This is a genomic window from Mycobacterium sp. NGS39 (assembly GCF_059812765.1).
The window spans coordinates 112,632-170,158 of record NZ_JCALDH010000006.1; the positions used below are offsets into that span (position 1 = coordinate 112,632).

Annotated in this window: 49 protein-coding genes and 6 pseudogenes (2 of these 55 cut by a window edge); 43 read left to right on the top strand and 12 right to left on the bottom strand. The window is 67.8% G+C overall.

The window, feature by feature from the left end:
- The 4 genes and pseudogenes from aroC to aroQ form a co-directional block, all read left to right on the top strand.
- Positions 1 to 1,163, top strand: the 3' portion of a protein-coding gene (gene aroC / locus AC5Y39_RS10525; protein WP_500017287.1) for a chorismate synthase. The gene continues 40 nt to the left of window position 1, outside the view; only the last 1,163 of its 1,203 coding nucleotides appear in the window; its start codon lies off the left edge, out of view; it ends in the stop codon at positions 1,161 to 1,163.
- Positions 1,164 to 1,168: 5 nt separating this feature from the next.
- Positions 1,169 to 1,687 (top strand): annotated as a pseudogene (locus AC5Y39_RS10530) (shikimate kinase); the annotation flags it as partial.
- Between the two features lie 97 nt (positions 1,688 to 1,784).
- The gene (gene aroB, locus AC5Y39_RS10535) at positions 1,785 to 2,879 is read left to right on the top strand and encodes a 3-dehydroquinate synthase (RefSeq protein WP_500017285.1); all 1,095 of its coding nucleotides are present in this window, start codon (positions 1,785 to 1,787) and stop codon (positions 2,877 to 2,879) included.
- Positions 2,876 to 3,313 carry a type II 3-dehydroquinate dehydratase gene (gene aroQ, locus AC5Y39_RS10540; protein WP_500017283.1) on the top strand — a complete coding sequence of 146 codons (438 nt, stop codon included), beginning with the start codon at positions 2,876 to 2,878 and terminating at the stop codon, positions 3,311 to 3,313. The genes aroB and aroQ overlap by 4 nt, the downstream gene beginning before the upstream one ends.
- Positions 3,314 to 3,337: 24 nt before the next feature.
- Here the strand turns inward: aroQ and AC5Y39_RS10545 are convergent, their stop codons facing one another.
- Positions 3,338 to 3,967 carry a B-4DMT family transporter gene (locus tag AC5Y39_RS10545; RefSeq protein ID WP_500017281.1) on the bottom strand — a complete coding sequence of 210 codons (630 nt, stop codon included), beginning with the start codon at positions 3,965 to 3,967 and terminating at the stop codon, positions 3,338 to 3,340.
- A 33-nt stretch (positions 3,968 to 4,000) separates the two neighbouring features.
- On the opposite strand from AC5Y39_RS10545, the gene AC5Y39_RS10550 reads away from it, so the two are divergent.
- The 3 genes from AC5Y39_RS10550 (at position 4,001) to nusB (ending at position 6,280) form a co-directional block, all read left to right on the top strand.
- On the top strand, positions 4,001 to 5,086 hold the full coding sequence (locus tag AC5Y39_RS10550) for a M24 family metallopeptidase (RefSeq protein WP_500017279.1): 1,086 nt from the start codon (positions 4,001 to 4,003) through the stop codon (positions 5,084 to 5,086).
- 164 nt (positions 5,087 to 5,250) lie between these two features.
- Complete coding sequence (efp, locus tag AC5Y39_RS10555) at positions 5,251 to 5,814, top strand: elongation factor P (RefSeq protein WP_499911787.1); 564 nt, start codon at positions 5,251 to 5,253, stop codon at positions 5,812 to 5,814.
- The gene (nusB, locus tag AC5Y39_RS10560) at positions 5,807 to 6,280 is read left to right on the top strand and encodes a transcription antitermination factor NusB (protein WP_500017277.1); all 474 of its coding nucleotides are present in this window, start codon (positions 5,807 to 5,809) and stop codon (positions 6,278 to 6,280) included. The genes efp and nusB overlap by 8 nt, the downstream gene beginning before the upstream one ends.
- A 23-nt stretch (positions 6,281 to 6,303) precedes the next feature.
- Here the strand turns inward: nusB and AC5Y39_RS10565 are convergent.
- Positions 6,304 to 7,101: pseudogene (locus AC5Y39_RS10565) on the bottom strand (ERCC4 domain-containing protein); the annotation flags it as partial.
- 165 nt (positions 7,102 to 7,266) lie between these two features.
- Between AC5Y39_RS10565 and AC5Y39_RS10570 the strand changes: the two are divergent.
- Complete coding sequence (locus AC5Y39_RS10570; protein ID WP_500017275.1) at positions 7,267 to 7,974, top strand: acetoacetate decarboxylase family protein; 708 nt, start codon at positions 7,267 to 7,269, stop codon at positions 7,972 to 7,974.
- On the opposite strand, the gene AC5Y39_RS10575 is transcribed toward AC5Y39_RS10570, so the two are convergent.
- Together AC5Y39_RS10575 and AC5Y39_RS10580 are read right to left on the bottom strand one after the other, a co-directional pair.
- Positions 7,971 to 9,149: an FAD-dependent oxidoreductase gene (locus tag AC5Y39_RS10575; protein WP_500017273.1), complete on the bottom strand. Its 1,179-nt coding sequence runs from the start codon at positions 9,147 to 9,149 to the stop codon at positions 7,971 to 7,973. The two genes, AC5Y39_RS10570 and AC5Y39_RS10575, sit on opposite strands and share 4 nt — an antisense overlap.
- Positions 9,142 to 9,807, bottom strand: a complete 666-nt coding sequence (locus AC5Y39_RS10580) for a TetR/AcrR family transcriptional regulator (RefSeq protein ID WP_500017271.1) — start codon at positions 9,805 to 9,807, stop codon at positions 9,142 to 9,144. Before AC5Y39_RS10580 ends, AC5Y39_RS10575 begins: the two co-directional genes overlap by 8 nt.
- A gap of 289 nt (positions 9,808 to 10,096) precedes the next feature.
- Between AC5Y39_RS10580 and AC5Y39_RS10585 the strand changes: the two genes are divergently transcribed.
- From AC5Y39_RS10585 to AC5Y39_RS10625, 9 genes and pseudogenes are all read left to right on the top strand, one after another.
- Positions 10,097 to 10,855, top strand: coding sequence for a GntR family transcriptional regulator (locus AC5Y39_RS10585; protein WP_500017269.1), 759 nt, complete (start codon positions 10,097 to 10,099; stop codon positions 10,853 to 10,855).
- The gene (locus AC5Y39_RS10590; RefSeq protein WP_500017267.1) at positions 10,852 to 11,079 is read left to right on the top strand and encodes a 4Fe-4S dicluster domain-containing protein; all 228 of its coding nucleotides are present in this window, start codon (positions 10,852 to 10,854) and stop codon (positions 11,077 to 11,079) included. Before AC5Y39_RS10585 ends, AC5Y39_RS10590 begins: the two co-directional genes overlap by 4 nt.
- Positions 11,080 to 11,106: 27 nt before the next feature.
- The gene (locus AC5Y39_RS10595; protein ID WP_500017265.1) at positions 11,107 to 12,537 is read left to right on the top strand and encodes an ABC transporter substrate-binding protein; all 1,431 of its coding nucleotides are present in this window, start codon (positions 11,107 to 11,109) and stop codon (positions 12,535 to 12,537) included.
- Positions 12,534 to 13,394, top strand: coding sequence for an ABC transporter permease (locus tag AC5Y39_RS10600; RefSeq protein WP_500017263.1), 861 nt, complete (start codon positions 12,534 to 12,536; stop codon positions 13,392 to 13,394). The genes AC5Y39_RS10595 and AC5Y39_RS10600 overlap by 4 nt, the downstream gene beginning before the upstream one ends.
- Positions 13,391 to 14,137: an ABC transporter ATP-binding protein gene (locus AC5Y39_RS10605; protein ID WP_500017261.1), complete on the top strand. Its 747-nt coding sequence runs from the start codon at positions 13,391 to 13,393 to the stop codon at positions 14,135 to 14,137. Before AC5Y39_RS10600 ends, AC5Y39_RS10605 begins: the two co-directional genes overlap by 4 nt.
- Positions 14,137 to 16,811, top strand: a pseudogene (locus AC5Y39_RS10610) (fumarate reductase/succinate dehydrogenase flavoprotein subunit). Before AC5Y39_RS10605 ends, AC5Y39_RS10610 begins: the two are co-directional and overlap by 1 nt.
- A gap of 104 nt (positions 16,812 to 16,915) precedes the next feature.
- Positions 16,916 to 17,692 (top strand): annotated as a pseudogene (locus AC5Y39_RS10615) (DUF222 domain-containing protein); the annotation flags it as partial.
- A 113-nt stretch (positions 17,693 to 17,805) separates the two neighbouring features.
- Positions 17,806 to 17,934, top strand: a pseudogene (locus tag AC5Y39_RS10620) (DUF222 domain-containing protein); the annotation flags it as partial.
- 111 nt (positions 17,935 to 18,045) lie between these two features.
- On the top strand, positions 18,046 to 18,267 hold the full coding sequence (locus tag AC5Y39_RS10625; RefSeq protein ID WP_500017541.1) for a hypothetical protein: 222 nt from the start codon (positions 18,046 to 18,048) through the stop codon (positions 18,265 to 18,267).
- A gap of 26 nt (positions 18,268 to 18,293) precedes the next feature.
- Here AC5Y39_RS10625 and AC5Y39_RS10630 read toward each other — a convergent pair whose 3' ends face one another.
- On the bottom strand, positions 18,294 to 19,502 hold the full coding sequence (locus AC5Y39_RS10630) for a serine hydrolase domain-containing protein (protein ID WP_500017259.1): 1,209 nt from the start codon (positions 19,500 to 19,502) through the stop codon (positions 18,294 to 18,296).
- A gap of 153 nt (positions 19,503 to 19,655) precedes the next feature.
- Here AC5Y39_RS10630 and pyrR point away from each other — a divergent pair, with 153 nt between their 5' ends.
- The 12 genes from pyrR (at position 19,656) to metK (ending at position 32,594) form a co-directional block, all read left to right on the top strand.
- Complete coding sequence (gene pyrR / locus AC5Y39_RS10635; RefSeq protein WP_499911812.1) at positions 19,656 to 20,219, top strand: bifunctional pyr operon transcriptional regulator/uracil phosphoribosyltransferase PyrR; 564 nt, start codon at positions 19,656 to 19,658, stop codon at positions 20,217 to 20,219.
- Positions 20,216 to 21,169: an aspartate carbamoyltransferase catalytic subunit gene (locus AC5Y39_RS10640; RefSeq protein WP_499911814.1), complete on the top strand. Its 954-nt coding sequence runs from the start codon at positions 20,216 to 20,218 to the stop codon at positions 21,167 to 21,169. Before pyrR ends, AC5Y39_RS10640 begins: the two co-directional genes overlap by 4 nt.
- Positions 21,166 to 22,458, top strand: coding sequence for a dihydroorotase (locus tag AC5Y39_RS10645; RefSeq protein ID WP_500017258.1), 1,293 nt, complete (start codon positions 21,166 to 21,168; stop codon positions 22,456 to 22,458). Before AC5Y39_RS10640 ends, AC5Y39_RS10645 begins: the two co-directional genes overlap by 4 nt.
- Positions 22,455 to 22,949, top strand: coding sequence for a PH-like domain-containing protein (locus tag AC5Y39_RS10650; protein ID WP_500017256.1), 495 nt, complete (start codon positions 22,455 to 22,457; stop codon positions 22,947 to 22,949). The genes AC5Y39_RS10645 and AC5Y39_RS10650 overlap by 4 nt, the downstream gene beginning before the upstream one ends.
- Positions 22,946 to 24,067 (top strand): glutamine-hydrolyzing carbamoyl-phosphate synthase small subunit, encoded by a 1,122-nt coding sequence (carA, locus tag AC5Y39_RS10655; protein WP_500017254.1) that lies wholly within the window; start codon positions 22,946 to 22,948, stop codon positions 24,065 to 24,067. The genes AC5Y39_RS10650 and carA overlap by 4 nt, the downstream gene beginning before the upstream one ends.
- A gap of 96 nt (positions 24,068 to 24,163) precedes the next feature.
- Complete coding sequence (carB, locus tag AC5Y39_RS10660; RefSeq protein ID WP_500017252.1) at positions 24,164 to 27,508, top strand: carbamoyl-phosphate synthase large subunit; 3,345 nt, start codon at positions 24,164 to 24,166, stop codon at positions 27,506 to 27,508.
- A 1-nt stretch (position 27,509) separates the two neighbouring features.
- Complete coding sequence (gene pyrF, locus AC5Y39_RS10665) at positions 27,510 to 28,328, top strand: orotidine-5'-phosphate decarboxylase (protein ID WP_500017250.1); 819 nt, start codon at positions 27,510 to 27,512, stop codon at positions 28,326 to 28,328.
- Positions 28,329 to 28,692: 364 nt separating this feature from the next.
- Positions 28,693 to 29,010, top strand: coding sequence for an integration host factor, actinobacterial type (gene mihF / locus AC5Y39_RS10670; RefSeq protein ID WP_324936028.1), 318 nt, complete (start codon positions 28,693 to 28,695; stop codon positions 29,008 to 29,010).
- Positions 29,011 to 29,075: 65 nt separating this feature from the next.
- Entirely contained in the window at positions 29,076 to 29,636 is a 561-nt protein-coding gene (gene gmk, locus AC5Y39_RS10675; protein WP_500017513.1) for a guanylate kinase, read from the top strand.
- 46 nt (positions 29,637 to 29,682) lie between these two features.
- Complete coding sequence (gene rpoZ / locus AC5Y39_RS10680; protein ID WP_499911831.1) at positions 29,683 to 29,994, top strand: DNA-directed RNA polymerase subunit omega; 312 nt, start codon at positions 29,683 to 29,685, stop codon at positions 29,992 to 29,994.
- A gap of 23 nt (positions 29,995 to 30,017) precedes the next feature.
- Positions 30,018 to 31,268, top strand: coding sequence for a bifunctional phosphopantothenoylcysteine decarboxylase/phosphopantothenate--cysteine ligase CoaBC (coaBC, locus tag AC5Y39_RS10685; protein WP_499911833.1), 1,251 nt, complete (start codon positions 30,018 to 30,020; stop codon positions 31,266 to 31,268).
- A gap of 114 nt (positions 31,269 to 31,382) precedes the next feature.
- On the top strand, positions 31,383 to 32,594 hold the full coding sequence (metK, locus tag AC5Y39_RS10690) for a methionine adenosyltransferase (RefSeq protein ID WP_500017248.1): 1,212 nt from the start codon (positions 31,383 to 31,385) through the stop codon (positions 32,592 to 32,594).
- Positions 32,595 to 32,696: 102 nt separating this feature from the next.
- On the opposite strand, the gene AC5Y39_RS10695 is transcribed toward metK, so the two are convergent.
- A complete protein-coding gene (locus AC5Y39_RS10695; protein ID WP_500017246.1) occupies positions 32,697 to 34,184 on the bottom strand; it encodes a flavin-containing monooxygenase in 1,488 nt (495 codons plus the stop codon).
- Between the two features lie 48 nt (positions 34,185 to 34,232).
- On the opposite strand from AC5Y39_RS10695, the gene AC5Y39_RS10700 reads away from it, so the two are divergent.
- From AC5Y39_RS10700 to ribD, 8 genes are all read left to right on the top strand, one after another.
- On the top strand, positions 34,233 to 34,997 hold the full coding sequence (locus AC5Y39_RS10700) for a lysoplasmalogenase (RefSeq protein ID WP_500017244.1): 765 nt from the start codon (positions 34,233 to 34,235) through the stop codon (positions 34,995 to 34,997).
- A gap of 136 nt (positions 34,998 to 35,133) precedes the next feature.
- Complete coding sequence (locus AC5Y39_RS10705) at positions 35,134 to 37,080, top strand: primosomal protein N' (RefSeq protein ID WP_500017511.1); 1,947 nt, start codon at positions 35,134 to 35,136, stop codon at positions 37,078 to 37,080.
- 38 nt (positions 37,081 to 37,118) lie between these two features.
- A complete protein-coding gene (locus AC5Y39_RS10710; protein WP_500017242.1) occupies positions 37,119 to 38,942 on the top strand; it encodes a DUF2207 domain-containing protein in 1,824 nt (607 codons plus the stop codon).
- Positions 38,936 to 39,472: a LemA family protein gene (locus AC5Y39_RS10715; protein ID WP_500017509.1), complete on the top strand. Its 537-nt coding sequence runs from the start codon at positions 38,936 to 38,938 to the stop codon at positions 39,470 to 39,472. The genes AC5Y39_RS10710 and AC5Y39_RS10715 overlap by 7 nt, the downstream gene beginning before the upstream one ends.
- A 95-nt stretch (positions 39,473 to 39,567) precedes the next feature.
- Positions 39,568 to 40,497: a methionyl-tRNA formyltransferase gene (fmt, locus tag AC5Y39_RS10720; protein ID WP_500017240.1), complete on the top strand. Its 930-nt coding sequence runs from the start codon at positions 39,568 to 39,570 to the stop codon at positions 40,495 to 40,497.
- Entirely contained in the window at positions 40,494 to 41,894 is a 1,401-nt protein-coding gene (locus AC5Y39_RS10725) for an RsmB/NOP family class I SAM-dependent RNA methyltransferase (protein WP_500017238.1), read from the top strand. Before fmt ends, AC5Y39_RS10725 begins: the two co-directional genes overlap by 4 nt.
- A 4-nt stretch (positions 41,895 to 41,898) precedes the next feature.
- The gene (gene rpe / locus AC5Y39_RS10730; RefSeq protein WP_500017236.1) at positions 41,899 to 42,576 is read left to right on the top strand and encodes a ribulose-phosphate 3-epimerase; all 678 of its coding nucleotides are present in this window, start codon (positions 41,899 to 41,901) and stop codon (positions 42,574 to 42,576) included.
- Between the two features lie 17 nt (positions 42,577 to 42,593).
- The gene (gene ribD / locus AC5Y39_RS10735) at positions 42,594 to 43,577 is read left to right on the top strand and encodes a bifunctional diaminohydroxyphosphoribosylaminopyrimidine deaminase/5-amino-6-(5-phosphoribosylamino)uracil reductase RibD (protein WP_500017507.1); all 984 of its coding nucleotides are present in this window, start codon (positions 42,594 to 42,596) and stop codon (positions 43,575 to 43,577) included.
- A 6-nt stretch (positions 43,578 to 43,583) separates the two neighbouring features.
- Here ribD and AC5Y39_RS10740 read toward each other — a convergent pair whose 3' ends face one another.
- The 6 genes and pseudogenes from AC5Y39_RS10740 to AC5Y39_RS10765 form a co-directional block, all read right to left on the bottom strand.
- Positions 43,584 to 44,573 carry an ABC transporter ATP-binding protein gene (locus tag AC5Y39_RS10740; RefSeq protein ID WP_500017234.1) on the bottom strand — a complete coding sequence of 330 codons (990 nt, stop codon included), beginning with the start codon at positions 44,571 to 44,573 and terminating at the stop codon, positions 43,584 to 43,586.
- 3 nt (positions 44,574 to 44,576) lie between these two features.
- Positions 44,577 to 45,636: pseudogene (locus AC5Y39_RS10745) on the bottom strand (ABC transporter permease).
- A 52-nt stretch (positions 45,637 to 45,688) separates the two neighbouring features.
- On the bottom strand, positions 45,689 to 46,237 hold the full coding sequence (locus AC5Y39_RS10750; RefSeq protein WP_500017232.1) for a type 1 glutamine amidotransferase domain-containing protein: 549 nt from the start codon (positions 46,235 to 46,237) through the stop codon (positions 45,689 to 45,691).
- 91 nt (positions 46,238 to 46,328) lie between these two features.
- A complete protein-coding gene (mddA, locus tag AC5Y39_RS10755) occupies positions 46,329 to 47,105 on the bottom strand; it encodes a methanethiol S-methyltransferase (RefSeq protein ID WP_500017230.1) in 777 nt (258 codons plus the stop codon).
- An 88-nt stretch (positions 47,106 to 47,193) separates the two neighbouring features.
- The gene (locus tag AC5Y39_RS10760; RefSeq protein ID WP_500017505.1) at positions 47,194 to 48,801 is read right to left on the bottom strand and encodes an MFS transporter; all 1,608 of its coding nucleotides are present in this window, start codon (positions 48,799 to 48,801) and stop codon (positions 47,194 to 47,196) included.
- Positions 48,801 to 49,514, bottom strand: coding sequence for an LppX_LprAFG lipoprotein (locus AC5Y39_RS10765; protein WP_500017229.1), 714 nt, complete (start codon positions 49,512 to 49,514; stop codon positions 48,801 to 48,803). The genes AC5Y39_RS10760 and AC5Y39_RS10765 overlap by 1 nt, the downstream gene beginning before the upstream one ends.
- 48 nt (positions 49,515 to 49,562) lie before the next feature.
- Here AC5Y39_RS10765 and AC5Y39_RS10770 point away from each other — a divergent pair, with 48 nt between their 5' ends.
- The 6 genes from AC5Y39_RS10770 to uvrC all read left to right on the top strand — a co-directional run.
- Entirely contained in the window at positions 49,563 to 50,168 is a 606-nt protein-coding gene (locus tag AC5Y39_RS10770; RefSeq protein ID WP_500017227.1) for a riboflavin synthase, read from the top strand.
- 1,922 nt (positions 50,169 to 52,090) lie between these two features.
- The gene (locus AC5Y39_RS10775; protein WP_500048217.1) at positions 52,091 to 52,597 is read left to right on the top strand and encodes a DUF3761 domain-containing protein; all 507 of its coding nucleotides are present in this window, start codon (positions 52,091 to 52,093) and stop codon (positions 52,595 to 52,597) included.
- A gap of 775 nt (positions 52,598 to 53,372) precedes the next feature.
- Positions 53,373 to 54,629: a bifunctional 3,4-dihydroxy-2-butanone-4-phosphate synthase/GTP cyclohydrolase II gene (locus AC5Y39_RS10780; RefSeq protein ID WP_499911868.1), complete on the top strand. Its 1,257-nt coding sequence runs from the start codon at positions 53,373 to 53,375 to the stop codon at positions 54,627 to 54,629.
- 34 nt (positions 54,630 to 54,663) lie between these two features.
- The gene (gene ribH / locus AC5Y39_RS10785) at positions 54,664 to 55,113 is read left to right on the top strand and encodes a 6,7-dimethyl-8-ribityllumazine synthase (protein ID WP_500017503.1); all 450 of its coding nucleotides are present in this window, start codon (positions 54,664 to 54,666) and stop codon (positions 55,111 to 55,113) included.
- Between the two features lie 21 nt (positions 55,114 to 55,134).
- Positions 55,135 to 55,581, top strand: a complete 447-nt coding sequence (locus AC5Y39_RS10790) for a PH domain-containing protein (RefSeq protein ID WP_500017224.1) — start codon at positions 55,135 to 55,137, stop codon at positions 55,579 to 55,581.
- A gap of 82 nt (positions 55,582 to 55,663) precedes the next feature.
- Positions 55,664 to 57,527 carry the 5' portion of an excinuclease ABC subunit UvrC gene (uvrC, locus tag AC5Y39_RS10795; protein ID WP_500017222.1) on the top strand. Its footprint extends 134 nt past the window's final position, so only the first 1,864 of its 1,998 coding nucleotides appear in the window; it begins with the start codon at positions 55,664 to 55,666; the stop codon falls past the right edge of the window.

The window sequence follows — 57,527 nt, forward strand, 5'->3', positions numbered from 1 at the left end:
CGCTGGTGAGCATGCTCGAGGGCATGGTCGCCGGCGTGCACGTCACGTCCGCCGACATCCGCACCCAGTTGGCCAGGCGGCGCCTCGGCTACGGCCGCGGCGCTCGGATGAAGTTCGAAGCCGACGAAGTCACCGTGCTGGCAGGTGTGCGCCACGGGGTGACCCTCGGCGGCCCGATCGCGATCGAGATCGGCAACAGCGAGTGGCCGAAGTGGGAGACCGTGATGGCCACCGACCCGGTCGACCCCGCGCAGCTCGCCGACATCGCGCGCAACGCGCCGCTCACCAGACCCCGGCCGGGGCACGCCGACTACGCGGGAATGCTCAAGTACGGCTTCGACGACGCCCGTCCTGTGCTCGAGCGGGCCAGCGCCCGGGAGACCGCGGCCCGCGTCGCCGCGGGAACCGTCGCGAAGCAGTTCCTGAAGCAGGCCATGGGCGTCGACGTGCTCAGCCACGTCATCTCGATCGGCGCGTCCGAGCCCTACGGCGGCCCGCCCCCGCAGCCGGCCGACCTCGACGCGATCGACGCCAGCCCGGTGCGCGCGTTCGACAAGACCGCCGAGCAGTCGATGATCGACGAGATCGAGGCGGCCAAGAAAGACGGCGACACGCTCGGCGGTGTCGTCGAGGTCGTGGCGCTGAACCTGCCCGTCGGCCTGGGCTCGTTCACCAGCGGCGACAACCGCCTCGACAGCCAGCTGGCCGCCGCCATCATGGGCATCCAGGCCATCAAGGGTGTGGAGATCGGCGACGGCTTCGAGACGGCCCGCCGCCGCGGCAGTGTGGCCCACGACGAAATGTATCCCGCACCGGCAGGAGTGTTGCGGTCGACCAACCGCGCCGGTGGCCTGGAGGGCGGCATGACGAACGGTCAGCCGCTGCGGGTGCGCGCGGCCATGAAGCCGATCTCGACGGTGCCGCGCGCGCTGGCCACGGTCGACATGGCCACCGGCGCGGAGGCCGTGGCAATCCATCAGCGTTCCGACGTGTGCGCGGTGCCGGCGGCCGGGGTGGTGGCCGAGGCGATGGTCGCGCTGGTGTTGGCCCGCGCCGCGCTGGAGAAGTTCGGCGGCGACTCGATCAACGAAACCAAGAACAACATCGCCTCGTATCTCGAGGGCATCGCCGCTCGCGGCCGCGACCTTCGGGCGTCGGGGTGATCGTGATGGCGCCGAAGGCCGTTCTAATCGGTCTGCCCGGGTCCGGCAAGTCGACGATCGGGCGGCGCCTGGCCCGGGCGCTCGACGTGGAGTTCCTGGACACCGACGCGGCGATCGAAGCCAAGACCGGCCGCACCATCGCCGACATCTTCGCCGCCGACGGGGAGCAGGAGTTCCGGCGCATCGAGGAAGAGGTGATCTGTGATGCGCTTGCCGAACACGACGGCGTCCTGGCGCTGGGCGGCGGCGCGATCACCACGCCCGGGGTGCGCGACGCGTTGGCCGCCCACACCGTCGTCTACCTGGAAATCAATGCGGCCGAAGGCGTGCGCCGCACCAGCGGCAGCACGGTGCGGCCGCTGCTGGCCGGCCCCGACGCCGCCGCGAAGTACCGCGCGCTGATGGCTGACCGGGTGCCGCTGTACCGCCGCGCGGCGACCATGCGTGTCAACACCAATCGCCGCAACCCCGGGGCCGTCGTCCGCCATATCGTGACCCGCTTGGAGAACCCGCAGCCGTCCAAGCGCAAGCGCCGCCACGTATGGCGTCGCTCGCCGATCTCGTTGACCCCCAGCGAAACCTCGCACGCGCCGCCCAGTCCCGCCGCGCTGGCCGCCCGCAATGCCGAACGGACGGACCGTGACTGAGCCTGTGACCGTCGACGTCCATGTCGACCCGCCGTATCCGGTGATCATCGGCAGCGGTGTCCGCGCCGAGCTGCCGCGGCTGCTGGAGGGCACGCACAAAGTGGCGATCCTGCACCAGCCGGTCATGGCCGAGACCGCTGAGCTGACCCGGACTTCGTTGTGCGACAACGGAATCGACGCGCACCGCATCGAGATCCCGGACGCAGAGGCCGGCAAGGAGCTGCGGGTCCTCGGCTTCATCTGGGAAGTGTTGGGGCGTATAGGTGTTGGCCGCAAAGATGTGATCGTCAGCCTCGGCGGCGGTGCCGCCACCGACGTCGCGGGATTCGCCGCTGCCACCTGGCTGCGCGGCGTGTCGGTCATCCATGTGCCCACCACATTGCTCGGGATGGTGGACGCGGCGGTCGGTGGCAAGACCGGCATCAACACCGACGCCGGCAAGAACCTGGTCGGCGCGTTCCACCAGCCGCGCGCGGTGCTGGCCGACCTGGACACGCTCAAGACACTGCCGCACGACGAGCTCGCGGCGGGAATGGCGGAGGTGGTGAAGGCCGGGTTCATCGCGGACCCCGCGATCCTGGACCTGATCGAAAAAGATGACCGGGCCGCGCTGGACCCGGGCGCAGACGTGCTGCCCGAACTGATCCGCCGCGCAGTGGCGGTCAAGGCCCAGGTGGTTGCCGCCGACGAGAAGGAATCGCAGCTGCGCGAGATCCTCAACTACGGGCACACGTTGGGACACGCGATCGAGCGCCGGGAGAACTACCGGTGGCGGCACGGTGCCGCGGTGTCGGTGGGCCTGGTGTTCGTCGCGGAGCTCTCCCGGCTGGCGGGCCGGCTCGACGACGCGACGGCCCGGCGGCATCGGGACATCCTGACGTCACTGGGTCTGCCGGTCACCTACGACGCCGACGCGCTGCCGCAGCTGCTCGAGATCATGGCCGGTGACAAGAAAACGCGAGCCGGGGTACTGCGGTTCGTGGTGCTGGATGGCCTGGCCAAGCCCGGCCGGTTGGAAGGGCCCGATCCAGCGCTGCTGGCGGCGGCATACGCGGAGGTGGCAGCGTGACAACGGTCAACGTGCTCAACGGCCCGAATCTCGATCGGCTGGGGCTGCGCGAGCCACAGGTCTACGGCACCACCACATATCAGGAAGTGGTCGCACTGATCGAGAAGACCGCTGCCGAGCTAGGCCTTAAAGTCCTTGTGCGCCAAAGCAACAGCGAGGCCGAGCTGATCGATCTGATTCACCGGGCGGCCGACGGGGACGAGCCGGTGATCCTCAACGCCGGCGGGCTGACTCACACGTCGGTCGCATTGCGCGACGCCTGCGCGGAACTGCGGGCACCGCTCGTGGAAGTGCACATCTCAAATGTGTACGCGCGCGAGGAGTTCCGGCACCACTCATTCATCAGCCCGGTCGCCACCGGCGTGATTGCGGGCCTCGGTGTGCAGGGATATCTACTGGCGCTGCGTTATCTGGCGGAAACCCTGGCGCGCTGAGCCTCGACTGAACGCGCAGCCGGACTAGCTGCGCTCGGTGCGCTCGCTGCGCTCCGGGTGCGTCGGCCCCTCCTGGGTGCGCTGCTCGTGCAAGCGCGCTTCTTGCGTCGGCGCCTCGTCACGCGCTTCGTCGCGCTGGCGGCCGCCGCCGACCGCGGCGAACACATCGGTGTCGGGACCTTGGTCACCGTCCGCACCCTCGCCGCGGCGGGACGACGGATAGCCCTCTTTGGCATAGCGGCGGTCCACCAGGAAGCGGCCCACCGCGACACCGAGCATCGCCATCACGAACGTCAACAATGCGGTGTAGGCCGCGAACACGGTGAGTTCGTTCACCAGGCCCATCACATACATTTCCTTGTAGAACAGCGACACGACCCACGACACCAGGCCGGAGAGCACACCGGCGACAAGACCCGCCAGCAGCCATGTCATCGCGAGGTCGGCGCGGCGGTCGGGGTCCGGTTGCGCATTCGCGTCACGGCGGCCGTCGACGAAGCCCCAGGCCAGCGCGATCACGGCCAAGATCACCTGCAGCAGCACGCTGATGATCGGGGCCTGCGTCTCCCACGTGTTGATCATCGCGGTCTGAATGATGCGAAGCACCGTCTGCAGGAACGCGAAGACCAATCCGCGCAGCAACCATGACCTCATGGGCGCTGAGCCTAGCGGGTAGCGTCAAGACCTGTGACATATTCCCAGCGCCGCCGCAACCTGTGTCGCCGGCTAGCCGCCGCCGGACTGGACGCGATGTTGGTATCGGACCTGGTGAATGTCCGTTATCTGGCCGGGTTCACCGGCTCGAACGCGGCCCTGCTGGTGTTTGCCGACGACGACGTTCCCGCGGTGCTGGCGACCGACGGTCGCTACCGCACGCAGGCCGCGCGCCAGTCGCCCGACGTGCGGCTGGAGATCGAGCGCTCCTGCGGGCCACACCTGGCCCGGCTGGCCGCCGAACAGGGCGTGGGGCGGCTCGGCTTCGAGAGCCACGTCGTCACGGTGGACGGCTACGACCAGTTGGCGCGGGCGGCCGGCGACATCGAGCTGGTCCGGGCGTCCGGCAACGTCGAGGCGTTGCGGGAAGTCAAAGACGACGGCGAGAAAGCACTGCTGCGGCTGGCGTGCGAGGCAGCCGACGCCGCGTTGACCGACCTGATCCAGCGCGGAGGCCTGCGGCCTGGCCGCACCGAACGGCAGGTCGCCCGCGACCTCGAGGCTCTGATGCTCGACCACGGTGCCGACGGGGTGTCGTTCGAGACGATCGTCGCGACCGGTGCGAACTCTGCGATCCCGCATCACCGGCCGACCGACGCCGAGCTGGCCTTCGGCGACTTCGTCAAGATCGACTTCGGCGCGCTCGTCGCCGGCTACCACTCCGACATGACCCGGACGTTCGTGTTGGGCCAAGCGGCCCAGTGGCAGCACGAGATCTACGAAGTGGTGGCCGCCGCGCAGAAAGCCGGTCGGGAGGCGCTGGCTCCCGGGAAGCCGTGCAGTGAGGTCGACGCGGCAGCGCGCCAGGTGATCGCCGACGCCGGTTACGCCGAGAACTTCAGCCACGGACTCGGCCACGGCGTCGGACTGCAGATCCACGAGGCCCCCGGAATCAGCGGCGCCTCGGCCGCGACACTGCATGCGGACGCGGCGGTGACCGTGGAACCCGGCGTCTACCTTCCCGACCGAGGCGGGGTTCGCATCGAGGACACGCTGATCGTCGGCGACGAAGCACCGGAACTGCTCACCCGATTCCCCAAAGAGCTCGCAATCCTTTGACGACGCCGCGCGAGGGCGTCGGCTCGATGCGGTGATCGTGCCACCGGGCGGGCGGCGGATGAGAGAATGGGCCTGAGATTTCGGCCCGGCCGCCGATCAGGCCGATCCGGCGAGCGCCGAATGGCCCCATCGACTGTGACTGACAACGAGGAGAACAACCGACCGTGGCAACGACTGCCGACTTCAAGAACGGGCTCGTCCTTCAGATCGACGGCCAGCTGTGGCAAATCATCGAGTTCCAGCACGTCAAGCCCGGCAAAGGTCCCGCTTTCGTGCGGACCAAGCTCAAGAACGTGTTGTCGGGCAAGGTCGTCGACAAGACCTACAACGCCGGTGTGAAGGTGGAGACCGCCACCGTCGACCGCCGCGACACCACCTACCTGTACCGCGACGGGACCGAGTACGTGTTCATGGACAGCGAGGACTACGAGCAGCACCATCTGCCCGAGTCGCTGGTTGGCGACGCCGCCCGGTTTCTGCTCGAAGGCATGCCGGTGCAGGTGGCGTTCCACAACGGCAACCCGCTCTACATCGAATTACCGGTGACCGTCGAGCTGGAGGTCACCCATACCGAGCCCGGTCTGCAGGGTGACCGCTCCAATGCCGGCACCAAGCCTGCGACACTGGAGACCGGCGCGCAGATCAACGTGCCGCTGTTCATCAACACCGGCGACAAGCTGAAAGTCGACAGCCGCGACGGCAGCTACCTAGGAAGGGTGAATGCCTGAGCGCAAAGCCGACCGGGGCCGCCATCAAGCGCGAAAACGCGCGGTGGACGTGCTATTCGAGGCCGAGGCGCGTGGGCTGACCCCCGCCGAGGTGGCCGAGGCGCGTACGGCGCTGGCCCACCAGCAGCCCGACGTGTCTGCGCTGAACCCGTACACGGTCACGATCGCCCGCGGAGTCACTGCGCACCGCGAGCACATCGACGACCTGATCTCGGCTCACCTACAAGGCTGGACGCTGGAGCGGCTGCCGGCCGTCGACCGCGCGGTGCTGCGAGTAGCGGTGTGGGAGTTGTTGCACGCCAACGACGTTCCCGAGCCGGTTGCGGTCGACGAGGCGGTGGAGCTGGCGAAGAAGTTGTCGACGGACGATTCGCCGGGCTTCGTCAACGGCGTGCTGGGGCAGATCATGCTCGTCACGCCGCAGATCCGGGCAGCGGCCGCGGCCGTGCGGGGAACGCCGGACTGACGCCCTCGCGGCCCGGCTGGTCATTCGCCTTGTTCGGTGAACCACCGCTGCGCCGCCGCCAGGTAGCGGTAGGTGTACTCCTGCGCGAGCTTGCGGTTCTGGCAGAACACGATCGGCACCGTCGGAAAGCCGACTTGTAGTTCTGCGAGTGCGTCGGCGACAGTGGCCGGCCTGACGAACGTCGACGCGTAGATCTCCGAGTACCGGTCTTCCACCACCACTGCCGCCCGCGGCAGCGCCGCCAACTCGATGAGCTGGTATTTGAGCTTGCCGTTGAGCAGGCCGGAGCTCAAGTCGGACAACGACTTCCGTTCGACGGCAGCGACGAGCCGGCCATCGATGTGCAGTCCGTAGTCCCCACAGGCGAGGGGCTGGCGGGTGGTGACGATGGGCTTGTCGCTGAAGCTGTACGCGTAGCGCTCATGGGAGTCGACGGCAATGACCAACTCGGGTATGCCGGCGGCCCGCGCGGTCGGGGTGCGCACCCGAGGTCGTGATTGCTTGCGGGTAAGCGGGCTCTGCCAGAACACGACGTCGCGGCCGCGTGCGATGGTCTGGACGAGCTGAGAGCGGCTTTCTCTGGACCGGGCGGCGACGACGTCGATGGCAGCGCCTCGACGGGTGCAAGAGCGCAGTTCGACGGTCTCGACGAGCTCGGGCTCGGCGGGCCAGCTGTCGGCGGGCAACGGATGACAGTACACCGCCTGGGCGCGCGGCCAGGTTCCCGACGTAGCGAATACCAGACCGTCGCCCACCGGAACCCGGATGAGGAAAGGCAGCCGCGACTGTGGGTCCGGGTTCGCAGCGACCAGCAGCTCCACGACTCCTCAGAGTACGGTGTGACATCCTTGCCGGGTGGTGGGCATGGCGGGCTATTTCTTCGACGTGACGGACGCGGCGAACTTCGAGTCGTTCCTCAATTAGACGTTTTGTCGAACGCGGGTCGCGGGCCGGCTATCGGGCGCGAATGGAAGGATGTGAGCGACATGGGCGAGGCCAACGTGCACACCGAATTGTCCGGTCTGCCAGGGGTTCCCGAAACGGTGCTGAGTGAAGCGCTGATTGCCAGCTTGCCGGCCGACGCGGCGCCCGCACCGTGGGAATGCCGATGCTCGGCGCTGCTGTGGCTGGGCCGAGGTGGTCGCGCTGCGGCTGCTGCGCTCCCGCCGCGTCTGGCCGGCAGCCCGGCGCTGGCGACGGTCGGCGGCTTCGTCCACTACACCGACACGCCGGTCGGCCCGTACGACGAGGTGCTGGGCATGATCGCGTCCCGCACCGGCCTGCGCCCATGGGCCAATGTGGCGTTCATGTCGGTGGATTCACCGTCCAGTCTCGTTGGCGGACGGAAGAATTGGGCCATGCCGAAGACCCTCGCCGAGTTCGACGGCGAGCCGGGCGCCGGCCGGACCGTGACCGGCACCGGCCGCGACGGAACCGCATGGTCGGTGAGCGCGACGCCGCGGGTCGTCGGCCCGGCGATTCCGCTGAAATACCGGGGCACGGCGCGTCAGCAATTCAGCGACGGCCGGGTCGGCGACTCGCTGCTGACGTTCACCGGTCGGGTGCGGCCGGCGATCGTGACCGTCGACGTCCGCTCCGCCGGCACGCTCGCCACCTGGTTGCGACCGGGCCGTCACGTCGGTGCGGTCATCGACGAAGCCACCTTCACACTCGGCGAGCCCCGCTTCCGTTAGCGGCTCGACGCGGCGGTCCGGGTGCCGGTCACTGACGCGGTTGCGGCCGCGGCCGCTGCCAGCGCGCTGTTGATGGAGATTTCGCCGCGCATGCCAGGGGCGGCCACCATGTCGCCGACGAGATAGACGTCACCGCCACGCTCGATCGCCGGCCGGTCGCGCCAGGTCTGCCCGGGCAGGTCGAGCGCACCGGTGCGGCCTTTGGCGGCTGCGGTTCGATGAAAGGTGTTGCGATCGCGCCAGTTCGGCACTGCAAGGTCGGCGAGGCCGGCCAGCCGCTGATGTGCGTCGGCGTAAGACTCGCCGTCGCGCACCGGCATCTGCAGCTGGTAGAGCGATTCACCGCTGGGCGCCACCGAGTCGTCTTGCATGCTGTAGCTCTCGTGGAACCCGCCTTCGTCGAGATCGAAGACCAAGTTGGTGTCCTTGCGGTCATGCGTCACCGCGATGTCGAGCAGGACGGCGTGACCGCTAGTCCAAGTGAGGCTCTCGTCGCCCAGTAACTTCCGGGCAGCAGCGAGCTCGGTGGCCACGATGACAGGACCGCCGGACGGGATGGCATCGACGCGCGCTCCGGTGTTGATGACCACGCCCAGTTCGGTTGCGCGAGCGGCCATCCGGTCGATCACCGTCTGCCATCCGCCCCGCACCCAACGCACGGCGGGCGGATTGGGACCGAGCACTCGCGAGAACAGCTGCCACACGAAGGCGGCGGAGAGCCTGCCGGTATTGGCGTCGTAGGTGACCACGCTGATGGCATTGGCCATCTGCTGCGCGGCTGCTTCACCCCAGCGCTGCGCCGCCCAGCAGTGAAAGTCGACGTCGACCGGTGCCTTGAGCCATTTGCGCGACTGCGCGCGCAGCATGCGTAGCGGCGGGACAGCCCGGATCCGGCCGCCGACGCGGAAATGCAACAGCGTGGCCATGTCGAGCGGGCCCGGGAAGCCCAAGGGCTTGACGAATCCGCGCTTCTTCAGCCACTTGTAGTGCGGACCATCGGCGTAGAACACGTGCGCGCCCTCATGGACCACATGGGGTGGCGGCGTGGCTCTGCCGCGGCCGCCGAGGCGATCGTGCGCCTCGTAAAGTCGCACGGGCACGCCGGCCTCTGCGCAGGCGATCGCGGCCGTCAGACCGCCGAGCCCACCGCCGATCACGTTGACGTGGCTAGCCATGGTGTTCCCCTTCTGTTGGGTTACGTTGTGCACCGGTCCATTCGAGGCGTGCCGCGATCATTTCGGCTGTCGAGCGCAGATACCGTTGCTCGTCGATAGCCGCGGGGTGTTCGCCGCCGAAGGTGTCGCGGATCAGCCAGTAGTGCGCCACCGCGCTGAGCACCACCACGGCGGCGGCATCCCAGTCCTCGTCGCGGTGGTCTGGCCCGGCGAGCTCGGCCAGCCCGCGCGAGATCACCCGCAGCACGAGCAGGTACTCGTCTCGGCGGAACACTTCCAGCACCTCGGGGGCAGGTGAGTTGTCGCGCAAAAGGATTCGCGTCACGTCGCGGTTGTGGTCGAGACGGCCTAAGCCAACTTGGCACAACATCACCAGCCGGTCGACCAGCCCGGCGTCGGGCGCCGCTTCGTTCAGCAGTGCCAGCACCGAGAAATCCTCTTCGTAGAACGGCGCCCACTGAGCACGGTCGGCCAGCGTTTCGCCGATCGCGTCGACGAGGAGTTGGTCCTTCGAGCGGAAGTGCCGATAAAGGGCTCCCGAACCGGGAGACAACCCGGCGGCTTCCTCGATTTGCGCGATCGTTGTCGCCGCAAAGCCGCGTTCACCGAACAGGCGCAGCGCCTCGGCAATGATTCGCTCCCTCGATCTCGGCGCCACCGCCACCTCTCGTAAGTAAGTAGTTACTTATAGTGAAGCAGTGAGCCGGTCAACACGCAACCCTCCGCCCGACTCGCCACGAGCGGAGAGTGCTGCGCGGGTTCGGGGACCAGGCATTTCGATCAACGCGATTGCAATCTCGAACCGGCTTGTGCAGTGGCGCAATAACCCACGGCCGATCGCTTTGCGCTGGTCGCGACTTCGAACCACCGGCGCAATAGGGCTGGCCCGCTTTCGGCCGTGCTCGGTGACACGGGCCGCTCAGCGCTGCCGCCTTACCGTTTTGAGCGTGCCAGTTGCCGATCCGACTCCGCTTCGCCGGCCGCGTGCCGACCGCGCGAGGCAGGTCGCCGACGTGCTGCGCCACCAGATCTACGCCGGCGCCTACGAGGACGGGTTGCCGTCCGACGAGCAGTTGGCAGCGGAGTTCTTCGTGTCGCGCAACACGATTCGCGACGCCCTGGCCGCGCTCAAGGCCGAGGGGCTGATCGACCGCGGTCCCAAAGTGGGCACCCGCGTCGCACACCGGAAGTACGACCACGGCCTCGACGCGCTGCTCGGACTCAAGGAAACGTTCAAGGGGTACGGCGAGGTCCGCAACGAGGTGCGCGCCGCGATGGAGATCGCAGCACCGCCGTCGGTCGCACGCCGGTTGGCGCTGGCACCCGGCGAGCGGGTGGTGTTCGTCGAGCGGTTGCGCTACCTCGGCGACCTGCCGCTGAGCCTGGACTTGACCTACCTTGCGCCGGACGTGGGCGCCAATGTCCTGCACCATCCGCTGGAAACCAACGACATCTTCACGCTGATCGAGGAAGTGACGGGGCACCGGCTCGGCTCCGCCGCGCTCGCCGTGGAAGCCATTGCCGCAGACGCTCACTCGGCCGCCACGCTTCAAGTTCCCGACGGGGCAGCGCTGCTGATGCTCGAGCGGCTCACCCACCTCGACGACGGCCGTCCCGTCGACCTCGAATACATCCGCATGCGCGGCGACCGAATCACTCTACGCGGCAACCTGTTCCGCGGACGTCAGGAGCAAGACAAGACATGACGCTGGTGAATCAACGTGTCGACGTTCCCGTGACCATCGACGAGTCGCTGTGCGTGGACGGCTGCACATTGTGTGTTGAAGTGTGCCCACTCGACGCACTGGCCATCAACCCCGACACCGGCAAGGCCTATATGCACGTCGACGAATGTTGGTACTGCGGCCCGTGCGCAGCGCGGTGCCCCACCGGAGCCGTCACCGTCAACATGCCCTACCTGATCCGCTAACGGATCGCAGTACCCAAAGGACCTTCGATGAAAGTCTCCCTGATCCGGCTCATCGCCGGTGCCGCCGCGGTCGTGGTCACCGCTGCAGGCTGCTCGCTTGACTCGCAACAGAGTTCGTCGGACGTCGTCAACGTCGTCGTCGGCTACCAGTCCAAGACCATCAACACCGCCACCGCCGGCGCGCTGCTGCGCGCGCAGGGCTATCTGGAACGGCGCCTGTCCGACGTGACCGCGCGCACAGGCACGAAGTACAACGTCCAGTGGCAGGACTATGACACCGGCGCGCCGATCACCGCGCAGATGGTCGCGGAAAAGATCGACATCGGCTCGATGGGCGACTACCCGTTGCTCATCAACGGATCCAAGACTCAGTTGAACGAGCGGGCCCGGACCGAGCTGGTCTCCATCACCGGCTACAACCTCAAGGGTGGCCTGAACGGCGTGGTCGTCAAACCCGACTCGCCGGCAGCCACGCTGAGCGACCTTGCCGGTCAGAAGGTCTCGGCCAGCGTAGGTTCGGCCGGGCACGGCATGCTGGTGCAAGCCCTGCAACGGGCCGGGGTGAATCCCTCGACCGGAGTCGAGGTGCTCAACCAGCAGCCGCAAGTCGGCGGATCTGCGCTGGAATCAGGTCAGGTGCAGGGCCTTTCGCAGTTCGTCGCGTGGCCCGGCCTGCTGGTGTTCCAGAACAAGGCCCGGCTGCTTTACGACGGCGCCGAACTCGGCGTGCCGACGTTCCACGGCGTCGTGGTCCGGCGCGTGTATGCCCAGCAGCACCCGGAGGTCCTCGACGCGTTCCTGCAGGCGCAGCTCGATGCGACCGACTTCGTGCACCAACAGCCGCTGAAAGCCGCTCAGATCGTCGCGCAGGGCAGCGGGCTACCGCAGGAGGTGGTCTACCTCTACAACGGTCCAGGTGGCACGTCGTCGTTCGATACCACGATCAAGCCACAGCTGGTCGATGCGTTCAAAGGTGATGTGTCGTACCTGAAGTCGATCGGTGACTTCGCCGATTTCAACATCGACGAGTTCGTCCAGGACGGCCCGCTGCGCGCGGCGTTCAAGGCACGCAACCTCGACTACGACAGCGCGCGCGCCGCCACCGCCAATCCGTCGGCGATCGGCGGCACGGACCCGGTGTGCAATCAGCCTGTCAACGATCCCGCGCAGGCCAGTGAGTTGTGGCTGACCGGTTCGGACACCACCCAGCCGGCGGCCAACCCGACGTGCCTACTGCGCGCCGTCCGCGAGGCGACGAGCAAAGGCGCGACAGTTCGGGCGGCATATGTGCCCGACACCGAGCTGGGCACGCGGTGGTTCGCCGACCGCGTCACGTGGGTCCGCGACGGACAGAACTATCTGCCGTTCTCGACGACGGCCGGGGCAAAGCGTTACGTCGCAACGCATCCCGGCAGTGCGACCGTCGACTATCAGCAGGCACTGGCGGGTGCGGTATGACCGCCGTCGACGCGAGCATCGCCGGTGTGCTGCCGGCGCCGGTAGCCGAACCGGTTGCGGTCCGCGACGGCGCGGCCTCACCATGGCGGCGCCGACTCCTGCGGGTGGTTTCGGTTGCCGCCGCCATCGGGCTGTGGCAAGCGTTGACGGCCAACCACGCCCGGTTGTGGATTCGCTTCGACACGCTGCCCACGGTCGCCGAAATCGCCCGGGTGTTCGTCAAGCGGCTGGGCACTGACGCGTACTGGCTGGACTTGGGGCAGTCACTGATTCGGATCCTCACCGGGTTCGTGCTGGCAGCGATCGTGGGTCTTGCCACCGGCGTCATGCTCGGCCGCTCAACGCTTTTCGCCGATACGTTCGGACCGCTCACCGAGCTGGCACGCCCCATCCCGGCGATCGCTCTGGTGCCGGTCGCCATCCTGCTGTTCCCGAGCGACGAGGCAGGCATCGTATTCATCACCTTCTTGGCCGCGTACTTCCCGATCATGGTGAGCACCCGCCACGCGGTGCGCGCGCTGCCGACGCTCTGGGAGGATTCTGTACGCACGCTCGGGGGCGGCCGGCTCGACGTACTGCGCCACGTCGTATTGCCCGGCATCCTTCCCGGCCTGTTCGGCGGCCTGTCGGTGGGCATGGGCGTGGCGTGGATCTGCGTGGTGTCCGCGGAGATGATCTCCGGCCGGCTCGGCGTCGGTTATCGAACCTGGCAGTCGTACACGGTGCTGGCCTACCCCGACGTGTTCGTCGGGATCATCACGATCGGCGTGCTCGGCTTCACCACCGCGGCCGCCGTGGAGCTGATCGGGCGGCGCGCCACCCGGTGGCTCCCGCGCGCGCAGGAGAACGACCGATGACCACGACGCTCACGCTCGGGATGCGTCTGGAGCTCGATCGGGTTCGGTTGAGCTACAACGGAACTCCCGTAGTCGACGGACTGGATCTCGTGGTGGAGCCGGGCGAGATCCTGGTGCTCACCGGACCGTCCGGATGCGGCAAGTCGACGGTGCTGCGCGCGTTCGCGGGGTTGCTGCGGCCCACCGCAGGGCGGGTGCTCGCCGACGGTGAGGAGGTGGTCACGACGTCGCGGGACCGCGGAATGGTATTCCAGGACAGCGCCCTGTTGCCGTGGCGCAGCGTCCGGTCCAACATCGAGCTGGCGTTGAAACTGCGCGGCGAACCGCGGGCGGGCCGGCGAGAGCGCGCGGACCGCTGGATCGCCGAGGTCGGATTGAGCGGGTTCGGGGACTATCTGCCGAAGAGCCTCTCGGGTGGGATGCGCCAGCGAGTGCAGCTGGCACGCGGGCTCGCCGGCGCGCCCCGGGCGGTGCTGATGGACGAGCCGTTCGGAGCGTTGGACGCCCAGACCCGAACGGCGATGCAGCGGCTGCTCATCGACACCTGGCGGGCGCATCCGACGACGATCGTGTTCGTCACTCATGACGTGGACGAGGCGCTAGTGCTGGGCGATCGGATTGCAGTGATGGACAAGAGCGGTGGCCTTGCTGCGGTGATCGACGTGCCCCGGCCCAGAAGCGACCTGAGCACAGACCGTGAGGTCCTCAAGTCGGCAACCCTTGCAGCGCTTGGATACTCGTGATGCATATACCTGACGTGGCCGATAGGGCTACTCTCGACTGTGACGTCCTGGTGGTCGGGGGCGGCACCGCAGGCACTATGGCGGCGCTGACGGCCGCCGAGCGTGGCGCGCAGGTGCTGTTGCTGGAGAAGGCCCACGTGCGCCACTCGGGTGCGCTGGCGATGGGTATGGACGGCGTCAACAATGCGGTGATCCCGGGCAAGGCCAAACCCGAGGACTATGTCGCGGAGATCACGCGAGCCAACGACGGAATTGTCAACCAGCGCACCGTTTATCAGACGGCCACGCGCGGGTTCGCGATGGTGCAGCGGCTGGAACGCTACGGCGTGAAATTCGAGAAGGACGAGCACGGTGAGTACGCGGTGCGACAGGTGCATCGATCCGGCTCCTACGTGCTGCCGATGCCCGAGGGCAAGATGTCAAGAAGGCGCTCTACCGGGTGCTGCGGCAGCGCGCGATGCGCGAGAAGATTCGCATCGAGAACCGCGTGATGCCGGTGCGGGTGCTGACGCGCGGTGGCCGAGCGGTCGGTGCTGCCGGATTCAACACGCGCACAGGCAAATTCGTCGCTGTTCGGGCCAAAGCGGTGATCCTCGCTACCGGGGCATGCGGTCGGCTGGGTCTGCCCGCTTCCGGCTACCTCTACGGTACCTACGAGAACCCGACGAACGCGGGTGACGGCTATGCGATGGCCTACCACGCCGGGGCGGAGTTGTCAGGAATCGAATGCTTTCAGGTGAACCCGCTCATCAAGGACTACAACGGCCCCGCGTGCGCGTACGTCGCCAATCCGTTCGGTGGCTATCAGGTCAACGCCCTGGGAGAGCGGTTCGTCGACTCCGATTATTGGTCGGGTCAGATGATGGCCGAAGTGAAGCGGGAGATCGAATCGGCGCGCGGGCCGATCTACTTGAAAGTTTCGCACCTGCCTGACGAGACGCTGACCGCGCTGGAGAACATCCTGCACACCACCGAGCGGCCCACGCGCGGCACGTTCCACGCCAACCGTGGGCATGACTACCGCACCCACGACATCGAGATGCACATCTCCGAAATCGGTTTGTGCAGCGGGCATTCGGCGTCAGGCGTGTGGGTCGACGAGCATGCGCGCACCACGGTGCCCGGGCTGTATGCCGCGGGCGACATGGCGTGCGTGCCGCACAACTACATGATCGGCGCGTTTGTGTTCGGCGATCTGGCCGGTGAGCATGCCGCCTCGACGCTTGGTGACGTCGCACTGACCGATGTGCTGCCGGAGGACCAGCTCGAGGATGCACACGAGCTGATTTACCGGCCGCTGCGCCATCCGGACGGGCCGCCGCAGCAACAGGTCGAATACAAGCTGCGCAGGTTCGTCAACGACTATGTGGCGCCGCCGAAGACGGCCACCAAACTGTCGATCGCAGTGCGCACGTTCGAGCGGATGAAGGCCGAGGTGGCTGAGATCGGCGCCCGCACACCGCACGAACTGATGCGCGCGGCCGAGGTCAGCTTCATCCTCGACTGCGCCGAGATGGCGGCACGTGCGTCGCTGACCCGCACCGAATCGCGCTGGGGGTTGTACCACGAACGCAGCGACCTTCCCGCCCGTGACGACGAGCAGTGGCGGTATCACCTGAATCTGCGCAAGCGCAGTGACGGATCGATGGAATTCCTCAAGCGCCCGGTTGCGCCTTACCTCGTACCGGTGCCCGGCCTCGAACACGTGCCGTCATCTGACCGGGTGGTGCTCGTCGAGCAACCACCGCTCGCCGGCGGACGCGCGCCGCGCAGTGAACAAGGCCGTCTCCCAATGGATTCCGCGGTCCAGCCGCCGTCACCGCGGATCGCCGCGGTGCTCGCACTGGAGTCGCCCAGCCTCTCCGAGCTGGCCGGTTACCTCGCCGATGCCGACAGCGGCGTGCGGCGCACAGCTGTCGCCACGCTCGTCGAGAACCTGCCGGACGGATACGAGGATGCGCTGCTGCGCGCGCTGGCAGATCGTGACGCCGAGGTGCGCCGATGCGCGTCTGACGGCTTCCGCGAGGTGGTCGAAGTGTTGTCGCGCCCCGCCGACATCGGACAGCATCTGGTGTCTGGTGACGGTGTGGTGAGGGCGACCGCGCTGTACGTGTTGAGTGCGCGGCGGGTTGGCGACCGACGGGATTACCGCAAGGCGCTGTCAGACAACGACCATCGGGTGCGAATCGAAGCTGTTCGCGCGCTCGTGTCGATCGACGATGCCGACGGTGTCGCCGCTGCCGCCGGAGACGAGAACCGGGAGGTGCGAATCGCCGCGGCCAACGGCTTGGCGACGCTGCGTGCCGGCGGTGACACTGTGCGTCGCCTTGTGCGCGACCAGGATCCACTGGTGCAGGCGGCGGCGCTGACCGCGTTGGGCGCGATCGGCTGCGACGACGAGGACGTTCCGGCGATCGAGCGGGCGCTGGACTCGTCGGCCTGGCAGATCCGTGAAGCCGCGGCCAAGGCGTTGGCGGCCGGGCCTGCTGGTGTCGCGGTGGCTGCATTGTCTCGTGCGTTGAAGGACGCGCATCTCGACGTCCGTAAGGCGGCGGTACTGAGTCTGACCCGTTGGGCTGCAACCGAACACGCGGCTAGGGAGGCGTTGAGTGCGGCGCTCGAAGACAGTGACGCCGACGTGCGTGCGTACGCTCGTCGCGCGTTGGCGGCTTAGCACAGGGGACTGACAGTTCCCGTTCGCCAATCCCAGTTCTCCACAAGCATTTTGGGCTGTGGATGAATCAACTGCTTGTTGGCGGTAGGCGATAGTATTCGCTCATGTGTTCGAGCAGCGTGTGGACCACGCTGGAACGCCTGGAGGCGGGAGCCGAGGCGTTCGCAGCGCTGTCGTTCGATGCGTTGTCGGAGCTCGATTGCGTGGCGGTGGTGGAGCGGCTGACGACCATCGCCCGCAAGTGCGCGGCGTCCCAGTACGAGTTGGTGAATCAGCTCGTGGAGCGCGCCGTACCGTCCGACATCGGCGGCCCGCTTCCGCGTGTGCTGGCTGACCGGCTCAAGATCCGGCCAATCGCTGCCCAGCAGATGATTGCCGAAGCCGGACAGGTGGGGCACCGCCGCTCGATCACCGGCGAGCGGCTGGACCCGCTCCTGCCAACTGTCGCAACACAATTGCGCAGCGGGGAGATCGGTCACGAGCACGTGGCGGTCGTCCGGAAGTTCTTCCACCACTTGCCGGCCGCGTATCCGGCCGAGGCACGTGACCGTGACGAGGCCATGTTGGGCGCGATGGCCGCCGACTTGCGACCTGATCAGTTGGAGAAGGCCGCCGAGCGGATGGCGGCGCTGATCAACCCCGACGGTCAGTTCTCGGATGCCGACCGGGCGCGCAAGCGCGGATTCCGCTGGGGTCCACAGGGACCCGACGGGATGACCAAGGGCACGCTCATCGCGGACCCGCAGCTGCGCGCCACGATGGATGCGGTGTTGGCCAAGCCGGGCGCGCCCGGTATGTGCAATCCGGAGGACCCGACGCCCACCGTGGACGGTGAACCACCCGACGACGCGGTGCGCCGTGATACCCGCACCCGGGCTCAGCGCGCCCACGATGCGCTGACCGCGATGGGCCGCGCGATGCTGGCGTCCGGCAAGCTGGGTCAGCACACCGCGGGCTGCCCGCAACGATCATCGTCCGTACCACGTTGGAGCAGTTGGAATCAGGCGTGGGCCGAGCCGACACCGGCGGAGGCAGCTGGCTGCCCATTCGCGACGTCATCAAGATGGCCAGTGCCGCCTACCACTATCTCGCCGTGTTCGACAAGCACTCGAACCGGCCCCTGTATCTCGCTCGCACGCGTATTGCCAGCGCGGACCAGCGCATCGTGCTGCACGCTCGCGACGGCGGATGCACGGCGCCCGGTTGCGACAAGCCCGGCTATGAGTGTGAAGTCATGCACTTGACAGCATGGGCTCGCGGCGGCCTGACCGAACCCGACAACTTAGGCTTGGGCTGCCACACCGATCACAAGCTTGACGACGAAGGCTGGAGCGCCCGTCTCAACGAGAACGGCGTTGTCGAATGGCTGCCGCCTCCGCATCTGAATCGAAAACCCGGCGTCAACAACTTCTTTCACCCCGAGCGCTATTTGCCTGAGGACGAGGACGACCCATAAACGAGGGCGTGTTGACTCAGGCCGGCCTATTGTCCACGGGTCAGCGCCTTGTACGTCCGCGACACGAACCGCGGCCGTGCGGCCATCAGCTTGAGCTGTGACGCGTTGCCGCCCACCGCTGCTGCCGCATCCGCTGACAGCGTCGGATGGTTCTGCACCAGATAGATCAGGATCAACTCGAGCGTCGGGTCGGCCTGCCACCACGTCCCGTACGCGCCCGGCCACCCGAACGTCCCGGCGCCGCCCGGTCCGTAGAGCGGCCGGGCCTGCTCAGGGTCCGTCACCACCGACAGGCCCAGCCCGAAGCCGCGGCCCACCCAGTACGGCGCACCCAGGAACGGCTGTCGGCGTTGCTCGTCGGTCAACCGGTTCGTGCGCATCAGCCGCACCGCTTCGGCGGACATCACCCGTGTCCCATCAACCTCGCCGCCGCCGAGCAGCATCCGGGCGAACGCGAGATAGTCGTCGGCGGTCGACCAAAGTCCCACACCACCCATACAAAAGGCCGGCGGCTCGATCGCCGGCGGCCCCATCACGTCGTGGCGCAGCCGGTCCTGCTCGTCGAGCTTGTACATCGTCGCCGCCCTCGACCGGTTCTCCGAGGTGACGAAGAACCCGGTGTCACGCATGCCCAACGGCTCGAAAATCCGCTCAGCGCAGACTTGTTGCAGTGTCTTGCCCTCGATGCGTGACACGATCATGCCCAGCACGTCGGTCGCGTGGCTGTACGTCATCCGCTCGCCCGGCTGGTGCGCCAGCGGCAACTCGGCCAATTCCGCCAGCCATGCGTCGGGATTGTGGATTCCCCGCAACCCCCGATAGGCGCGGGCCAGCGGCCCTGTCACCGAGAACTCGTAGGCCAGCCCGCTTCGGTGGGTGAGCAAGTCGTCCACGGTGATCGGCCGGCGCGCCGGGCTGGTGTTCTCCAGCGGGCCGGTGGAATCGTCGAGCACTCGCATCGAGGTGAACTCGGGCAGCCACCGGGTGATCGGGTCGTCGAGCGCCAGCTTGCCTTCGTCGACGAGAATCATCGCGACCGCGCTGGTGACCGGCTTGGTCATCGACGCGATCCGGAAGATCGTGTCGCGCTGCATCGGCAGACCGGCTTCGACGTCGCGATGGCCCAGCGCGTTGACTTGCAGCACGTCCCCGCGTTGCCAGACCAGCGTCACCGCGCCCGACAGCAGCCCTGCGTCGACGACCTCGCGGACGGGTTCAGCGTTGCGGTCCAGCACCGGACGAGCCTACCGACGCGCGCAGGGCCACGAGGTGACAGGCACGCTGCGTGCTGATGTCCGGACGGCGGAAACCACGATGGTAGGCTCGCCGCAGTTTGACGTCCTTTAACGATCCGTCCAGCGAGGCGGAGAAGGAGGTCCAGGTCACACGTGGGCTCGGCTAGCGACAAAGCCACCGACCGGGAATTGATGTCCGCCGCGGACGTCGGCCGAACCATTTCCCGAATCGCCCATCAAATCATCGAAAAGACCGCCTTGGACGGCCCGGACGCGCCGCGCGTCGTACTGCTCGGCATTCCTACCCGAGGGGTGATCCTCGCGTCGCGGCTGGCGGCGAAGATCAGTGAGTTCGCCGGCATCGCGGTTCCGCACGGGGCACTCGACATCACGCTCTATCGCGACGACTTGATGATGAAACCCCCACGGCCCCTTGAAGACACGTCGATTCCCGAAGGCGGCGTCGACGACGCCCTGGTCATTCTCGTCGACGACGTGCTGTATTCCGGGCGGTCGGTGCGGTCGGCTCTCGACGCGCTGCGTGACCTCGGCCGCCCGCGGGCGGTGCAGCTGGCGGTGCTGGTCGACCGCGGGCACCGCGAGCTGCCCCTGCGCGCCGACTACGTCGGTAAGAACGTCCCCACGTCGCGCAGCGAGAGCGTGCACGTGCTGTTGACCGAGCACGACGGCCGCGACGGGGTGGTGATCAGCAAGTGACCAGACACCTGCTGTCCGCGGCCGACCTGACGCGTGACGAGGCGACGGCGATTCTCGACGACGCCGACCACTTCGCGCAGGCGCTGATCGGCCGCGATGTCAAGAAGCTGCCGACGCTGCGCGGGCGAACCATCATCACGATGTTCTATGAGAACTCCACCCGCACCCGGGTGTCGTTCGAGGTGGCCGGCAAGTGGATGAGTGCCGACGTGATCAACGTCAGCGCCAGCGGGTCGTCGGTGGGCAAGGGCGAGTCGCTGCGAGACACCGCGCTGACGCTGCGGGCGGCCGGCGCCGATGCGCTGATCATCCGGCATTCGGCGTCGGGGGCAGCCCGGCAGCTCGCCGAGTGGACAGCCACCGAGCACCACGGGCCGTCGGTGATCAACGCGGGCGACGGGACCCATGAGCACCCCACCCAGGCACTGCTCGACGCGCTGACCATCCGGCAGCGGCTCGGTGGTATCGAGGGCAAGCGCGTGGTGATCGTCGGCGACATCCTCCACAGCAGGGTGGCGCGGTCGAATGTGCTTCTCCTGCACACGCTTGGCGCCGAAGTGGTGCTCGTCGCGCCGCCGACGCTGCTGCCGGTGGGCGTCCATGGCTGGCCGGTGACCGTCTCCCACGACCTCGATGCCGAGCTGCCGGCGGCCGACGCGGTGCTGATGCTGCGCGTGCAGGCCGAGCGGATGACCGGCGGCTTCTTCCCCTCGTCGCGGGAGTACTCGGTGCTCTATGGGCTGTCGGAGCGGCGCCAAGCGATGCTGCCCGGTCACGCTGTCGTGCTGCACCCCGGCCCGATGCTGCGCGGCATGGAGATCTCGTTCTCGGTTGCCGACTCGACGCAATCGGCTGTGCTGCAACAGGTTTCGAACGGCGTGCACGTTCGGATGGCGGTGTTGTTCCACCTGCTTGTCGGCGCTGAGCAGCAGCAGGCGGTGGGCGTATGAGCGTGCTGATTCGCGGCGTGCGGCCGTACGGGGAAGGCGATCCGGTGGACGTGCTCGTCGACGACGGCCAGATCATGGCGATCGGCCCGTCTCTGGACATCCCAACCGATGCCGACGTCATCGACGCGACCGGCCAGATTCTGCTGCCGGGCTTTGTCGACCTGCACACCCATCTGCGGGAGCCGGGCCGCGAATACGCCGAGGACATCGAAACCGGCTCTGCCGCAGCTGCTTTGGGTGGTTACACCGCGGTGTTCGCGATGGCCAACACCAACCCGGTGGCCGACAGCCCCGTCGTCACCGACCACGTCTGGGCGCGCGGCCAGCAGGTGGGACTCGTCGACGTACATCCCGTCGGCGCGGTGACCGTCGGACTGGCCGGCGCGCAGCTCACCGAGATGGGCCTGATGGCCGCCGGGACGGCTCAGGTGCGGATGTTCTCCGACGACGGCGTCTGCGTGCACGACCCGCTGGTGATGCGCCGCGCCCTCGAGTATGCGACCGGCCTGGGTGTGCTGATCGCCCAGCATGCCGAAGAGCCGCGCCTGACGGCCGGCGCGGTGGCGCACGAAGGGCCGAATGCGGCGCTGCTCGGGCTGTCGGGATGGCCACGCGCTGCCGAGGAGTCGATCGTCGCGCGTGACGCGTTGCTGGCCCGCGACGCCGGCGCCCGCGTGCACATCTGCCACGCTTCCACCGCAGGCACCGTCGAGATTCTGAAATGGGCTAAGGCACAAGGCATTTCGATCACCGCGGAGGTGACCCCGCATCACCTGGCGTTGGACGACTCCCGGTTGGCGACGTACGACGGCCGCAACCGGGTCAACCCACCGCTGCGGGAGGCATCCGACACCCAAGCGCTGCGGCAGGCGCTGGCCGACGGAGTGATCGACTGCGTTGCCACCGACCATGCGCCGCACGCCGAGCACGAGAAGGTCTGCGAGTTCGCTCATGCGCGCCCCGGGATGCTCGGCCTGCAGACCGCGCTGTCGGTGGTGGTGCAGACGATGGTGCAGCCGGGGCTGCTGAGCTGGCGTGAGGTGGCTCGTGTGATGAGCGAGAACCCCGCGCGCATCGTCGGGTTGCCCGACCAGGGCCGCCCGATCGACGTCGGCGAGCCGGCCAACCTCACTGTCGTCGACCCCGACGCCACGTGGACGGTGCGTGGCGCCGACCTGGCCAGCCGGTCTGACAACACGCCGTACGAGTCGATGACCCTGCCCGCTGCCGTGACCGCAACGCTGTTGCGCGGCAAGGTGACTGCTCGCGACGGGAAGTGCCCCGCGTGAGCCATCAGTTGTCGACCATCCTGCTGCTGAGCGCCGCGGTCTTGGCAGTGGCCGCGTTCGTGGTGTTCTGGGTGAGGATGCGCAACTGGCTGCGACGGGCACAGCGCCAGCTGCCGGTCATGGGCGGCCTGCCGCCGCTGCCAGATACGGTCGGAGCACCGCTCGGTCCCGAGTTGACCGGCGAGTACGTCGGAACCACGCTGATGCCGGGTCGCAGAGAGCGAGCCGGGGCAATGGGCGAGCATGCCAAGGCGGTGCTGACCCGCTACCCGGAGGGCATCATGCTCAAGCGCAGCGGTGAGCGGCCTATCTGGATTCCCGACGAGTCGGTCGTCGAGATTCGTACCCAGCGGCTCAACGCCGCCGCGGCGGACGACATCCTGGCGATCCGGTGGCGGCTACCGTCGGGAGCGCAACTCGACACCGCGTTTCGCGGTGACGACCACCGGAAATATGCGGACTGGCTACGACAACCCGGGAGAACGACGTGAGTAAAGCGGTCTTGGTGCTGGAGGACGGCCGGGTGTTCACCGGCACGTCGTTCGGCGCCGTCGGCCAGACGCTCGGCGAGGCCGTCTTCTCGACGGGCATGTCCGGGTACCAGGAGACGCTCACCGACCCGAGCTACCACCGCCAGATCGTCGTCGCGACCGCGCCGCAGATCGGCAACACCGGCTGGAACCACGAAGACGCCGAGAGCCGCGGCGACAAGATCTGGGTCGCCGGATACGCGGTGCGCGATCCCTCACCGCGGGCGTCGAACTGGCGCGCGACCGGCACGCTCGAAGAGGAGCTGATACGGCAGGGCATCGTCGGGATCGCAGGCATCGACACTCGCGCAGTGGTGCGCCACCTGCGTACTCGCGGGTCGATGAAGGCCGGGATCTTCTCCGGCGATGCGCTCGCCGACCTCGACACCATGCTGCAGCGCGTCCGCGAACAGCCGCCGATGCTCGGCGCCGACCTCGCCGGAGAAGTCACCACTCCCAGCGGCTATGTCGTGGAACCCGAAGGGTCGCACCGATTTACGGTGGTCGCGCTGGATCTCGGCATCAAGACCAACACCCCGCGCAACTTCGCCCGCCGCGGCATCCGCAGCCATGTGTTGCCGTCGTCGGCGACGTTCGAGCAGATCGCCGACATCAAGCCTGACGGAGTGTTCCTGTCCAACGGGCCCGGAGATCCCGCCACGGCCGACCACGTCGTCGCCGTTACTCAGCAGGTGATCGGCGCGGGAATCCCGTTGTTCGGCATCTGTTTCGGCAACCAGATCCTCGGCCGGGCGCTGGGGCGCTCCACGTACAAGATGACGTTCGGACACCGCGGCATCAACGTCCCGGTGATCGACCACGCGACCGGACGCGTCGCGGTGACCGCGCAGAACCACGGCTTCGCGCTGGAGGGCGAGGCGGGGGAGCGGTTCGACACCCCGTTCGGCAAGGCCGAGATCAGCCACACCTGCGCCAACGACGGCGTCGTCGAAGGCATCAGACTCGTTGACCGGCGGGCGTTCTCGGTGCAGTACCACCCGGAGGCCGCGGCCGGCCCGCACGACGCGAACTACTTGTTCGACCAATTCATCGACCTGATGGCAGGGGAGGCGCAGTGACCTTTCGTCGTCTCGCGAGCGTGCGTGTCTGTACGTCGACACGCCGGTCGGGGCGTACAACAATGCACGCTCGCGGGGCGTGGGGGCGGGAGAGCTATGCCGCGGCGCACTGACCTCAACCACGTGCTGGTGATCGGCTCGGGGCCGATCGTCATCGGCCAAGCCGCCGAGTTCGACTACTCCGGCACGCAGGCCTGCCGAGTACTCAAGGCCGAGGGTCTGCAGGTGACCTTGATCAACTCGAACCCGGCGACGATCATGACCGACCCCGAGTTCGCCGACCACACGTACGTCGAACCCATCACCCCGACGTTCGTCGAGAAGGTGATCGCCCAACAGGCCCGGCGCGGCAACAAGATCGACGGACTGCTGGCCACGCTCGGCGGTCAGACCGCACTGAACACCGCGGTCGCGCTGTCGGAGAACGGCGTGCTCGAGAAGTACGGCGTCGAGCTGATCGGCGCGGACTTCGACGCCATCCAGCGCGGTGAAGACCGTCAGCGGTTCAAAGACATCGTCGCCAAGGTCGGCGGCGAATCTGCCCGCAGCAGAGTCTGTTTCACGATGGACGAGGTCACCGAGACCGTCGAGGAGCTGGGCCTGCCGGTGGTGGTGCGGCCGAGCTTCACCATGGGCGGCCTCGGATCCGGACTGGCGCACAGCGTCGAAGAGGTGCGCCGGATGGCCGGCGACGGGCTCGCCGCGTCACCGAGTGCCAACGTGCTGATCGAAGAAAGCATCTACGGCTGGAAGGAATTCGAGCTCGAGCTGATGCGCGACGGCAACGACAACGTCGTCGTGGTCTGCTCGATCGAGAACGTCGACCCCATGGGCGTGCACACCGGGGACTCGGTCACTGTCGCCCCCGCGATGACCCTCACCGACCGCGAATACCAGCGGATGCGCGACCTCGGCATCGCGATCCTGCGCGAAGTCGGCGTCGACACCGGCGGTTGCAACATCCAGTTCGCCGTCAACCCGCAGGACGGCCGGCTGATCGTGATCGAGATGAACCCCCGGGTCAGCCGCTCCAGCGCGCTGGCGTCCAAGGCCACCGGCTTCCCGATCGCCAAGATCGCCGCGAAGCTCGCCATCGGCTACACGCTCGACGAGATCCTCAACGACATCACCAAGGAGACCCCGGCCTGCTTCGAGCCCACGCTGGACTACGTGGTGGTCAAGGCGCCGCGGTTCGCGTTCGAGAAGTTCCCAGGTGCCGACCCGACGTTGACCACCACGATGAAGTCGGTCGGAGAGGCAATGTCGTTGGGGCGCAACTTCATCGAAGCGCTCGGCAAGGTGATGCGCTCGCTGGAGACGACGCGGGCGGGCTTCTGGACGGGACCGGATCCCGACGGCGGCGTCGACGGCGCACTCGAGCGGCTCAAGACGCCCAGCGAAGGTCGGCTCTACGACATCGAACTCGCGCTGCGGCTGGGCGCGCCGGTGGAGAAGGTGTCGGAGGTCTCCGGCGTCGACCCGTGGTTCGTCGAGCAGATCGCCGGCCTGGTCGAGCTGCGGGCCGAGCTGATCGACGCGCCCGTGCTCGACGCCGAGCTGCTGCGCCGGGCCAAGCACAGCGGCTTGTCGGACCGCCAAATTGCCGCGCTGCGACCGGAATTGGCCGGCGAGGTCGGTGTCCGCGCATTGCGCCAGCGCCTCGGCATTCACCCGGTGTTCAAGACCGTCGACACCTGCGCCGCGGAGTTCGAGGCCAAGACCCCGTACCACTACAGCAGCTATGAACTCGACCCGGCCGCCGAAACCGAAGTCGCGCCGCAGACCGACAAGCCCAAGGTGCTGATCTTGGGGTCGGGGCCCAACCGGATCGGGCAGGGCATCGAATTCGACTACAGCTGTGTGCACGCGGCCACCACGTTGAGCCAGGCGGGTTTCGAGACGGTGATGGTCAACTGCAACCCGGAAACCGTCTCCACCGACTACGACACCGCCGACCGCCTCTACTTCGAGCCGCTGACGTTCGAAGACGTGCTCGAGGTGTTCTACGCCGAAACACTGTCCGGCGCAGGAGGTCCCGGTGTGACCGGCGTGATCGTCCAGTTGGGCGGCCAGACCCCGCTCGGCCTGGCTCAGCGACTGGAGGACGCCGGCGTGCCGATCGTCGGCACCAGCCCGCGGGCGATCAATTCGGCCGAAGACCGCGGCGTGTTCGGCGAAGTGCTCAGCGACGCCGGGCTGCCCGCGCCGCGGTTCGGCACCGCGACGAGCTTCGAGCATGCCCGCAAGATCGCTGCGGAGATCGGCTATCCGGTGCTGGTGCGCCCCTCGTATGTGCTCGGTGGCCGCGGCATGGAGATCGTCTACGACGAAGAGACACTGCACGGCTACATCACGCGTGCCACCGAGCTGTCACCCGAGCACCCGGTGCTGGTGGACCGCTTCCTCGAGGACGCCATCGAGATCGACGTCGACGCGCTCTGCGACGGCACAGAGGTCTACATCGGCGGGATCATGGAACACATCGAGGAAGCCGGCATTCATTCCGGTGACTCGGCGTGCGCGCTGCCGCCGGTGACGTTGGGACGCAGCGACGTCGACAAGGTCCGCCACGCCACCGAGGCGATCGCGCACGGCATCGGCGTGGTCGGCCTGCTCAACGTCCAGTACGCGCTCAAAGACGACGTCCTCTACGTGCTGGAGGCCAATCCGCGCGCCAGCCGCACCGTGCCGTTCGTGTCCAAGGCCACCGCGGTTCCGCTGGCTAAGGCGTGCGCGCGAATCATGCTGGGCGCCAGTATCTCTGAGCTTCGCGACGAGGGCATGCTGCCCCGCGCGGGCGATGGTGCGACCGTCGCCCCTCACGCCCCGATCGCGGTCAAGGAAGCGGTGTTGCCTTTCCACCGGTTCCGCAAGGCCGACGGCGCCCAGATCGACTCGCTGTTGGGGCCGGAGATGAAGTCGACCGGCGAGGTGATGGGCATCGACCGCGACTTCGGCAGCGCGTTCGCCAAGAGCCAGACCGCCGCGTACGGCTCGCTGCCCGCCCAGGGCACGGTCTTCGTGTCGGTGGCCAACCGCGACAAGCGCTCGCTGGTGTTCCCTGTCAAGCGGCTCGCCGATCTGGGCTTCCGCGTGCTGGCGACCGAAGGAACCGCAGAGATGTTGCGCCGCAACGGAATACCGTGCGACGAGGTGCGTAAGCATTTCGAGCCGCCCGGTGAAGGCCGACCCGCGCTGTCGGCGGTGGACGCCATCAAGGCCGGGGAGGTCGACATGGTGATCAACACTCCCTACGGCAACTACGGTCCACGCATCGACGGCTACGAGATCCGTTCGGCCGCAGTGGGAAAGAACATCCCATGCGTCACCACGGTGCAGGGAGCGTCGGCAGCCGTGCAGGGCATCGAAGCCGGAATCCGAGGCGACATCGACGTGGTGTCGCTGCAGGAATTGCACCAGACGCTGAGCAACGGCGGATAGCGTGGCGGGGTTCGGCGCCAGGTTGGCCGACGCCACTCGGCGGCGCGGGCCGCTGTGCCTGGGTATCGATCCGCATCCGGAATTGCTCGACGCGTGGGGCCTGCCACGCAACTCGCAGGGGCTGGCGCGCTTCAGCGACGCGTGCGTGGCCGCGTTCGCGGACTTCGCCGTGGTCAAGCCGCAGGTGGCGTTCTTCGAGGCGTACGGGTCGGCCGGCTACGCCGTGCTGGAGCGCACCATCGCTGCCTTGCGTGCGGCCGGGGTGCTGGTGCTGGCTGACGCCAAACGCGGCGACATCGGCTCGACGATGGCCGCCTACGCCGCGGCCTGGGTGGGTGATTCGCCTCTGGCCGCCGATGCCGTCACCGCATCGCCGTACCTCGGGTTCGGGTCGCTGTGCCCGCTGCTTCAAACCGCGCGAGAGCGCGGGCGCGGAGTGTTCGTGCTTGCCGCCACCTCGAATCCTGAGGGCGCCGACGTGCAGACCGCCCAGACGAACGGCCGCACCGTGGCGCAGTCGATTGTCGACGCCGCCGCGGCGGCCAACCGCGCGGCACTGCCCGAACCCGGGTCCGTCGGGGTGGTGGCCGGCGCGACCGCTGCCTTCCTGCCGGACCTCAGTGGGCTGGGCGGCCCTGTGCTGGTTCCCGGCATCGGGGCCCAAGGTGGCCGCGCGGAGCAGCTGCTGAACTTCGGCGGCGCGCAGCGGGACCAGCTGCTGCCGGCCGTGTCGCGCGAGGTGCTGCGCGCCGGGCCGGACGTCGGGGCACTGCGGGCGGCCGCGGACCGCATGCGCGACGCGGTGGCTTACCTGCGCTAGTCCGTCGCGACACGCCCAGCCGCGCCACAAACTGGCAATTTCCTGCACTTTTGTGGCTGCAACAAGTCTGCGCGCCGTCGACCACCGGGGCAGTGGCCCACCGGCCGTCGCTGGACTACCACGAAAGCCGCCGTGACCTGCCCGTCTGAGCATCCGTTTGGGTTGCGGGCGTGGTCGCCGCCGACCCCGAGCCCATGGCCTGCGGACGTCTCGAGGTCAGCACCAGCGACGCGACACGCTGGCATTTTGCGTCGAAAACCGGGGGGTGGGGTTCGCAATCGTCGGATGTCGTGGGTACGGTCGTCGTCGCTGGCTGGATAACTCCGGCGGCGAGGAATATCGATGGTGATGAGACGGAGGAATCGTGGCCCTTCCCCAGTTGACTGACGAGCAGCGCGCGGCGGCGTTGGAGAAGGCTGCTGCCGCTCGCCGGGCGCGGGCCGAGCTCAAAGATCGGCTCAAGCGAGGCGGCACCAACCTCAAGCAGGTGCTCAAAGACGCCGAGACGGACGAGGTCCTCGGCAAGATGAAGGTTTCGGCGCTGCTCGAGGCGCTGCCCAAGGTCGGCAAGGTCAAGGCGCAGGAAATCATGACCGAGCTGGAGATCGCACCTACCCGCCGGCTGCGCGGCCTGGGTGATCGCCAGCGCAAGGCCCTGCTGGAAAAGTTCAACTCGGCGTGACGTCCGGCGGGGGGCCGGGCACGCGCGACGACCCTCTCGGGCGAAAAGAACATCGCCCGGCGCGGGTGCTCGTGTTGTCCGGTCCCTCGGCCGTCGGCAAATCGACGGTCGTCCGCTGCCTCCGCGAGCAGGTGCCTGACCTGTACTTCAGCGTGTCGGCGACGACGCGGGCCCCGCGGCCGGGCGAGGTCGACGGTGTCGACTACCACTTCGTCAGTCCTGAGGAGTTCCAGCGCCTGATCGACGAGGGAGCGCTGCTCGAGTGGGCTGAGATCCACGGCGGCCTGCACCGGTCGGGGACGCCGGCCCAGCCGGTCCGTGACGCCGCCCGCGCCGGCCGGCCGGTGCTGATCGAGGTGGATCTGGCCGGCGCCCGGGCGATCAAACACGCGATGCCCGACGCGTTCACGGTGTTCCTCGCGCCGCCGAGCTGGGAGGCTTTAGAGGCCCGGCTCACCGGCCGGGGCACCGAAACTCCCGAGGCGATGGCTCGCCGGCTGGCCACGGCTCGGGAGGAATTGGCAGCTCAAAGCGACTTCGACGCGGTGGTGGTCAACAGCGAATTGGAGTCGGCGTGCGCAGAATTGGTAGCCTTACTTGGGGTAACCGCGCCGGACACGGCGTGATCGACCTGCAGAACCTAGTTTTCTCACTTTCAGGAGACAGTCTTTCGTGACCATTTCGCACAACTCGACGCTGGCCGGGGTGCCTGACCGCGTGGTGGAGACCAGCGCCTACGACCCGCCGGAGGGCCTCACCAACCCGCCCATCGACGAGTTGCTGGAGCGAGTGTCGAGCAAGTACGCGCTGGTGATCTACGCCGCCAAGCGCGCCCGCCAGATCAACGACTACTACAACCAGCTCGGCGAGGGCATCCTCGAGTACGTCGGGCCGCTCGTCGAGCCCGGCCTACACGAAAAGCCGCTGTCGATCGCGCTGCGCGAGATCCACGCCGACTTGCTCGAGCACACCGAGGGCGAGTAGCCGGACCGGCAGACGGACTGAGCGTGGACCGCAAGCGGATCATCGTCGGCGTCTCCGGGGGGATCGCCGCCTACAAGGCCTGTTCGGTGGTCCGCCAACTCGCCGAAGCCGGACACCGCGTACGCGTCATCCCCACCGAGTCCGCGTTGCGGTTCGTCGGTGCCGCCACGTTCGAGGCGCTCTCCGGTGAACCGGTGCACACCGACGTCTGGCACGCCGTCCCCGAGGTTCCACACGTCCAGATCGGCAAGCAGGCCGACCTCGTGGTGGTCGCGCCGGCGACCGCCGACCTGCTCGCCCGCGCGGTGCACGGGCGCGCCGATGACCTGTTGACCGCGACGCTGCTGACCGCGCGCTGTCCGGTCCTATTCGCGCCTGCCATGCACACCGAGATGTGGCAGCATCCGGCCACCGTCGAGAACGTCGCCACGCTTCGGCGGCGCGGGGCCGTCGTGCTCGAACCGGCGTCCGGCCGGCTCACTGGCGCCGACACCGGCGCAGGCCGGCTTCCCGAGCCGGAGGAGATCACCACGTTCGCCGAGCTGCTGCTGGCCCGCGGCGACGCGATGCCCTACGACATGGCCGGCTGCAAAGTCCTGGTGACGGCCGGCGGCACCCGCGAGCCGATCGACCCGGTGCGGTTCATCGGCAACCGCAGTTCCGGCAAGCAGGGCTATGCGCTGGCCCGCGTCGCGGCCCAACGAGGCGCCGACGTCACGCTGATCGCCGCGCACACCGCAGGGCTGGCCGATCCGGCCGGGGTGCACGTCGTGCATGTCAGCTCCGCCCAGCAACTGGCCGACGCGGTATCCAAACACGCGCCGGACGCACACGTGCTGGCGATGGCCGCGGCCGTCGCCGACTTCCGTCCCGCCAGCCCTGCAACCAGCAAGATCAAAAAGGGCCCGGACGCCAGCGCGGACGCCCCGACGATCGATCTGGTCCGCAATGACGACGTGCTCGCGGGAGCCGTCCGCGCCCGCGCCGATGGTCTGCTGCCGAACATGCGCGCGATCGTCGGCTTCGCCGCCGAAACCGGCGACGCCAACGGCACGGTCCTCGACCATGCGCGGGCCAAGCTGCGCCGCAAGGGCTGTGACCTGCTGGTGGTCAACGCTGTCGGCGAAGGCCGCGCGTTCGAGGTGGACAGCAACGACGGCTGGCTGCTGGCCGCCGACGGCACCGAATCCGCGCTCGAGCACGGCAGCAAGACGTTAATGGCCAGCCGTATCGTGGACGCGATCGTGACGTTCCTGCACGGCCGCTCCTGTTAGGCGCATCGCCGGACTTGCGCGGCCCCGCCGCTGCACGCTTAGGTGCACATGGCTCGGCAGCGTCGCCCAGATATATTGATGAACTAAGTTTCAAGCGTCGGAAAGGACATCACCGTGAGCCAATCAGGCCGGCTGTTCACCAGTGAGTCGGTGACCGAAGGTCATCCCGACAAGATCTGCGACGCGATCAGCGACTCGGTGCTCGACGCGCTGCTGGAGCAGGACCCACGCTCTCGGGTGGCTGTGGAAACACTGGTGACGACGGGCCAGGTGCACGTCGTGGGCGAGGTCACCACGGCGGCCAAGGAGGCGTTCGCGGACATCACCGACACCGTCCGCAACCGCATCCTGGAGATCGGCTACGACTCCTCGGACAAGGGTTTCGACGGCGCGTCATGCGGCGTCAACATCGGGATCGGCAAGCAGTCCCCGGATATCGCGCAGGGCGTGGACACGGCGCACGAGGCGCGCGTCGAGGGCGCGGGAGACCCGCTGGACGCGCAGGGCGCCGGCGACCAGGGCCTGATGTTCGGGTACGCGATCAACCACACACCGGAGTTGATGCCGCTGCCGATCGCACTGGCTCACCGGCTGGCCCGCCGGCTCACCGAGGTGCGCAAGGGTGGCGTGCTGCCGTACCTGCGCCCGGACGGCAAAACGCAGGTCACCATCGAGTACGAGGGCAACCGGGCGGTGCGCCTGGACACCGTGGTGATCTCCACACAGCATGCACCGGACATCGATCTCGACAGCACCCTTGCCCCGGAGATCCGCGAGAAGGTGCTCAACACCGTGCTCGACGACCTCGGCCAAGAGACGCTGGACACCTCGTCGGTGCGGCTGCTGGTGAACCCGACCGGCAAGTTCGTGCTCGGCGGCCCGATGGGCGACGCGGGGCTGACCGGCCGCAAGATCATCGTCGACACCTACGGCGGATGGGCCCGCCACGGCGGCGGCGCGTTCTCGGGCAAGGATCCGTCCAAGGTGGACCGGTCAGCCGCGTACGCGATGCGCTGGGTGGCAAAGAACGTGGTCGCCGCGGGGCTGGCCGACCGGGTGGAGGTTCAGGTGGCCTACGCGATCGGCAAGGCCGCGCCCGTCGGGCTGTTCGTCGAGACGTTCGGCACCGAGACCGTCGACACCGCCAAAATCGAAAAGGCGATCCTCGAGGTGTTCGACCTGCGCCCGGGCGCGATCATCCGCGACCTGGATCTGCTGCGGCCGATCTACGCGCAGACCGCGGCCTACGGTCACTTCGGCCGCACCGACGTCGAACTGCCCTGGGAGCAGCTCAACAAGGTCGACGAGCTGAAGTCCGCGATCTAACTCTTCCGCCGAGCAGACGCCAAATCGCACAAAGCGGCATCTGGTAGTGCGATTACGCGTCTGCTCGCGCTAGGTGGTGACGTCGAGCACCCGGCTGAAACGCTAAGGGGTGAACGCGTAGTCCGACAGCGGGAAGCGGCGGCTACGCCAGATCGTGCCGAGCGTGGTGGCCCGGCGCAGCGGCACATCACCGTGGCTGTCAAAGTAGTAGCTGTTGGCCAGCGTGCAGCTGTCCTGCCAGAAGATCTGCGTGTGGCGTTTGCGCATGCACTCCGCGAAGTACCGCGCATTGGCTTCTTCGGTCACCTCGACCCGCGAAGCACCCTGCCGCGCAGCGTGTTTCAGACACCGCACGATGTGGTGGGTCTGCGTCTCGATGTAGGCGAAGAACGACGCTCCGTTGAAGCCGTACGGTCCGGCGACCGTGAAGAAATTTGGGAAGCCCGGCAGGCTGACGCCTTCGTAGGCCTGCAGCCGGTTCTCGGTCCAGAACTGGCTCATCGACAAGCCGTCGCGCCCGACGATGTCGTAGGTGAGGCTGTCGACGTCCATCACCTTGAACCCGGTCGCCAGGATCAGCACGTCGGCCTCCCGCAGGTGGCCTTCGACCGTCGCCACCCCGGTGGGCGTGATCTTGTCGATCGCATCGGTGACCAACTCGACGTTGTCGCGGTTGTACGTCGACAGGTAGGTGTTGTGGAAGCCGGGCCGCTTACAGCCGACCGCGTATCGGGGTGTCAGCTTGTCCCGCACCATTGGGTCGCGAACTTCCTTGCGCAAGAAGGCTTTTCCGGCTGCCTCCGCTCGCTTGGCGAGTGGGAACACGGTGAAATACTGCGCCGACAACGGAAAAGTCAACTCCACGTACAGCTGGCTCAGCAGTCGCTGCACGGCCATGCCGCCGGGCAGGCGCATCGCGGCGCGGGCCGCCTTGGGCAGCGGCAGGTCGAGCTTGGGGAAACACCAGATCGGGGTGCGCTGGTACACGGTGAGATGCTCGACGACCGGCGCGATCTCGGGAATGACCTGCACTGCTGACGCGCCCGTGCCGATGATCGCGACGCGCTTACCCGTCAAGTCCTGGCTGTGGTCCCAGCGCGCGGTGTGGATCGTGACGCCGTCGAAGCTGTCCACTCCAGCGATGTCGGGGAGCTTCGGCGTGGTCAGCACCCCGGCGGCGTTGACCAGAAACCGCGCGGTGAGCTGCTCTCCGGAGCTCAGATCCAGCCGCCACAGGTTGGACGCGTCGTCGAACGCAGCGCGCACCACCTTGGTGTTGAACCGGATCTTGGGGCGGATGCCGTACTTGTCCGCGCAGCGTTCGGCGTAGGCCTGTAGCTCGTGCCCGTGCGCGTAGGTGCGGCTCCAATCCGGTGTCTGCTCGAACGAGAACTGGTAGGAGAACGACGGGATGTCCACGGCCACACCGGGATACGTGTTCCAATACCACGTTCCGCCCGGTGCATCGCCGGCTTCGACGATCACATAGTCACCCAGCCCCGCCTCGTCGAGCTTGACGGCCGCGCCGATGCCGGAGAATCCTGCGCCGACGATCACGGTGTGATAGTCCGGTGCCGCTGCAGTGGGCATGGCTCCACTTAAGCAGACATGACCTAGCGGTCGAGTAGCTTCTGCAGGATGGCCGACGACGTCACACCGCCGCGCATGCTGGCCGGAGCATGGGTGGCCGCCGGCTGGGCCGGCGTGGTCTACGGGGTGTTCCTGACGCTGACCGCGTTGCGCTCGGCGCCTGGTGAGCCGCTCACGGGCATCTTCGCCGGACAACCCGTGGCCAAGGCTTTGATGGCGGTGCTGCTGGCGCTGGCCGCGGTCGCGCATCCGATCGTGCGGGAGCGGCGGTGGTTGATGCCGGCACTGGTGTTGTCGGCGGTCGGCGACTTCTTGCTCGCGATGCCCGAGTGGGAGCCGTCGTTCGTCGGCGGCCTCGCGGCGTTTCTGCTGGCGCATCTGTGCTACGTGGGTGCGCTGGCGCCGCTGGCGGTGGTCACCCGCTGGCGGGTGCTCGCAGTGGTCGTGATGATCGCGTTGTGCACGGCGCTGCTGGTGTGGTTCTGGCCGATGATGGGTCAGCAGCGGCTGACGTTGCCGGTGACCGTCTACATCACGGTGCTCTGCGCAATGGTGTGCGCGGCGCTGCTGGCCCGGCTGCCGACGCCGTGGACGGCGCTGGGCGCGATCTGTTTCGCGGTGTCCGACGCGATGATCGGCATCGACCGGTTCGTCTTGCAGTCCGACGTGCTGGCGGTGCCGATCTGGTGGGCGTACGCAATGTCGCAACTGCTCATCACCGCTGGCTTGTTCTTCGGCCGATCTGTCGGTGCATCCGCTTACCGTGAGGCTCAACCGGACGAACACGACGAACACGTCGAGGAGACCTCATGACGAACATCGACACTGCGCTGACCCGCGGTTGGGACCACGCCGACCCGCGCCGGGCCAAGGGCTGCGCATAGCGAGCCGAAAAGTGGCCGGCAGCCGCCGGGCCGCCGTCCACGAACCGATCGCGCGGGTGCTGCCGATGCTGTCGGTGCCGCACCTGGATCGCGAATTCGACTACCTGGTAGCCGCCGAGCAGTCCGACGACGCTCAGCCCGGGGTACGGGCCAGGGTGCGGTTCCACGGCAGGCTGGTCGACGCGTTCGTCCTGGAACGGCGGTCCGACACCGACCATGTCGGCGAGCTCGGCTGGCTGGACTCGGTCGTGTCGCCCGAGCCGGTGCTGACGCCGGAGGTGCGCCGGCTCGCCGACGCGGTCGCAGCCCGCTATGCCGGCACTCGCGCCGACGTGCTGCGGCTGGCGGTGCCGCCGCGGCATGCGCGCGTCGAGCGGGAAGCGCGGCAGCCCCGCATCCCGGTTCCGCTCGAGCCGGTCGACGTCGCGGGCTGGGCCGCCTACCAGCGCGGCGAGCGGTTTCTGGCAGCGTTGGGGGAGGGTCGCGCCGCCCGTGCGGTCTGGCAGGCGCTGCCCGGCGAACAGTGGGCCGCGCGGCTGGCCGAGGCCGCGGCCGTGGTGGCCGCCGTCGGGCGCGGCGTGCTGGTCGTGCTGCCCGACCAGCGCGACGTCGACGTTCTGTGGGCGCACACGGTCCGGCTGCTCGACGCCGGCTCGGTGGTGGCATTGTCGGCAGGATTGGGCCCCGCCGAGCGGTACCGCCGCTGGCTGGCCGTGCTGCGCGGCGCCGCCCGCGTGGTGATCGGCACCCGAAGCGCCGTGTTCGCCCCGGTGGCCGACCTCGGTTTGGTGGTCGTCTGGGACGACGGCGACGACACGCTGGCCGAGCCGCGGGCACCGTATCCGCACGCCCGGGAAGTCGCGATGCTGCGGGCACATCAGCTGCGCTGCGCGGCACTGATCGGCGGCTACGCCCGCACCGCCGAGGCCCAGGCCCTGGTGTGCAGCGGCTGGGCGCACGATCTGGTGGCCGCCCGGCCGGTCGTGCGCTCCCAGGCACCGAGGGTGATCGCGCTCGACGACAGCGGCTACGCGGACGCCCGCGACCCGGCCGCGCGCACCGCGCGGCTGCCGTCGATCGCCCTGCGGGCCGCGCGCACAGCGCTGGAAGCCGGCGCGCCGGTACTGGTTCAGGTGCCGCGGCGCGGCTACGTGCCTGCGCTGGCCTGCTCGCGGTGCCGGACCATCGCCCGGTGCCGGCACTGCACCGGCCCGCTGTCGCTTCCCGGCGCCGACGCCGCGGGTGCGGTGTGCCGCTGGTGCGGCCGGATCGACACGACGCTCAAATGTGTGCGCTGCGGCGCCGGCGCAGTGCGCGCGGTGGTCGTCGGCGCTCGGCGCACCGCCGAGGAGCTGGGGCGCGCGTTTCCCGGCACGCCGGTGGTCACGTCGGGCGGAGACAGCATGGTCCGCGAGGTCGACGGACGCCCCGCACTCGTCGTCGCGACCCCGGGTGCCGAGCCCCTGGCCCGCGGCGGATATGGCGCGGCGCTGTTGCTGGACAGCTGGGCGCTACTGGGCCGGCAGGATCTGCGGGCCGCCGAGGACGCTCTGCGACGCTGGCTGGCGGCGGCGGCTCTGGTCCGCAGCCGCGGCGACGGCGGGGTGGTCGCGGTGGTCGCCGATTCGGCGATCCCGACCGTGCAGGCGCTCGTCAGGTGGGACCCGGTCGGCCACGCTGACGCCGAATTGCGGGCCCGTACCGAAGTGGGTCTGCCGCCGAGTGTGCACATCGCCGCACTCGACGGGTCGCCGCAGGGCGTCGCCGCGCTGCTCGAACAAGCCCAATTGCCGTCGGGCGCAGAGTTGCTCGGGCCGGTCGAGCTACCGGTGGGCGCACGCCGGCCCGCGAGCGTGACGGACGGCGACACCGTCACGCGGATGCTGGTCAGGGTGAGCCGCGACGACGGCTTGGCGCTGGCCGCGGTGCTTCGCCGCGCGGTCGCGGTGACCTCGGCCCGCCATGATCACGAGCCGGTTCGCGTCCAGATCGATCCGCTACACATAGGGTGAGCTCCGGACGCAGGCTGCAAGCGACGGAAGGGGCGCCGATGGGCTGGGGCCGCCGCGTCGCTGCGCTGGGAATTTCGTTGGTGCTCATTGCCAGCGGATTGTTCTGGCCGGTGGTGTTCACGGGGCTGTCGCAAGGCGCGAACACGTCCGATCCGGTGTGGTTCTCCCATTACCAGGCTCACTACGTCGTCACGGCCGACGGTCGCGTCGAGGTCGCCGAGACCATCAACGCCCAGTTCCCGGGCGGCAAGCACGGCCTGTTCGAGTTCTGGGACGTCGCAGCTCCGCATGATCCGCACGTGCGGATGATCCCGACCGTGACGGAGGTGACCGTCGACGGCCAGCCCGCACCGTATGAGCTGCTGTGGGACAGCAGCCGCCGGTTCCTCACCGCGAAGATCGGCGAACCCAGCCGGTACTTGTCCACGGGCGCCCACGAGTTCGTCATCCGCTCCGTCGTCCCGAACGGTCTCGCGCCATCACAGGTCGGAGACCACCTCGAGTTCGCGTCATCGACGCGCGCAACAAGCGAAACTTCTGATGCCCTTTCGGTTTTCTATTGGTTTCTGGTGAAGAGCTGGAACAACTCGATCCGCCGTGCCGATGTGTCGGTGACGCTGCCGGCCGCGGTGACAGGCGTCCAGTGCTCGATGGGCTTCGGCAGGGGCGACCCTTGCCCCGCCCCGGTTCTCGGCGGGAACCGCATCGACATGACGATGTACAACATGGCGCCGCACACTCCGGTAACCGTGCGCGCCGGCGTCGACATCGCCACCCCGCCGCGCGACGAACTGCCGTGGTCGTGGCGCTTCGACCGGATGCTGGGGCGGTCGGTCACCAAGGTGCTGGCGATCCTCGGCCTCTCGGTGGCTGCCGGGGCGCTCGGGTATGCGTGGTGGCGCACCACGGTCGAGCGCGAGCCCGGCTTTCCACTGCAGTACGCGCCCCCGCCCGGCCTCGGGCCCGTGCAGTGTGAATACATCCGCACCGAAGCGGTGCCGCGCAATGGGCTGACCGCCACGCTCTTCTATCTGGCCGAGCGTGGTCTGGTGTCACTGACCCAGCGTGGCGACAGGCACTGGACGGTCCGCGGCCTCGCCGCAAAGAGCGCATGGGCGTCGGTCGATCCGGTCAGCCGCGCGGTGGGGCAAGCCCTGAAAGTCGACGACGCAGGCGAGGAGTTCGAAGCCAAGAAGACCGCGACGTCCGGAAAGCGGTTGTCGGCGGCCAAGACTGACATGGCCGAAGCCGTCAAGAAGTGGGCCACGAGCGAAGGCCTGATCGTCACCAAGAAATCCGAGCAGTGGGTGCGCTTCGCCAACCTGCTCTCCGCGGTCTTCGCGGTGTGCGGGTTCATCACCTGGGGCTTCACCATCACGCTGTGGGGACTGCCGTTCGCGGTGTTCTTCCTGGCCACAGCTCGGTCCTGGGCCGACGGCGTCGGCACTCGACGCACCGCCGCCGGCCGCGAATTGTGGTCTCGGATCGGCGTATTCCACCGGGTGCTGACCACCGACTCCGCGGAGGCGCGCTTCGACTTCGGCGCACGCAGGGATCTGTACAGCGCCTATGTCCCGTTCGCGGTGGCGGCCGGCGCGGCGGCGCTGTGGGCGAAGAAGTATGAAGCGGCCACGGGAATGCCTGCGCCGCAACCGGATTGGTATCACAGCAGCACGCCGTGGGTGTACGGCGCGGTCGGTAGCTCCAGCGGCCCGGATTTCGACAGCTTCGAGTCGACGTTGTCGTCGTCGATCGGCGCGTACTCCGCGTCGCAGTCGTCGTCGTCTTCGTCGAGCAGCAGTGGCGGTTTCAGTGGCGGCGGCGGCTTCGGCGGTGGTGGAGGAGGAGGCGGTTCCTGGTGACCTGGTTGCTGATCCTGCTGGTGGTGCTCGCCGTCGCGGTGCTGATCGTGTTCGTGGTCGGCTACAACAAGGTTCGCGGCGCCGACGTCCGGGTGGACGAGGCACTCGGGGGCATCGACGTCCAATTGACCCGCCGGGCGTCGCTGATACCGAGCCTGGTGCATACCGTCCAATCGTTCGCGGCCCACGAGCGCGCGATCCTGGACAACGTGACCGCCGCACAGGCGGCGCTGACCAGTGCCACCACCGGTAAGTCGGTAGCACAGCGCAGCGCGGCCGAGCAGCAGCTGGATTCCGCGGTCGGCCAGGTGCTCGCGCTGGGTCAGAAGTACCCGAACCTCAATTCGTCGGCGAATTTCCTTGATCTGCAACGGAATCTGGCCGACACAGAGGACAAGCTGGCATTCGCCCGTCAGTACTACAACGACGCGGTCGCCACCAACAACAGGCTGGTGACCACGATCCCCTGGATGTTCGTCGCGGGCGCGGCCGGGGTGCGCGAACGCGAGTACTACCAGGTGCCGCGATGAGCCGCTTGCGCGAAGAGAACGGTGCGCGATGAGCCGCTTGCGCGAAGGGAAGGGTTCGCGATGAGCCGCTTGCGCGAAGAGAAGGATTCACAGTAGTGCGACTGGTCTTCGCCGGCACCCCGGAAGCCGCCTTGCCCTCGCTGCGTCGGCTGATCGCGTCGCCGCGCCACGACGTGGTGGCCGTGCTGACCCGACCCGACGCGGTCTCCGGCCGGCGCGGCAAGCCCACCCCATCGCCGGTGGCGCGGCTGGCCCGCGACCAGGGCATCCCGGTGCTCACGCCGCGGCGCCCGAACTCCGACGAATTCGTCGAAGAGCTGGCCGCATTGGCGCCCGACTGCTGCCCGGTGGTGGCGTACGGTGCGCTGCTCGGCGACGCGCTGCTGGCGATCCCCCCGCACGGCTGGGTGAATCTGCATTTCTCGCTGCTGCCGGCGTGGCGGGGTGCGGCGCCCGTGCAGGCCGCGATCGCCGCCGGTGACACCGTGACCGGTGCGACGACGTTCCGCATCGTGCGCGAGCTGGACAGCGGGCCGGTGTACGGCGTGGTCACCGAAGCCATCAAGCCTGATGACACCGCAGGCGAACTGCTGCAACGCCTTTCGGTATCCGGAGCGGCGCTGCTGGAGTCGACCCTGGACGGCATCGCCGACGGCACGCTGGTCGCCGTGCCGCAACCTTCGGACGGGGTCAGCATCGCCCCCAAGGTGACCGTCGAGGACGCCCGCGTGCGGTGGGAACTGCCCGCACAGGCCGTCGAGCGCAAAATACGCGCGGTCACGCCGAACCCGGGCGCGTGGACCGTCGTCGCGGACATCCGGCTGAAGATCGGCCCGGTCACCGTGGACGAGCAGGCCGATCCGCTGCAACCGGGACAGCTGCAGGTGAGCCGCCACGGCGTGCGCGTCGGCACCGGCTCGGTGCCGGTACTGCTCGGCCAGGTGCAGCCGCCCGGCAAGAAGCCGATGCCCGCGGCCGACTGGGCCCGCGGCGCACGCCTGCCCGACTCGGCGCGCGCATCATGACCGCGCCACGCCGTAAACCGCCGCGCCGGGCCCGCACATCGACGCCGCGCCGCAAACCGCTGGATCCGGCTCGCCGCGCCGCATTCGACGTTCTGCGGGCGGTGTCCGAGCGCGACGCGTACGCGAACCTCGCGCTGCCCGCGCTTCTGAATGAACGCGGCATCACCGGCCGCGACGCCGCTTTCGCCACCGAGCTGGCCTACGGCGCGTGCCGCATGCGGGGTCTGCTGGACGCGGTCATCGCCGCGGCCGCCGACCGGCCGCCCGAGCGTATCGACCCCGTCCTCCTCGACCTGCTGCGGCTCGGCGCGTACCAACTACTGCACACGCGCGTCGACACCCACGCCGCGGTGTCCACCACCGTCGAGCAGGCGGGCGTCGAATTCGATTCGGCCAGAGCGGGTTTCGTCAACGCGGTGCTGCGCACCATCGCCGCCAAGGACGAGCAGACATGGGTGGCCGAGCTGGCTCCGGACGCCACTACCGACCCGGTCGGGCACATCGCGTTCGTGCACGCTCACCCGCGCTGGATCGCTCAGGCCTTCGCCGACGCGCTGGGCCGCGACGCCGGCGAACTCGACGCACTGCTGGCCAGCGACAACGCCCGACCGGCGGTGCACCTGGCGGCGCGTCCCGGTGTCATCACCGCCGCCGCGCTCGCCGACGCGGTGGGCGGCACGGTCGGCCGCTACTCGCCGTATGCGGTGTACCTGAGCGGCGGGGATCCCGGTCGGCTGCGACCGGTGCGCGAGGGCCAGTCGCTGGTGCAGGACGAAGGCAGCCAGCTGGTGGCGCGGGCGCTTGCGCTCGCGGAACTCGACGGCGACGACGGCGGGCGCTGGCTGGATTTGTGCGCAGGACCCGGCGGCAAGACGGCGCTGCTGGCGGCCCTCGGCGCGCCATCCGGTGCCCGGGTCACCGCGGTGGAACCCGCGCCGCGCCGGGCCGATCTGGTCGAACAGAACACTCGCGGCCTCGACGTCGACGTGCTGCGTGTCGACGGCCGAAACACCGGATTGGCAACGGGCTTCGACCGCGTACTCGTCGACGCGCCGTGCACCGGGCTGGGCGCATTGCGGCGGCGGCCCGAAGCCCGGTGGCGACGCGGCCCCGGCGACGTACCGCAGCTGGCCAAGCTGCAGCGCGATCTGTTGGCCTCGGCAATCGAGCTGACCCGCCCCGGCGGCGTGGTGCTCTACGCCACCTGCTCGCCGCACCTGGCCGAGACCGTCGGCGTCGTCGCCCACGCGCTCCGCCGCCACCCGGTGACGGCGCTGGACAGCCGGCCGTTATTCGAGCCGGCCGACCGGCTGGGCGACGGGCCACATGTGCAGCTGTGGCCACACCGGCACGGCACCGACGCGATGTTCGCCGCTGCACTGCGCAAATTAGGCTGAGGCCATGGCCGCACCGCTGATCGCGCCGTCGATCCTCGCCGCCGACTTCGCCCGCCTCGCCGACGAGGCCGCGGCTGTCGCCGGCGCCGACTGGCTGCACGTGGACGTGATGGACAACCACTTCGTGCCCAACCTGACCATCGGTCTGCCGGTCGTCGAAAGCCTGCTGGCGGTCACCGACATCCCGATGGACTGCCACCTGATGATCGAGAACCCCGAACGCTGGGCTCCGCCGTACGCCGAGGCCGGCGCCTACAACGTCACGTTCCATGCGGAGGCCACCGACAATCCCGTCGCCGTGGCGCGCGACATCCGCGCCGCCGGGGCAAAGGCCGGACTGTCCGTCAAGCCCGGCACCCCGCTGGAGCCGTACCTGGAAATCCTTCGCGAGTTCGACACGCTGCTGATCATGTCCGTGGAGCCGGGATTCGGTGGCCAGCAGTTCATTCCCGAGGTGCTGGCCAAGGTGGGCACCGCGCGCCGGCTCGTCGACTCCGGAGAGCTGACCATCCTGGTCGAAATAGACGGCGGCATCAACGAGGACACGATCGAGGAGGCGGCGCTGGCCGGAGTCGACTGCTTTGTCGCCGGCTCGGCGGTGTACGGCGCCGACGATCCCGCCGCCGCTGTGGAAGCGTTACGCCGCCAGGCTGCCAACGCGTCGCAGCACCTGAGGCTGTGACGGCTTACGACGACGCGATGCGGCTGGCGATCGAGCACGCCGCGTCGGTGAAGGGTGCGACGTACCCGAATCCGCCTGTCGGTGCGGTGATCCTGGACGCCGGCGGCGAGGTGGTCGGAGTCGGCGGAACCGAGCCCACCGGCGGTCCGCACGCTGAGGTGGTGGCGCTGCGCAGGGCCGGTCAGCTCGCGAAGGGCGGCACCGCCGTGGTGACGCTCGAGCCGTGCAATCACCACGGTCGCACTCCGCCGTGTGTGGATACGCTTGTGGCCGCTGGTATTTCGACGGTGGTGTACGCCGTGGCCGACCCGAACCCGCTGGCAGCCGGGGGAGGGGCGCGGCTGCGCGACAGCGGTGTCGAAGTGGTCGGCGGCGTTCTCGCCGACGAGATCGCGCGCGGCACGCTGCGGGAGTGGCTGCACAAGCAGCGCACTGGAACACCGCATGTCACATGGAAATTCGCGGGCAGTGTCGACGGGCGCAGCGCGGCTGCCGACGGAACCAGCCAGTGGATCACCAGCGAGGCGGCGCGAGCCGACGTGCATCGCCGCCGCGCGGTGGCCGACGCAATCGTGGTGGGGACCGGCACGGTGATCGCCGACGACCCGGCGCTCACGGCCAGGCTGCCCGACGGCAGCCTGGCCGCCCGCCAGCCGCTGCGCGTCGTGGTAGGCGAACGCGAAATATCGCCTGAGGCTAGGGTTCTCAACGACGACTCGCGGACGATGCTGATCCGTACGCGTGATCCTGGGGAAGTGATCAAGGCGCTGGCGGACCGCACCGACGTGATCCTGGAAGGCGGCCCGACGCTGGCCGGGGCGTTCCTGCGGGCGGGACTGGTCGACCGAATCCTTGCCTACGTAGCGCCGATCCTGCTGGGTGGGCCGGTCACCGTGGTCGACGACGTCGGAGTGTCGACCATCGGTAAGGCGCTGCGGTGGAAGTTCGACGGCGTCGAACGGATCGGCCCTGATCTGCTGCTGAGTCTGGTGCCGGGGTAACGCCGGCTAATCGTCGAGCTCTTTGTGCTCGATGATCTCGCGAATGCCGTTGGAGCCCAAGCGTTCCCGGAACTGCTGCACGGTGTAGCCGATGACGGCTGCGTCACTGCGGGCGCGGACCGTCGCCGAGCGGGGCAGCCCGAACAGCGGGCCCATTTCGCCGAAGTAGTCGCCCGGCCCGGCGACCTTCAGCACTTCCTCACCGCCACTAGCCAATTCGCGGAGGATTCCGACCTCGCCCTGTGACACCACGTAGATGCAGTCACCCATCGTGCCCTGCTCGAACAGCACGTCACCCGGCTCGAGCTTCACCGTCTGCGGCGCATGGTTCGAATGGGGCATGTGCGGAACCAGCTCCACCACCTGGTCCGCCAGCGGCAGAATGCGGGTGTCGTGGGTGGCCACCACGACGACGCGATCGCCGGACGCCAATTCCCGCAGCAGCCGCAGCACCTCCTCCACCTGGATGAAGTCCAGATGGGCGGTCGGCTCGTCGGCCAGCAGCAGCGGCGGGTCCAACGCGATCGCCCGCGCCACCGCGACCCGCTGCTGCTGGCCGCCGGACATGTCGCCGGGCCGGTGGCGCATCCGCTCGGACAGCCCCACGCGGGTGAGCAGTTCCTCGGCCCGCTGGCGGGCGGCGTGCCGGGACATGCCGGCTGCGCGCATCGGGACCATCACGTTTTCCAGCGCGGTCAGGCTCGGCACCAGATTGAACGCCTGGAACACGATGCCCACGGTGTTACGCCGGTACTCGGCCAGCCTGCGCCGGTCGATCTTGGTCAAGTCGATGTCGCCGAACTCGATCCGGCCCGCGGCCGGTTTCAGGATGCCGCCGAGGCATGACAGCAGCGTCGTCTTCCCGCAGCCGCTGGGCCCCAGCAGAATCGCCAACGAGCCGGCACTCACCTCGAGGTTCAGCCCGTCGATCGGGCGCACCGCATATTCGCCGCTGGCGTACTCGACGACCAGGTCCTTGATCCGCAGATCCGCCATGGGTTACGGCCCCCCGAATGCCAGCGCAGGGTCGACGGTCACGGCGCGCCGCAATCCTGCAACGCTCGCCAGCAGGCCGATCACCACCGCGATCGCCGGCAGCAGCACGAACGCCGCGATCGGAATGTCCACTCGCATCGGAAACAATGGCCCGAGCAGCACGGACGGCACGCCACCGAGCAGTGCCGCCAGCACCGCGACCACCACCGCCTGCAGCGCGAGCCCCGCGATGATCGACCTTGTCGCCACTCCGACGGCCTTGAACACCGCGAAGTCGCGGATCCGCTCGAGCACCGACACGTAGATCATCGAGCCGACGATCATGGCCGCCACCACCCACAGCAACCCGGCCATCAGCGTCATCGCCCGCCGTGCACCGCTTAGCGGCCGTACCAGATCGTCGATGGCTCCGGCGCGGTCGACGACGCGGTAGCCGTCGGGCGGCCGTATCCCGTTGCCGCGGATGCCGATCGACGAGATCAGCGGCTGTCCGGAGAACAGCAACTGCTGGGCGCCCTGCACGGTCAGGAACACGTTGGCCTGGCCTGCCAGCACCGTCGAATCGTCGACCAGTCCCACGATTCGCATTGTGCGCGAGCCGATTTCGAGATCCCGGCCCACACCTCGACCCATGGTCGACGACACCGCGATCTCACCGGGCGTCGCGGGCGTCCGGCCTGCCGAGACCGCCGGCATCCCGGGGCCGCCCTGCGGCGCGCCGAACACCGCCGAACACGTTGACGTTGCGGGGGCTGCGGTCGGCCGCGACGGTCGTGCTGCCATACACCATCGGCACCGCCAGCGTGACACCCGGAAGTCGCGCCGCGCGCTGCAATTCCGCCGGCGGAAACGGCGACGAACCGATGAACGGCCCCGCCGCGCCCGACTTGATCAGGTAGCCGTCGAGCCCTAGGGAGTCGACGGTGCGGGACGCCTCGACCCGAAATCCGTTGGCAAGTCCGGTGAGAACGAGCGTCATCGCGAACACCAATCCGGTTCCCACGATCGCGATGACGAATCGTCGCTTGCGCCATTGCAGGTCGCGCAGCGCCGCCGTCAACACGGCGTCGCCCCGCCCATCCTCGGCATGGTGGCGACGTTACCCACCGCCGCTGCTATTGGGAAAACGCCTCCACCAATTTCGAGCAGAACGCAGGCAGGTCATCGGGTTTGCGGCTGGAGATCAGTGTGTTGCCGCGGCGGTCGTCAACCACCACTTCCTCGTCCACCCAGTTGCCGCCGGCGTTGCGGATGTCGGTCTGCAGGCTCGGCCAAGAGGTGATGGTCCGGCCCCGCACGACGTCCGCCTCCACCAATGTCCACGGGCCGTGGCAGATCACGGCCACCGGCTTGCCCGCGTCGAAGAAGCTTTTGACGAATTCGACCGCGGCGGAATTCATGCGCAGGAAGTCCGGATTGGCCACTCCGCCCGGTAGCACCAGACCGGCGTAGTCGTCGGCGCTGACGTCAGCGGCGGCCTTCTCGGCGTCGAACGTGTCGGCTTTGTCGAGGTGGTTGAACGCCTGCACTTTGCCGACTTCGGTGGACACCAGCTCCGGGGTGCCGCCGGCTTCTTTGACTGCCTTCCACGGCTCCGTGAGCTCGACTTGCTCGACGCCTTCGGGCGCCACCAGAAATGCGACCTTCTTACCGTCAAGACTCATGATGTGCCTCCCGTCGTCGAAAGTTTTTCCACGATCGGATACCCATGACGGGTAGAGGCAATCAGCGGCAATCAGCGGCAGATCGAAGCGGTCACCCGTGCCGCAGGCCGGGGATGAGCATCGGCACCCGTGTGCGGTAGTCGGCGTACTGCTCGCCGAACGTGCGGACCAGGTCGCGCTCCTCGAACTGGATGGCCACCAGGATGTAGCCGGTGGTGGCGATGGCGAAGATGAGGTGGCCCAGCGTCATCGTCGGAGTCACCCAAAATGCGATCAGGAACCCGAGGTACAACGGGTGGCGGATCACGCGGTAAAAGGCCGGTGTCACAAACGAATACGGCTGCGGTTGCCGGTTCTTCAGCCGCATGAACACCTGCCGCAGACCGAACAGGTCGAAGTGGTTGATCAAGAAGGTGCTGGTGAAGGCGATCACCCAGCCCGACAAACCCGCTGCGATCAAGATGCCCCGCCACGGCTGCGTGGTGACGTCCCACAGCGTCGGGGTGATCGGCCACCAGAACACGATCAGCGCTGCAAGGCACACGCTGGACATCCACACGTACGTCGACCGCTCGAGTGAGGGCGGCACAAAGCGGGTGATCCACCGCTTGAAGCCGGCGCGGGCCATGCCGCTGTGCTGAACCGCGAACAGCATCAGCAGTGCGGCGTCGACGAGCACGGCCGTCGCGGTCAGGCTGCCGTCGCCGAGTCCGCCACGGTTGATGGTCTTGGGCACGAATCCCGCGTCGGCGACGAACGCGATCGCGTAGACGAACACGACGACGAACAGAACGTATGCCGCGACGCCGTAGGTGAGGGCGAGAATTCCCGCGCTGCGGGAGCGGGTGGTTTTCGCAGAGTCGGTCACGTGAGCCTCCTGGTTCGCTTAGTACACGTCAGGAAGCTTCCTCCGGTTCAGCGGCAGCAACATGAGGCAAATGCCCCATGTTGCGGGTTCAGTGCCGAGAAGCGAGCGGTTCGGCATGCTCCGCGGGTGCTGCGCCGTCGTCGGGGTGGGCGGCCCGACCCGCGATGAACAACCCGAGCACCGCGCCGACCACACAGACGATCGCGGTGACCGTGAAGATTTCGCCGTACTCCTGGGCGTAGGACTCCCGGTAGTTGGTGGCGATCTGGTTGGCGACGTCCAGCGCGTTGCGGCTGTGCGACCGCGGCTTGGTTTGCAGGATCTGCTGGAATCGGTAAAGCCCCCACGCCGACAGCGCTGCGACACCCACCAGCATGCCGATCATCCGGGTCACCACCACCGCGGACGACGCGATGCCGTGCTGGGCCGGCGGCACCACGCGCAGCGCCGCCGAGGTAAGCGGTCCGATGACCAAGCCAAGGCCCAAACCAGCCAGCGCCAAGTCGGTGTCGAACGTCGGCAATGTGAACAGCCCGAGGTCGTGGCGCTTGGTCAACACGTCGACGTTCCAGAACGAGATCAGCCAGTACGCCCCCGCAGCGATCAGCAGCCCGGCGAACGCGATCACCCGGTCGCCGATTCGGGTGGCCAACCACCCGCCCAGCAGCGCGCCGATGGGCAGCGCGATCAAAAACCGCAGCAGCAGCATGGCGGCCTCGTTCTGGCTCATGAACAGCACGCCCTGGCCGAACAGCTCGACGTCCACCAGCGTCACCATCAACGCCGCCCCCGCGCATGCCGAGGCGCCGAGTGCGAACAAGAACGGCCGGAACTGTACGCCGGCGGGCTCGATCAACCGGGTGCGGGCGAACCGCTCCCAAATCGCGAACGCCAGAGCCGCTACCAGCGCCGCGCACAGCACCGGAAGACCCCAGTCGGGCAGCACCTGCTTGCCGTCCGGTCGCGGGTTGTAGAGACCAAGGACGGCCAGGCCCAGCGCGATGGCCAGCAGCACGCCGCCGACGACGTCGACACGTTCGGGCGGTCCGTCGGAGCGTTCGTGCGAGGGCAGGTTGAAGTGGATGAGCACCATCGCGATCGCGACGAGCGGCACGTTGATCCAGAACACGTCGCGCCAGCTGTTCAGCAGCCAGACGATGAAGATGCCGTAGAGCGGCCCGAGCACGCTGCCCAGTTCCTGCGCGGCGCCGATCCCGCCCAGCACCGCCGCGCGGCTGCGCTGGGCCCACAGGTCGGCGGCGAGCGCGAAAGTGACCGGCAGCAGCGCACCGCTGGCCGTGCCCTGGATGACCCGGCCGATCACCAACATCGTCAGGTCGCTGGACATGGCGGTGACCACGGATCCGGCCGCGAAGGCGACCAGGCTGAGCTGCAGCAGCAGCTTGCGCCCGAACCGGTCGGACGCCCGGCCCAGCAGCGGCATGGCTGCGATGTAGCCGAGCAGGTACCAGGTGATGATCGGGGTGACCCGCTGCACCTCGTTCACGCCGATGCCGACGTCGCCCATGATGTCGCGCATGATCGTGACGACGACGTAGGTGTCGAGCGCGCCGAGCAGCACCGCGAGGCTGCCCGCACTGATGGCGACCGCGCGGTGGGGTCCGGTCCGCGGCGCAGCGGTGGAGGTGTTCGTGGTCGGGTCTGGGACTTCGGCGTTCGGGGTTTCGGCGCTCATCACACCGGCGGCTTCTCGACCGTGACCGGCTCGTTCCACTTGGACAGTGTCATCTGGATGCTGTTGCCCTGGCTCAGCTCCAGCTTCGCCTGGACCAGGTCATGGTTGCCGTCTTCGCGGATCCACGCGGTGCCCGGCACCGGCTCCGACGAGACCTTCGGCGCGAGCTTGTCGACGGCGTCCGGGCTGACCTTGCCGGTCACCTTGACGGTCTGGACCCCGTTGATCGTCTCGCGGCCCTCGGCCTTGGCGTCGCTGAAGTTCGACAGGATGTTCGCCAGCCCGGTTTCCGGATTGAGGATCAACGACACGTCGTAGGTGTTCGCGGCGGCGCCGAAATCGTTCCATTGGCCCGGGTCCAGTGCGGCGTAGAGCGTGCCGTCGAACACGACGAAGTCGGCCTCGGCCTCGCTGTCGGCCACCACGAGACGGGTCTTGCCCTTTGCTGCGACGGCCGGCGAGTTGGTCAGGTCACCACTGAGCGACTTGATGGGCAATCCCTTGATCTTGCCGGTGACCACGATCTCCAGGTGGGCGCTCTTCAGATCGCGGGTGGTCTGCGCGGACTGCTTGAGCAGCGTGGTGGCGTCCGGCAACGGGGCGCCGGAGTTTTCGTCCTTGTCCTTCGAGCACCCCGCCACAAGTGAGGTTGTGACGGCCACGGTGGCGAGCAGGGCTGCGATACTTCGACGTCCGAACGGCATGACTTGCATCGTAGAGGGTGGCGCAGACAACTCGAGTTTGCGCACTAGCCTGTGCTGGTGTTCACCGGCATCGTCGAAGAGGTCGGGCGCGTCGTCGAGAAGTCGGAGCTCTCGGACGCTGTCCGGCTCAGAATCCACGGTCCCGTCGTCACCAGCGACGCCTCGCCGGGCGACTCGATCGCGGTCAACGGCGTGTGCCTGACGGTGGTGCAGGTGTTGCCCGGCGGCGAGTTCACCACCGACGTGATGGCCGAGACCCTGAACCGATCGACTTTGCGGCACGTGGGCGAACGCCCCGAGGTGAACCTCGAGCGGGCTGTCACCGTGGACAAGCGGCTGGGCGGTCACATCGTCCAGGGCCACGTCGACGGCACCGGCCGTGTGATTTCGCGCACTCCTTCCCAGCACTGGGAAGTGGTGCGGATCGCGCTGCCCGCCCAGCTTGCCCGCTATGTCGTGGAGAAAGGGTCGATCGCCGTCGACGGCGTCAGCCTCACGGTCTCCGGGTTGGGTAACGATGCAGGTCAGGACTGGTTCGAAGTATCGCTGATCCCGACGACGCTGTCGCAGACCACGCTCGGAGGCGTCGCGGTCGGCGGCGAGGTCAATCTGGAAGTCGACGTCATTGCGAAGTACGTCGACCGCCTCCTACGAGACAAATAGCCACTTCCTTTCGAAAACACGCCGATGTATTCGCCATCGACTTATAGCGCATTCGCGAAGAACAACAGCACCGTCTTGGCCGCCCGCATAAGCGACGCTAAGAGGTCAAGGCTGCGATGACCCGCATCGCCAAGCGCCTGGGAACGCGCGGCATCAGGGACGAGCAGCTGAAAACGCTCGCCCATTTCCGCGCCGCTTCGACGCGCTGCGCAGCTTGACGCCGCCTCGACGCGCTGCCCAGCTTGACGAAGAGATCGACGCGACCGAGGAAACGCTCGCGGATTTCGATTCACACATTGGGACGTGCGGGAAGATGCCGGCTCAGGCGAAGACAACCGTGTGATGCAGCGTCTGCCGCGCATGTCGCGTGATGGCGGCAGACAACAACAACTTGGAGACCCGGCACATCCCTACCCGAGTGAACACGGCTGCGTCGATGCCCTTCGACCCCGAGCAGCTGCGATCTGTGCACGCCGAGCTCACCGGGGCGAGAGCCGCCGAATCGAGGCACGAGCATTCAACACCGCCGACTCGCTGCTGGCGAGTCAGCTGTTCCTTACAGTGCTTGGGCCGCAACATGGAGTCCGTCTATCTGTTCCGGCTGCAAACTTTTCAAGCGGAATTCGCCAGCGCTCGCATACATAAAGCACACAAGCATTTCCGGCAGCCCGCGATCGTCGCGGAAGGCGTGCTCAAACCCGAGCTCACCATCGACCGGGTGATTGCCACGGCGGTCAAATCGCGGCCTAGGTGCCTAGGTTGCGGGGAGATTGATTCGTTCTGGTGTTTCAAGAACATTTTGTGTCGAACATGACAACATGGCGCAGCAACAGGTGAAACCAGCGGAAGTATTCGAAGGACTGATCGACCTGGTCAGAGCTTCGTTTCGGTGGGCAGTACTGGTAGCAGCAATCGCGGTAGGTACTTGCCTCGGCATCGTCCTCTTTGTCCTCATTGCCGTGAACGTCATAGGGAACGAGATTCAGAACGTCCACATTGACCGCTACCCCCCGGCCACGCAGACCTCGACGCCTTAATTTGGCTGGGATTGGATTCCGCTGCAATATCCGGAGGCCGGGATCGATCAGGTCGCGTCGGCGCAATTTTCCCCTCCTCCAACCCGGCCCGCCACCCCCCAAGCGGTTGCGCCGTTCCACCGAGGCCAAGTGACGGAAGACCCCGACATGTCGTCCGCGGGTGGCGGCGGCTGCGACTGGGAGGGCGACCGTCGCCACCACGGCTCGCACACTGAGGCCGGTGGGGATGACAGCGACAGTGCCGGGGAGATGTTCGTATGAGAGGCTTGTCAGCTATATGACCACCGCCACCATGAGGCGTTCGAAATGCACTATGGCATCCGGCGTCTTCTTCCTATTCGTTTCGGTTCCGCACACTCGGACAGTGATGGCTTCATCGCTGAGCTTCAAGCCGACGGCGTGTCCATACTCGGGCTAGCCGTCCCGGCCTGATACATCCAGGCTGGCTACACACCATTTGCATGCAACTGCGCAGCGGAGCGTCACCGGACACCGCCGCAGACGCATCTGGCATTGGCCAAATCTATGCATGGAAGCACCAGCTTGTGACATTCCAACACAATCTGTGTCCGGACACACTGCAGTAAGCCTGCCGTTTGAGCCATAGGTCCGGGACGGTCCGGCCGCGCCCGGCGAGCCGTCTGAGCGAACCTTTGACGCGGTGCGGCTGGCGCAGATTATCGGCAAAAGTCCCAATTCGCGGTGCCCTCTCGCTATGCTTTCCACTTAGTAGATTGATGCCCGCTTGTACAGGGGGAGGGCATGTTTCGAGTTCTAGTCGCCGCCGCCGCCATCGCAGCGGCAACCATTGGAACCTGCTCATCTGCTAATGCTGACGCCGGGTCAGTGGCAAACAGTGGCTGGCCAACCTCGCCGATTCCATTCATGCAGTGTCCGGCTGGTAGCTACGAGGCGGCTAGTGGGGATTGCGTCCCAGGTCCGGACAGTTCGACATCCAATGTGACTGCCATCTGCAAAGACGGCAGTAACTCGCACAGTGAAACGAGGAGCGGTACTTGCTCACGCCACGGTGGCGTACGGCAGTGGTGTCCCTGCAATTTCACAGGTCAGTCCGCCCAGTGGTCGGCAACTGCCCCTAACCCCGGGCGGCCAGCCGACAATAGCCCCGACGCCCGCTTCTACTGGCTGTTGACTGATCCAGACCAAGATTACCCCATGGTCGTATGGAACTTCCCGCTCGTAAAGGCACAAGCGCTGCAAGCATGTCAGCGCATGGATAACGGAATAACGTCATACGCCGCACTCAAGGCGCTCCAAGCGGAGGCTGGGTACACATTTGACGAGGCGAGCAGCATTACCTCAGCGGGCACCGTCATCTACTGCCCAAACCACCAATATGCCCCGTACGGAGACCAAACTCCTCCGTCTTGAGCTTGACCGGCCGCTGCTATCGGTTTGCGTGACCGGCGCGCCATAGAAGCGATGCTTGAGTATCTGCCTCCGGCTACTTACAGATCTCAGCCAGTGCCACGGAAGTTTGCCGGCGCGACCTCGAAGCGGTGCTAGCCCGCGGTCGGCCCGCGCCTACATGACGCCGCGGCGGACTTCGGCCTATACCCGTCAGGAGTCCGCAGCGATCCCCAGTGGTTAGCCGAGGTGCCGCCCTGGTGATGTCGGCCCAGTCCGCTACCGTCGCGTCCATGGACTACCTCCGAATCGGCGAGAACGGATGGGAACAACAGTGCCGCCATTGCGGCGGCTCGGTGGAGTGGCGACATGAGAGGACAACGGAGGGGAGCGGGCAGGACCAAAAGCTGGTTTTCTTTCGTGCGCATTGCGTCAACGGCTGTCGTGCCTACCAACGGACGGGTGACGCGGGATACCCAACCCGGAAGGCGTGGGTTCCCAACAATTGGCCGAACATCTGAGCAAGGACCGGTCGTTGCCGATGTGAACTCTTTCGTGTGACGTAGCCCACGAGGCTTGAGTGCCCACGGGCCTGACCCGATTTCTGCTATCTATGCAGGTCAAGCTCATTCCAGGATACATAGCTGCGGCGCCAGGCGGGAAGTCACAGGGAGGGTACATGGCCGGCTCAGACGTCATTGCGAAGTACGTCGAGAAACTGACCCGCGCCAATCACTAAACTCGACTGCAGCAGCGCCTGCGCGGGGCACTGCGCCGCCGCCCGAAGGAGTTACCGACCATGACCAGGTTGGACAGCATCGAGCGCGCGGTCGCGGACATTGCAGCGGGCAAGGCGGTGATCGTCGTCGACGACGAGGACCGCGAGAACGAGGGCGATCTGATCTTCGCGGCGGAGAAAGCCACCCCGGAGCTGGTCGCGTTCATGGTGCGCTACACGTCCGGTTACCTGTGCGTGCCGTTGGCCGGCGAGATCTGCGACCGCCTCGGCTTGCTGCCGATGTACGCAGTCAACCAAGACAAGCATGGCACCGCCTACACCGTGACCGTCGATGCCAAAAACGGTGTGGGGACCGGGATCTCGGCATCTGACCGGGCCACCACGATGCGCCTGCTGGCCGATCCGTCAAGCGTGGCAAGCGATTTCACCCGCCCCGGGCATGTGGTGCCGTTGCGCGCCAAGGACGGTGGGGTGCTGCGGCGGCCCGGGCACACAGAGGCCGCAGTCGACCTGGCCAAGCTGGCCGGGCTGCAGCCCGCGGGCGCGATCTGCGAGATCGTCAGCCAGAAGGACGAAGGCGCGATGGCGCAGACCGAGGAGCTGCGGGTGTTCGCCGACGACCACGGTCTGGCGCTCATTTCGATCGCCGACCTGATCGAGTGGCGGCGCAAGCACGAGAAGCACGTCGAGCTGATCGCCGAGGCACGCATTCCCACCCGGCACGGCGAATTCCGGGCGGTCGGCTACACGAGCATCTACGACGACGTCGAGCACGTCGCGCTGGTGCGCGGGGACATCGGTGACGGCGAGGACGTGCTGGTGCGGGTGCACTCCGAGTGCCTGACCGGCGATGTGTTCGGCTCGCGCCGCTGCGACTGCGGCCCGCAACTGGACGCGGCGATGGCGATGGTCGCACGTGAAGGCCGCGGCGTGGTGTTGTACATGCGTGGCCACGAGGGCCGCGGCATCGGGCTGATGCACAAGCTGCAGGCCTACCAGTTACAGGACGCCGGTGCCGACACCGTGGACGCGAACCTCGAGTTGGGCCTGCCCGCCGATGCCCGCGACTACGGCCTGGGTGCCCAGATTCTCTACGACCTCGGCGTGCGCTCGATGCGGCTGCTCACCAACAACCCCGCCAAGCGGGTGGGGCTCGACGGGTACGGGCTGCACATCATCGAGCGGGTGCCGCTGCCCGTGCGGGCCAACGCGGAGAACATCCGGTACCTGATCACCAAGCGCGACCGGATGGGTCACGACCTTTCCGGGCTGGACGATTTCGACGCGCTGCCAGGCGAATTCGGCGGAGCCCTGTGAGTGCCTTGTGAGTCCGGCGCACGGCGTGCCGGACATGCCGGCGCTCGATGCGTCGGGTATGCGGCTGGCCATTGTCGCGAGCACCTGGCATCAGAAGATCTGCGATGCGCTGCTGGACAGCGCACGTCGCATGGCGTCGGACGCCGGTGTCCGCAAGCCGACGGTGGTCAGGGTGCTGGGTGCTATCGAAATCCCGGTCGTCGCACAGGAGTTGGCGCGCAATCACGACGCCGTCGTCGCGCTCGGCGTGGTGATCCGTGGGCAGACACCGCATTTCGACTACGTCTGCGACGCGGTCACGCAGGGCTTGACCCGGGTGTCATTGGACGCGGGCACGCCGGTGGCCAACGGCGTGTTGACCTGTGACACCGAGGAGCAGGCGCTGGATCGGGCCGGGTTGCCGTCCTCGGCCGAAGACAAGGGAGCGCAGGCCACGGCGGCGGCGCTGTCGACGGCGCTGACCCTGCGGCAGCTGAGGTCGTGACGGCGCTGAGGTCATGACGGCGTGACCGCGAAGTGGGACCTGCAGGTGCGGCCGCACCTGACCCCGTTGTTCGCCTACGTCGGGGCGGTCGTGATCTTGGCGGCGCACATCGCGGTGGGCGTGCTGTTGAAGATCGGTTCCACCGGGGTGGTGTTCCAAACCGCCGACCAGGTCGCGATCGCAGGGCTCGGCGTGGTGATCGCCGCCGTCGTGCTGTTGTTCGCGCGGCCGCGGCTGCGTGCGGGTGAAGCGGGGCTGGCTGTGCGAAATCTGCTCGGCGAGAAGCTGATTGGCTGGGCCGATGTGGTCGACGTGTCGTTTCCGCCCGGGGCGCGCTGGGCGCGCGTCGACCTGCCCGACGACGAGTACATACCGCTGATGGCGATTCAGGCTGTCGATAAGGAGCGCGCGGTCGCGGCGATGGACGCGGTGCGCGAGATCGTCGCCAAGTACCGGCCCCCGCAGTAGTCGCCGAAACGATATTCCACGCGGTCCCTACTCGCATTTCCCGCGCTCACGGCAGTCTCGGCGCCGGTACTAACCTGGTCAGGTGCCTGATCCCTCGACGTACCGGCCCGCCCCCGGGTCGATCCCCGTCGAACCCGGGGTCTATCGCTTCCGGGACACCCAGGGCCGGGTGATCTACGTCGGCAAGGCGAAAAGCCTGCGCAGCAGGCTGACGTCCTACTTCGCCGACATCACCAGCCTGCCGCCGCGGACCCGGCAGATGGTCACCACCGCGGCGAGCGTCGAGTGGACCGTCGTCACCACCGAGGTCGAGGCGCTTCAGCTCGAGTACAACTGGATCAAGGAGTTCGACCCCCGGTTCAACGTCCGCTACCGCGACGACAAGTCCTATCCGGTGCTCGCGGTCACCCTCAACGAGGAATACCCCCGGCTGATGGTGTACCGCGGGCCTCGCCGCAAAGGCGTTCGCTACTTCGGCCCGTACTCGCATGCCTGGGCGATCCGCGAAACGCTCGATCTGCTCACTCGCGTGTTCCCGGCCCGTACCTGCTCGGCCGGAGTGTTCAAGCGGCACAGGCAGATTGACCGCCCGTGCCTGCTTGGATACATCGACAAGTGCTCGGCGCCGTGCGTGTATCGGGTCAGCGCCGAGGAGCACCGCAAGATCGTGCTGGACTTCTGCGACTTCTTGTCGGGCAAGACCGACCGGATGATCCGCGACATGGAGCAGCGGATGAACGAGGCCGCGGCGGCGCTCGACTTCGAGAGGGCTGCGCGGCTGCGTGACGACGTCTCCGCACTCAAACGGGCGCTGGAGAAACAGGCGGTGGTGTTCGGCGACGGCACCGACGCCGACGTGGTCGCGTTCGCCGACGACGAACTCCAAGCCGCCGTGCAGGTGTTCCACGTTCGCGGTGGCCGGGTGCGCGGGCAGCGCGGCTGGATCGTCGAGAAGGCGTCGGGTCCAGAGGAATCGGCACACAAGGTGCTGGTGGAGCAATTTCTCACGCAGTTCTATGGAGAGCAGGCCGAATTAGACGGCGCGGCAGACGAATACACCAATCCTGTGCCGCGCCAGGTGCTGGTGCCGGTGCTGCCGGACAATGCCGACGAGCTGGCGGAGTGGTTGTCGGCGTTGCGCGGTTCGCGGGTGTCGCTGCGGGTGCCGCAGCGCGGTGACAAGCGAGCGCTGGCCGAAACCGTTGCGCGCAATGCGCAGGAGGCGCTCGCCCAGCACAAGCTGAAGCGGGCCGGTGACTTCAACGCGAGATCCGAAGCGCTGCAGAGCATTCAGGATGCGCTCGGGCTGGCGGAGGCGCCGTTGCGCATCGAGTGCGTGGACGTGAGCCATGTGCAGGGCACCGACGTGGTCGCCTCGCTGGTGGTGTTCGAGGACGGGCTGCCTAAGAAGTCGGACTACCGCCACTTCGCGATCCGGGAGGCGGCCGGCGGCGGGCGCTCCGACGACGTCGCGTCGATTGCCGAGGTAACCCGGCGCCGGTTCCGGCGCCATCTGTCAGAGGCACGCGTCCCGGACACGTCGCGCCGGTTCGCTTATCCGCCAAACCTTTTCGTCGTCGACGGGGGAGCTGCCCAGGTGAACGCGGCCCAGGCGGTGCTCGACGAACTGGGTATCACCGACGTTGCCGTGATCGGTCTGGCCAAGCGTCTCGAAGAGGTGTGGGTGCCGTCGGAACCCGATCCGGTGATCATGCCCCGCAACAGCGAGGGGCTGTTCCTGCTGCAGCGGGTCCGCGACGAGGCGCACCGGTTCGCGATCGCCTACCACCGCAGCAAGCGGTCGAAGCGGATGACGGAATCGGCGCTGGACTCGGTGCGGGGGCTGGGGGAGGCGAGGCGCAAGGCGCTGGTGGCCCACTTCGGTTCGGTGGCCCGGCTCAAGCAGGCGTCGGTCGAGGAGATCACCGCGGTGCCCGGCATCGGGG

What these genes read in the sequence shown, in the direction of transcription:
- aroB (WP_500017285.1), top strand. Translation starts at nt 1,785, where the DNA reads ATGCCGAACGGACGGACCGTGACTGAGCCTGTGACCGTCGACGTCCAT.
- AC5Y39_RS10545 (WP_500017281.1), bottom strand. Translation starts at nt 3,967, where the DNA reads ATGAGGTCATGGTTGCTGCGCGGATTGGTCTTCGCGTTCCTGCAGACG.
- nusB (WP_500017277.1), top strand. Translation starts at nt 5,807, where the DNA reads ATGCCTGAGCGCAAAGCCGACCGGGGCCGCCATCAAGCGCGAAAACGC.
- AC5Y39_RS10570 (WP_500017275.1), top strand. Translation starts at nt 7,267, where the DNA reads ATGGGCGAGGCCAACGTGCACACCGAATTGTCCGGTCTGCCAGGGGTT.
- AC5Y39_RS10575 (WP_500017273.1), bottom strand. Translation starts at nt 9,149, where the DNA reads ATGGCTAGCCACGTCAACGTGATCGGCGGTGGGCTCGGCGGTCTGACG.
- AC5Y39_RS10590 (WP_500017267.1), top strand. Translation starts at nt 10,852, where the DNA reads ATGACGCTGGTGAATCAACGTGTCGACGTTCCCGTGACCATCGACGAG.
- AC5Y39_RS10595 (WP_500017265.1), top strand. Translation starts at nt 11,107, where the DNA reads ATGAAAGTCTCCCTGATCCGGCTCATCGCCGGTGCCGCCGCGGTCGTG.
- AC5Y39_RS10600 (WP_500017263.1), top strand. Translation starts at nt 12,534, where the DNA reads ATGACCGCCGTCGACGCGAGCATCGCCGGTGTGCTGCCGGCGCCGGTA.
- AC5Y39_RS10605 (WP_500017261.1), top strand. Translation starts at nt 13,391, where the DNA reads ATGACCACGACGCTCACGCTCGGGATGCGTCTGGAGCTCGATCGGGTT.
- AC5Y39_RS10625 (WP_500017541.1), top strand. Translation starts at nt 18,046, where the DNA reads ATGCACTTGACAGCATGGGCTCGCGGCGGCCTGACCGAACCCGACAAC.
- AC5Y39_RS10645 (WP_500017258.1), top strand. Translation starts at nt 21,166, where the DNA reads ATGAGCGTGCTGATTCGCGGCGTGCGGCCGTACGGGGAAGGCGATCCG.
- carB (WP_500017252.1), top strand. Translation starts at nt 24,164, where the DNA reads ATGCCGCGGCGCACTGACCTCAACCACGTGCTGGTGATCGGCTCGGGG.
- AC5Y39_RS10695 (WP_500017246.1), bottom strand. Translation starts at nt 34,184, where the DNA reads ATGCCCACTGCAGCGGCACCGGACTATCACACCGTGATCGTCGGCGCA.
- AC5Y39_RS10700 (WP_500017244.1), top strand. Translation starts at nt 34,233, where the DNA reads ATGGCCGACGACGTCACACCGCCGCGCATGCTGGCCGGAGCATGGGTG.
- AC5Y39_RS10705 (WP_500017511.1), top strand. Translation starts at nt 35,134, where the DNA reads ATGCTGTCGGTGCCGCACCTGGATCGCGAATTCGACTACCTGGTAGCC.
- AC5Y39_RS10710 (WP_500017242.1), top strand. Translation starts at nt 37,119, where the DNA reads ATGGGCTGGGGCCGCCGCGTCGCTGCGCTGGGAATTTCGTTGGTGCTC.
- AC5Y39_RS10725 (WP_500017238.1), top strand. Translation starts at nt 40,494, where the DNA reads ATGACCGCGCCACGCCGTAAACCGCCGCGCCGGGCCCGCACATCGACG.
- rpe (WP_500017236.1), top strand. Translation starts at nt 41,899, where the DNA reads ATGGCCGCACCGCTGATCGCGCCGTCGATCCTCGCCGCCGACTTCGCC.
- ribD (WP_500017507.1), top strand. Translation starts at nt 42,594, where the DNA reads ATGCGGCTGGCGATCGAGCACGCCGCGTCGGTGAAGGGTGCGACGTAC.
- AC5Y39_RS10740 (WP_500017234.1), bottom strand. Translation starts at nt 44,573, where the DNA reads ATGGCGGATCTGCGGATCAAGGACCTGGTCGTCGAGTACGCCAGCGGC.
- AC5Y39_RS10750 (WP_500017232.1), bottom strand. Translation starts at nt 46,237, where the DNA reads ATGAGTCTTGACGGTAAGAAGGTCGCATTTCTGGTGGCGCCCGAAGGC.
- AC5Y39_RS10760 (WP_500017505.1), bottom strand. Translation starts at nt 48,801, where the DNA reads ATGAGCGCCGAAACCCCGAACGCCGAAGTCCCAGACCCGACCACGAAC.
- AC5Y39_RS10765 (WP_500017229.1), bottom strand. Translation starts at nt 49,514, where the DNA reads ATGCAAGTCATGCCGTTCGGACGTCGAAGTATCGCAGCCCTGCTCGCC.
- AC5Y39_RS10775 (WP_500048217.1), top strand. Translation starts at nt 52,091, where the DNA reads ATGCAGTGTCCGGCTGGTAGCTACGAGGCGGCTAGTGGGGATTGCGTC.
- AC5Y39_RS10780 (WP_499911868.1), top strand. Translation starts at nt 53,373, where the DNA reads ATGACCAGGTTGGACAGCATCGAGCGCGCGGTCGCGGACATTGCAGCG.
- ribH (WP_500017503.1), top strand. Translation starts at nt 54,664, where the DNA reads ATGCCGGCGCTCGATGCGTCGGGTATGCGGCTGGCCATTGTCGCGAGC.